This window comes from Streptomyces sp. LaBMicrA B280 (genome assembly GCF_049222185.1).
GTDB classification, from domain to species: domain Bacteria; phylum Actinomycetota; class Actinomycetes; order Streptomycetales; family Streptomycetaceae; genus Streptomyces; species Streptomyces murinus.
The window spans coordinates 173,015-228,642 of the sequence record NZ_JBMJCT010000003.1 but is presented as its reverse complement, the minus strand read 5'-3'; the positions used below and the strand labels follow the sequence as shown (position 1 = coordinate 228,642).

The following is a 55,628-nucleotide window of genomic DNA, read 5'->3' as shown; positions in this document are numbered from 1 at the left end:
TCGACTCCATCACGCGTCTGGGCCGCGCCTACAACCTGGCGGCGCCGGCCTCCGGCCGCATCCTGTCCGGTGGTGTCGACTCGACCGCGCTGTACCCGCCGAAGCGCTTCTTCGGCGCCGCGCGCAACATCGAGGACGGCGGCTCGCTCACCATCCTGGCGACGGCGCTCGTGGACACCGGCTCCCGCATGGACGAGGTGATCTTCGAGGAGTTCAAGGGCACCGGCAACATGGAGCTCAAGCTCGACCGCAAGCTCGCCGACAAGCGCATCTTCCCCGCGGTGGACGTGGACGCGTCCGGTACCCGTAAGGAAGAGATCCTGCTGGGCGCCGAGGAGCTGGGCATCGTCTGGAAGCTGCGCCGGGTGCTGCACGCCCTGGACCAGCAGCAGGCGATCGAGCTGCTGCTGGACAAGATGAAGCAGACCAAGTCGAACGTCGAGTTCCTGATGCAGATCCAGAAGACGACGCCGACCCCCGGCAACGGCGACTGAGTCTCCGGAACCAGCTGACAGAGGCCGTCCCTCCGGGGGCGGCCTCTCGTCGTGTACGAAGCGAGACCTTTGCCACAAGGGTCACGTTCCGCACCCGGTCGGAAACATACGACAACCGGCGACAAAGCCCCAGGTGAGCGCCGTACTCCCGGCCCAGCCCGCTACACACAGTGCCCATCGCCCCACGCGGTGGGCACTCTGCGTCGTGCAACGCTGTCCCGAGTTTCTCCGTCCTACCGCGCGGAGGGACGATGGAGCGGTGATGACCGCGCCTGACCCTGACCGCAGGGGGTAACCGATCGACGAGACCTAGGAGTGCCGTGTCCGCCGAGAGCATGCCGGAACCGATACCCCAGCCCGGCGCCCAGGAGCCCGGCCGAGGAGGCCGGGGACGGCGCCGCAAGCCCCGCAGCACCGGCCGCAAGGCCCTGCTCGCGACGGCCTGGACGGCCGCGGGCGTGCTGGTGCTCGGCGGCGCCGGAGCCGGATACCTGTACTTCAAGCTCAACGGCAACCTGCACAGCGTCGACATCAACCAGGTCCTCGGCAAGGACCGGCCCACGAAGATCGACAACGGCTCCGAGAACATCCTGGTTCTCGGCTCCGACACCCGCACCGGCTCCAACAAGAAGCTCGGCGGCGGCACGGACGACGGCAGCGCCCGCTCCGACACCGCGATGATCGTGCACGTCTACGAGGGCCACAAGAAGGCCAGCGTGGTCTCCATCCCCCGGGACACCCTGGTGGACCGCCCCGCCTGCACCGACACCAAGGGCGTGACGCACCCGGCCGCGAGTGCCGTGATGTTCAACGAGGCGTACTCCACCGGCGGCGCGGCCTGCGCCGTGAAGTCCGTCGAGGCCCTCACCGGCATCCGCATGGACCACTACCTGGAGGTCGACTTCGCGGGCTTCCAGAAGCTCATCGACGACCTCGGCGGCGTCCCGGTCACCACGACCAGGGCCATCGCCGACCCGCAGAGCCACCTGGACCTCAGGGCCGGCACACACACCCTGGACGGACAGCAGGCCCTCGGCCTGGTCCGCACCCGGCACGGCGTCGGCGACGGCTCCGACCTCGGCCGCATCCAGCTCCAGCAGGCCTTCGTCAAGGCACTGCTCGGCCAGGTCAAGAACGTCGGCGTCTTCAGCGACCCCAAGAAGCTGTACGACCTCGCAGACACCGCCACCAAGGCCGTCACCACCGACTCCGACCTCGGCTCGGTCAACTCCCTCGTCGACTTCGCCGACGGCCTCAAGGGCATCGACGCCCGGCACATGACGATGGTCACCATGCCCGTCCAGTACGACCCGGCCAACCCCAACCGCGTGCTGCTGGAGAAGTCGAAGGCCCGGCTGGTGTGGGACGCGCTGAAGAACGACCGCCCGATCCCGAAGTCGGCCAAGGGCGCGGCCACGGGCGAGGCCGGCGGCGTGGTGAGCGGCTGACGGACGGCCGCCGGACCGCCGCCGGACCGCCTGGGAATAGAACAACCGCACCCCCGGTTTGGGGGGATGGCCCCAGTCCTGGCAGACTGGTACGTCGGCCCCGGTTCACGTCCCCGCAGCCCGCGGCGGCGACCCGGAGCCCTCCCGAAACCTAGGAGAAACCTTGAAGCGCGACATCCACCCCGAGTACGTCGAGACGCAGGTCAGCTGCACCTGTGGCGCGTCGTTCACCACGCGGAGCACCATCGACTCCGGCACCATCCGTGCCGAGGTCTGCTCCGAGTGCCACCCGTTCTACACGGGCAAGCAGAAGATCCTCGACACCGGTGGCCGTGTGGCCCGCTTCGAGGCCCGCTTCGGCAAGGCTGCCGCCGGCTCCAAGAAGTAGCGAGCCCCCATTCGCCGGTCCACGGCCGTACGTCCGCGAGGGCGTGCGTCCGGGACCGGCGTTTTTGGTCGCCCGCCCCTTCCCTTCATCGCAGTACAGGAGCCGAAAGATGTTCGAGGCAGTCGAGGAACTCGTCACCGAGCACGCCGACCTCGAGACGAAGCTCGCCGACCCGTCGGTCCACGCCGACCAGGCGAACGCGCGCAAGCTGAACAAGCGCTATGCCGAGCTGACCCCGATCGTCGGCACGTACGGCTCCTGGAAGCAGGCCGGTGACGACATCGAGACCGCGCGCGAGCTGGCCGCCGACGACCCGGACTTCGCCGCCGAGGTCAAGGAGCTGGAGCAGCAGCGCGAGGAGCTGACCGAGAAGCTGCGCCTGCTGCTCGTCCCGCGTGACCCGAGTGACGAGAAGGACGTCATTCTGGAGATCAAGGCGGGCGCGGGCGGCGACGAGTCGGCGCTGTTCGCCGGCGACCTGCTGCGCATGTATCTGCGCTACGCGGAGCGCGTCGGCTGGAAGACCGAGATCATCGACGCCACCGAGTCCGAGCTGGGCGGCTACAAGGACGTCCAGGTCGCGGTGAAGACCCGCGGGCAGACCGAGCCCGGCCAGGGCGTGTGGGCGCGGCTGAAGTACGAGGGCGGCGTGCACCGCGTGCAGCGGGTGCCGGCCACCGAGTCCCAGGGCCGTATCCACACCTCCGCGGCCGGTGTCCTCGTCACCCCCGAGGCCGAGGAGGTGGACGTGGAGATCAACCCGAACGACCTCCGCATCGACGTCTACCGCTCCTCCGGCCCCGGCGGCCAGTCCGTCAACACCACGGACTCCGCGGTGCGCATCACCCACCTGCCCACGGGTGTCGTCGCCTCCTGCCAGAACGAGAAGAGCCAGCTCCAGAACAAGGAGCAGGCCCTGCGTATCCTGCGCTCCAGGCTGCTCGCCGCGGCCCAGGAGGAGGCGGAGCGGGAGGCCGCGGACGCCCGCCGCAGCCAGGTCCGCACCGTGGACCGCTCCGAGAAGATCCGTACGTACAACTTCCCGGAGAACCGCATCTCCGACCACCGTGTCGGCTTCAAGGCGTACAACCTGGACCAGGTCCTGGACGGCGAACTCGACGCGGTCATCCAGGCCTGCGTCGACGCCGACTCCGCGGCGAAGCTCGCGGCCGCGTAAGGAACCACGAGGACTTGCAGACTTCCGGAGGACTTGCGTGAACCTGCTGCTATCGGAGGTGGCCCAGGCCACCCAGCGGCTGGCCGACGCCGGCGTGCCCTCGCCGCGCACCGACGCGGAGGAGCTCGCCGCGTTCGTGCACGGCGTCAAGCGCGGCGAACTGCACTCCGTGAAGGACGCGGACTTCGACGCCCGGTACTGGGAGGTCATCGCCCGGCGTGAGCAGCGCGAGCCGCTCCAGCACATCACCGGGCGGGCCTACTTCCGCTACCTGGAACTCCAGGTCGGGCCCGGCGTGTTCGTGCCCCGGCCGGAGACCGAGTCGGTGGTCGGCTGGGCCATAGACGCGGTGCGCGCCATGGACGTGGTCGAGCCGTGCATCGTCGATCTGTGCACCGGCTCCGGGGCCATCGCGCTCGCCCTCGCCCAGGAGGTGCCGCGCTCCCGGGTGCACGCCGTGGAGCTGTCCGAGGACGCGCTGCGCTGGACCCGTAAGAACGTCGAGGGGTCCAGGGTCGACCTGCGCCAGGGTGACGCCCTGTCCGCGTTCCCCGACCTGGACGGCCAGGTCGACCTGGTCATCTCCAACCCGCCGTACATCCCGCTCACCGAATGGGAGTACGTCGCCCCCGAAGCCCGCGACTACGACCCCGAACTCGCGTTGTTCTCGGGGGAGGACGGGCTCGACCTGATCCGCGGCATCGAGCGCACCGCGCACCGGCTGCTGCGGCCCGGCGGGGTCGTCGTCATCGAGCACGCCGACACCCAGGGCGGACAGGTGCCGTGGATCTTCACCGAGGAGCGGGGCTGGGCCGACGCGGCCGATCACCCCGACCTCAACAACCGGCCGCGGTTCGCCACCGCCCGCAAGGCGCTGCCGTGAGCAGCACCGAGACTTCAACCCCGCAGTTTGTGTACGAGGAGGCCCGTTAAATGGCACGGCGATACGACACCAACGACGCGACCGACCGTGCGACGGGTCTGCGCGAAGCCGCGTCCGCCGTCCGCCGGGGCGAGCTGGTGGTGCTGCCGACCGACACGGTCTACGGCATCGGCGCCGACGCGTTCTCCTCCGAGGCCGTCGCCGATCTGCTCGCCGCCAAGGGCCGGGGCCGCAACATGCCCACCCCCGTGCTCATCGGCTCCCCGAACACCCTGCACGGCCTGGTCACGAACTTCTCCGAGATGGCCTGGGAACTGGTCGACGCGTTCTGGCCGGGCGCCCTGACGCTGGTCGCCAAGCACCAGCCGTCCCTCCAGTGGGACCTCGGCGACACCCGGGGCACGGTCGCCGTGCGCATGCCGCTGCACCCGGTCGCCATCGAGCTGCTCACCGAGGTCGGTCCGATGGCCGTCTCCTCCGCCAACCTCACCGGACACCCGTCGCCGGAGACCTGTGACGCCGCGCAGGACATGCTCGGCGACTCCGTCTCCGTCTACCTCGACGGCGGCCCGACCCCGGGCATCGTGCCCTCGTCCATCGTGGACGTCTCCCGCGACGTGCCGGTGCTGCTGCGCGAGGGCGCCATCTCGGCGGACGAGCTGCGCAAGGTCGTACCCGACCTTGAGGTGGCGAATTGACGGCCCCTGCAGCGGGGCGTGGCATAGGCATCGGGGAGCGCCTCGCGGAGGAGACGACGACGTTCGGGTTTCCGCGCGACACCTTCCGCATCCTCCACGTCAGTACCGGCAATGTGTGCCGCTCGCCCATCACCGAGCGGCTGACCCGGCATTTCGTCGCCGAGCGCCTCGGTGTGCTCGGCGGCGGGCTGATCGTGGAGAGCGCGGGCACCTGGGGCCATGAGGGCGCGCCCATGGAGGCCAACGCGGAGACCGTGCTGGCCGAGTTCGGCGCGGACGCCTCCGGCTTCATGGGCCGGGAACTGCTCGACGAACACGTCATCCGGGCCGACCTGGTCCTGACCGCGACCCGCGACCACCGAGCCCAGGTCATCTCCATGGGCCATTCGGCGGGCCTGCGCACGTTCACCCTCAAGGAGTTCACGCGCCTGGTCCGCGCGATCGACCCCGCGACGCTGCCGCCGCTGGAGGAGGGCCTCGTCATGCGCGCCCGCGCCCTGGTCCGGGCCGCCGCCGCCCTGCGCGGCTGGCTCCTGGCCCCCACGGCCGAGGCGGACGAGGTCTACGACCCCTACGGCGCGCCCCTGCCGTTCTTCCGCTCCATCGGCGACGAGATACGGGACGCGCTGGACCCGGTGGTGACGGCGCTGACGGGCGTGCCCGCGCGGATGTAGCGGCGGCGCACCGCCGACACCGGGCGCCGTACCCCACCGCGACCTACATTGGGGATACGTCACCGTCGACCGCCCGGAGTCCGTCATGTCGGTCAGCACCCTGCACGAGGCCGATGTCCTGCGGGAGCAGGATCCCGAGGTGGCCGAGATCCTGCTGGCGGAGCTGCGCCGGCAGTCGACGTCGCTCCAGCTGATCGCGGCGGAGAACTTCACCTCCCGCGCGGTGCTCGCCGCCCTCGGCTCTCCGCTGGCGAACAAGTACGCCGAGGGCTACCCCGGCGCCCGCCACCACGGCGGCTGCGAGATCGTGGACATGGCCGAGCGGCTGGCCGTGCGGCGGGCCTGCGCGCTGTTCGGGGCCCGGCACGCGAACGTACAGGCCCACTCCGGCTCCTCCGCCGTCCTCGCCGCGTACGCCGCCCTGCTGCGCCCCGGCGACACCGTCCTCGCCCTCGGCCTGCCGTACGGCGGTCACCTCACCCATGGCTCCCCGGCCAACTTCTCCGGCCGCTGGTTCGACTTCGTCGGCTACGGCGTCGACGCGGAGACCGGGCTGATCGACCACGACCAGGTACGCCACCTGGCCCGCAACCACCGCCCCAAGGCGATCGTGTGCGGCTCCATCGCCTACCCCCGGCACCTCGACTACGCCTTCTTCCGCGAGGTCGCCGACGAGGTCGGCGCCTATCTGATCGCGGACGCCGCCCACCCCATCGGCCTGGTCGCGGGCGGCGCCGCCCCGAACCCGGTGCCGTACGCCGACATCGTCTGCGCGACCACGCACAAGGTGCTGCGCGGCCCCCGCGGCGGCATGATCCTGTGCGGCGCCGAGCTGGCCGAGCGGGTGGACCGGGCGGTGTTCCCGTTCACCCAGGGCGGGGCGCAGATGCACACCGTCGCCGCCAAGGCCGTCGCGTTCGGCGAGGCCGCGACCCCGGCGTTCGCCACGTACGCGCACCAGGTCGTCGCCAACGCCCGCACCCTGGCCGGGCATCTCGCCGAGGAGGGGCTCACCGTCACCACCGGCGGCACGGACACCCATCTGATCACCGCCGACCCGGCGCCGCTCGGCGTGGACGGCCGCACCGCCCGCGGCCGGCTCGCCGCCGCCGGGATCGTCCTGGACTGCTGCGCGCTGCCGGGCGCCGCCGGCCGGGGCCTGCGCCTGGGAACGGCCGCGGTGACCACCCAGGGCATGGGCGAGCCGGAGATGGAGCGGATCGCGAAACTGCTCGCCGCGGTGGTGCGCGGGCACCCGGAACCGGCCGGGGCGCGGGCGGAGGCACGGGAGCTGACCGGCGCGTTCCCGCCGTATCCGGGCTGACCGGAAGCGGGCGCGGCGAGTCTCACAGCATGGTCTGCAACCATCCTGGCTACCCGTAAGTCCTCAGACGTATACGCCCGCCGCTAGGCTGTGGGGCTGTGATGGCCAGCGAGACCTGTGGGGAAGCCCGTGCGTGAATACCTGCTGACGCTCTGCATCACGGCCGCGGTGACGTACCTGCTGACGGGGCCGGTGCGGAAGTTCGCGATCGTGGCGGGGGCGATGCCGGAGATCCGGGCCCGGGACGTGCACCGGGAACCCACTCCGCGCCTCGGCGGGATCGCGATGTTCTTCGGACTGTGCGCTGGCCTGCTGGTCGCCGACCACCTGTCCAGCCTGAACTGGGTGTTCGAGAAGTCCAACGAGCCGCGGGCGCTGCTCTCCGGCGCCGCCCTGATCTGGCTGATCGGCGTCCTGGACGACAAGTTCGAGATCGACGCCCTGATCAAGCTCGGCGGCCAGATGATCGCCGCCGGCGTCATGGTGATGCAGGGTCTGACGATCCTGTGGCTGCCCATCCCCGGCGTCGGCAATGTGGCGCTGACCCAGTGGCAGGGCACGCTGCTGACCGTGGCGCTCGTCGTCATCACGATCAACGCGGTGAACTTCGTGGACGGCCTCGACGGCCTCGCGGCCGGCATGGTGTGCATCGCGACGGTGGCGTTCTTCCTGTACGCGTATCGCGTCTGGGTGTCGTACGGCATCGAGGCCGCCGCCCCCGCCACCCTGTTCGCGTCGATCCTGATGGGCATGTGCCTGGGCTTCCTGCCGCACAACATGCACCCGGCGCGCATCTTCATGGGCGACTCCGGCTCCATGCTGATCGGCCTGGTGCTGGCCGCGGGCGCCATCTCGATCACGGGTCAGGTGGACCCGGACGTGATGAACCTGTTCTCCGGTTCCGAGCGCGCCACCGTGCACCAGATGGTGCCGGTCTACATCCCGCTGCTGATGCCGCTGACGATCATCGCGATCCCCGCCGCCGACCTGGTGCTGGCCATCGTGCGCCGCACCTGGCGCGGTCAGTCGCCGTTCGCCGCGGACCGCGGGCATCTGCACCACCGACTGCTGGAGATCGGCCACTCGCACAGCCGCGCGGTGCTGATCATGTACTTCTGGTCGGCGCTGATCGCCTTCGGCGCGCTGGCCTACTCGGTCAACTCGGCGTCGATGTGGATCGTGCTCGGCGTCGTCTTCCTCAGCGCCGTGGGCCTCGTCCTGCTGCTCCTGCCGCGCTTCACGCCGCGGGTGCCGGTGTGGGCCCAGCGCTTCGTGCCGCCGCGCTACCGGCGCCGACGGGCGGCCGCGGCGGCGGAACTCGCCATGGAGGCGGCCGCGGCGGACGGTCCGGAGGAGCCGGAGACCGATGAGCGCGCGCCCGTCACGGCCGGTGTGTCCGGCGTCAACGGGGCGACCGCAATCGGCACTCGTGGGCGTTTTCCTGACCGTTCCTGAGACGGGCAAGGTAAGAATCTGACTAGAGCATTGCCAAGTCGTGGGGGAGCAAAGGTCCCTAATACCAGACAAAGCGGCTCGGTTTCTGATCAGACGTGCAGAGTCACTCTCATGTGTGACAGCAAGCACACCTACCAGGTAAAGACCTCATCAAATAGTTTGTGATACTGTTCACGAGAACCCGGGATAGAGCCGACGGACCGTAGTGCGACGGCCCATTGGTGTGAGATCTCGATCGCTCGGCCCGGGACTACGCTCGTCCATGACGACACCTGCCCCCTGTGAAAGCGGAGTTGCCGCCATGCCGTCTTCTGACGCCCGGATCCTTGCCCAAGTCGCCGTACCCACGGCTGCCGTCGGCGCGCTTGCCGCCGTCGTCAGCGGTGTGGTCGCGGGCGGCAAGGGAGCGATCGGGGCAGTCGTCGCGACGGTGGTCGTGGTCCTGTTCATGGGGCTCGGTCTCTACGTACTCCAGCGCACCGCCACATCATTTCCGCAGCTGTTCCAGATGATGGGCCTGATGCTCTACGCGGCCCAGCTGCTGCTGATGGTCATCTTCGTCGCCCTGTTCAAGAACACCACGCTTTTCAACCCGCGCGCCTTCGCCATCACGCTTGTGGTCGCCACCCTCGTGTGGATCAGCGCACAGACGCGTGCGCACATGAAGGCCAAGACCCTCTACGTCGATCCGGACTCCTCGTCCTCGGGTGACAAGCCCGAAAAGACAGGGCGTTCGTCGTGAGAGGTAGGGCCGGGATAAAGGCGCAGCACGCATGCTGCTATCGTCCGGTGCCAACTGCGGCATCGCGGGCGCGGGCATCTGAGCTGACGCCTGTTCGATCGCGAGGCGAGATGCCCCCCAGCCGCCCCCACATCCGTCACACCAGTCCCGTGCCGACCCGCGGCCGCACGCCGCGCCGACACAACGAGGTTGCCGTACCTATGCGCCACGATGAAGGAGCCCGCGGTGAGTGCTGATCCGACGCAGACGCTCGCTTTCGACTCGAGCTGCCACCTGTTCAGCGGGTGCGGCTTCGGGACCGTCGCTCCGGGCCTGCATTCGTTCCTCTTCGAGCCGATCTGGGGGAACACGAACGGCCTGTACTTCAACAAGCCGATGCTCCTCGCCCTGCTCGGCTCCATCATCGTCGTGGGCTTCTTCTGGGCCGCCTTCGGCAGGGCCAAGGTCATCCCGGGCAAGCTCCAGATGGTCGGCGAGGCCGGTTACGACTTCGTGCGCCGCGGTGTCGTCTACGAGACCATCGGCAAGAAGGAAGGAGAGAAGTACGTACCTCTGATCGTCTCTCTCTTCTTCTTCGTCTGGATGATGAACATCTGGTCGATCATCCCGGTCGCCCAGTTCCCGGTGACGGCGATCATCGCCTACCCGGCGGCGCTGGCCGCGATCGTCTACGTCCTGTGGGTCTCGCTGACCTTCAAGCGACACGGATTCGTCGGCGCGTTCAAGAACTTCACGGGCTACGACAAGTCGCTCGGCGCGGTGCTGCCGCTGGCCATGGTCATCGAGTTGTTCTCGAACCTGCTGGTCCGCCCCTTCACCCACGCCGTCCGACTGTTCGCGAACATGTTCGCCGGGCACACGCTGATCGTGCTCTTCACGATCGCCAGCTGGTACATGCTGAACGGCATCGGTATCGCCTACGCCGGCGTCTCGTTCGTGATGACGATCGTCATGACCGCCTTCGAGCTGTTCATCCAGGCCGTCCAGGCATACGTCTTCGTCCTGCTGACCTGCTCCTACATCCAGGGCGCGCTCGCCGAGCACCACTGAGCCACTCCGCCCCGAAACCCCTGGTCGTCCGGTGGCCAACCCCCCACCGGTCCGTAAAGAAAAGGAAGAACTGGCATGTCCCAGACCCTTGCCGCTGTCACTGGTTCGCTCAGCTCCGTCGGTTACGGCCTTTCGGCCATCGGCCCCGGCGTCGGCGTCGGCATCATCTTCGGTAACGGCACGCAGGCCCTCGCGCGTCAGCCCGAGGCTGCGGGCCTGATCCGCTCCAACCAGATCCTCGGCTTCGCGTTCTGTGAGGCGCTGGCCCTCATCGGCCTCGTCATGCCGTTCGTCTACTCCTGAGTCGAACGACAGCGACAGCCCATTCGACGAAAGGCACTGAGATGACCCACTCATGGGTTCAGTTTGCGGCGGAGAAGGAGAACCCTCTCATTCCGCCGTGGCCGGAGCTCGTCATCGGCCTGATCGCCTTCGTCATCGTCTTCGGCTTCCTCGCCAAGAAGCTCCTCCCGAACATCAACAAGGTTCTGGAAGAGCGTCGCGAGGCCATCGAGGGCGGTATCGAAAAGGCCGAGGCCGCGCAGACCGAGGCCCAGAGCGTCCTTGAGCAGTACAAGGCCCAGCTGGCCGAGGCACGGCACGAGGCCGCGCGGCTGCGCCAGGAGGCGCAGGAGCAGGGTGCCACCCTCATCGCCGAGATGCGGGCCGAGGGCCAGCGGCAGCGCGAGGAGATCGTCGCCGCCGGTCACACCCAGATCGAGGCCGACCGCAAGGCCGCCGCGTCCACGCTGCGTCAGGACGTCGGCAAGCTCGCCACCGACCTGGCCGGCAAGCTCGTCGGCGAGTCCCTCGAGGACCACGCCCGGCAGAGCCGTGTGATCGACCGCTTCCTCGACGAGCTCGAGGAGAAGGCCGAGGCCGCGCGATGAACGGAGCGAGCCGCGAGGCCCTGGCAGCCGCACGGGAGCGTCTCGACGCGCTGACGGACTCCACGTCCGTGGACGCCGCCGCGCTCGCCGACGAGCTGGCGGCCGTCACCGCGCTGCTCGACCGCGAGGCCGGCCTGCGCCGGGTTCTGACCGACCCGGCGCAGTCCGGAGAGGCCAAGGCCGAGCTGGTCCAGCGCCTGCTCGGTGCCCAGGTCAGCGGTGTGGCCGCCGACCTGGTGGCCGGGATGGCCCGCGCCCGCTGGTCGCAGCCCCGCGACCTGGTGGACGCGCTGGAGCAGTTGACGGACATCGCCGACCTCACCGCTGCGGAGAAGCGTGGCAACCTCGACGAGGTCGAGGACGAGCTGTTCCGCTTCGGCCGGATCGTCGCCTCCAGCACCGAGCTGCGCGCCGCCCTGACCGACCGCACCGCGGGCGCCGGGGCCAAGACCGAGCTGCTGAACCGGCTGCTGGGCGGACGGGCCAAGCCCGCCACCGAGCGTCTGGTCGTGCGCCTCGTGGCCGCGCCGCGTGGTCGTAGCCTGGAAGCGGGACTGGAGTCCCTGTCCAAGCTGGCCGCGGAGCGCCGGGACCGTCTGGTCGCCGTCGTCACCTCGGCGGTACCGCTGAGCGACACCCAGAAGCAGCGCCTCGGCGCCGCCCTCGGCAAGCTCTACGGCCGCCGGATCCACCTCAACCTGGACGTGGACCCCGACGTCGTCGGCGGTATGCGGGTCCAGGTCGGTGACGAGGTCATCAACGGTTCGCTCGCGGACCGACTGGACGAGGCCGCCCGCCGCATGGCGAGCTAGCGGCGACGCGACAGCGACGCGGCACCTCGACATACCGAGTAATAGCAGTACGTACATACGGCCCTGGTTGGGCCGTGCAGAGGATTCACCTCCTGTTGGGGGGAGTCCCCATCCCCCCAAAGTGAAACTTCGGGCCCAACAAGGAGAGCAGGGAACCCAGATGGCGGAGCTCACGATCCGGCCGGAGGAGATCCGGGACGCGCTGGAGAACTTCGTCCAGTCGTACAAGCCGGACGCGGCCTCGCGCGAGGAAGTCGGTACGGTCACCCTTGCCGGCGACGGCATCGCGAAGATCGAGGGTCTTCCCTCGGCCATGGCCAACGAACTGCTGAAGTTCGAGGACGGCACCCTCGGCCTCGCCCTCAACCTCGAGGAGCGCGAGATCGGTGCCATCGTCCTCGGCGAGTTCAGTGGCGTCGAGGAGGGTCAGCCGGTCACGCGTACCGGCGAGGTGCTCTCCGTCGCGGTCGGCGAGGGCTACCTCGGCCGTGTTGTCGACCCGCTCGGCAACCCGATCGACGGCCTCGGCGAGATCGAGACGTCCGGCCGCCGCGCCCTTGAGCTGCAGGCCCCCACGGTCATGCAGCGCAAGTCGGTGCACGAGCCGATGGAGACCGGCTACAAGGCCGTCGACGCGATGACCCCGATCGGCCGTGGTCAGCGTCAGCTGATCATCGGTGACCGCCAGACCGGCAAGACCGCCCTGGCCGTCGACACCATCATCAACCAGCGCGACAACTGGCGCACCGGCGACCCGAAGAAGCAGGTCCGCTGCATCTACGTCGCCATCGGCCAGAAGGGCTCCACCATCGCGGGCGTTCGCCGCTCGCTGGAGGAGAACGGCGCGCTGGAGTACACGACCATCGTCGCCGCCCCGGCGTCCGACCCGGCCGGCTTCAAGTACCTTGCGCCGTACACCGGTTCGGCCATCGGTCAGCAGTGGATGTACGAGGGCAAGCACGTCCTCATCATCTTCGACGACCTCTCGAAGCAGGCCGACGCCTACCGCGCCGTGTCCCTGCTGCTGCGCCGCCCGCCGGGCCGTGAGGCCTACCCGGGTGACGTCTTCTACCTGCACTCGCGTCTGCTGGAGCGCTGCGCCAAGCTCTCCGACGAGATGGGTGCCGGTTCGATGACCGGTCTGCCGATCGTCGAGACGAAGGCCAACGACGTCTCGGCGTTCATCCCGACCAACGTCATCTCCATCACCGACGGCCAGTGCTTCCTGGAGTCGGACCTGTTCAACGCCGGTCAGCGTCCCGCGCTGAACGTCGGTATCTCGGTCTCCCGAGTCGGTGGCTCCGCCCAGCACAAGGCGATGCGCCAGGTCTCCGGCCGCCTCCGTGTGGACCTCGCCCAGTTCCGTGAGCTGGAGGCGTTCGCCGCCTTCGGTTCCGACCTGGACGCGGCCTCCAAGGCCCAGCTGGAGCGCGGTCAGCGCATGGTCGAGCTGCTGAAGCAGGACCAGTACCAGCCGATGGCCACCGAGGACCAGGTCGTCTCCGTGTGGGCCGGTACCAACGGTCGTATGGACGATGTCCCGGTCGTGGACGTCCGTCGCTTCGAGCGGGAGCTGCTGGACTTCCTGCACCGCAAGCACCAGGGCCTGATGACCTCCATCAAGGAGGGCGCCAAGATGTCGAACGACACGATCCAGGCGATCGACGACGCGGTGGCCGAGTTCAAGAAGCAGTTCGAGACCTCGGACGGCAAGCTGCTCGGCGAGGACACTCCTGCCGCTGCCGCCAAGTGACGTAAGGAAGGGACCTGACTCATGGGAGCCCAGCTCCGGGTCTACAAGCGTCGCATCCGATCCGTCAGCGCGACCAAGAAGATCACCAAGGCGATGGAGATGATCGCCGCCTCGCGCGTCGTCAAGGCGCAGCGCAAGGTGGCGGCCTCCACGCCGTACGCGACCGAGCTGACGCGCGCGGTCACGGCGGTCGGTACGGGGTCGAACACCAAGCACCCGCTCACCACGGAGGCGGAGAACCCGACCCGTGCCGCGATCCTGCTCCTCACGAGCGACCGCGGTCTGGCCGGTGCCTTCAACTCCAACGCCATCAAGGCGGCGGAGCAGCTGACCGAGCGCCTGGAGCGCGAGGGCAAGCAGGTCGACGCGTACATCGTCGGCCGGCGCGGTGTCGCCCACTACAACTTCCGCGAGCGCAAGGTCGCGGAGTCGTGGACGGGCTTCACCGACGAGCCGTCGTACGCCGACGCGAAGAAGGTCGCGGCACCCCTGATCGAGGCCATCGAGAAGGACACGGCCGAGGGCGGCGTGGATGAACTCCACATCGTCTACACCGAGTTCGTCTCGATGATGACGCAGACCGCGCTTGACGCACGGCTGCTTCCGCTGCGCCTCGACGAGGTCGCCGAGGAGACGAAGTCCGAGGGCGAGATCCTGCCGCTCTACGACTTCGAGCCCTCGGCGGAGGACGTCCTTGACGCCCTGCTGCCGCGCTACGTGGAGAGCCGTATCTACAACGCGCTGCTCCAGTCGGCCGCTTCCAAGCACGCCGCCACGCGGCGCGCGATGAAGTCGGCCACCGACAACGCGGGCGAGCTGATCAACACGCTGTCCCGTCTTGCCAACGCGGCCCGCCAGGCCGAAATCACCCAGGAAATCAGCGAGATCGTCGGTGGCGCGAGCGCCCTGGCCGACGCGACCGCGGGGAGTGACCGATAATGACCACCACTGTTGAGACCGCGACGGCTACGGGCCGCGTCGCCCGGGTCATCGGCCCGGTCGTCGACGTGGAGTTCCCCGTCGACGCGATGCCGGACATCTACCAGGCGCTGCACGTCGAGGTGGCCGACCCGGCCAACGCCGGCGAGAAGAAGACGCTGACCCTGGAGGTCGCCCAGCACCTGGGTGACGGTCTGGTCCGCACCATCTCCATGCAGCCGACCGACGGTCTGGTCCGCCAGGCCGCCGTCATCGACACCGGCGCGCCGATCTCGGTGCCCGTCGGCGACTTCACCAAGGGCAAGGTGTTCAACACCCTTGGCGAGGTGCTGAACGTCGACGAGCAGTACGAGGGCGAGCGCTGGCCCATCCACCGCAAGGCCCCGAACTTCGACGAGCTCGAGTCCAAGACCGAGATGTTCGAGACGGGCGTCAAGGTCATCGACCTGCTCACCCCGTACGTCAAGGGCGGCAAGATCGGCCTGTTCGGCGGTGCCGGTGTCGGCAAGACGGTGCTCATCCAGGAGATGATCTACCGTGTCGCCAACAACCACGACGGTGTCTCCGTGTTCGCCGGTGTCGGTGAGCGCACCCGTGAGGGCAACGACCTCATCGAGGAGATGACCGACTCGGGCGTCATCGACAAGACCGCCCTGGTCTTCGGTCAGATGGACGAGCCCCCGGGCACCCGTCTGCGCGTCGCGCTGGCCGGCCTCACCATGGCCGAGTACTTCCGTGACGTCCAGAAGCAGGACGTGCTGTTCTTCATCGACAACATCTTCCGCTTCACGCAGGCCGGTTCCGAGGTCTCCACGCTGCTCGGCCGGATGCCGTCCGCGGTGGGTTACCAGCCGAACCTGGCCGACGAGATGGGTCTCCTCCAGGAGCGCATCACGTCGACCCGCGGTCACTCGATCACCTCGATGCAGGCGATCTACGTCCCCGCGGACGACCTGACCGACCCGGCCCCGGCCACCACCTTCGCCCACCTCGACGCGACGACGGTTCTCTCCCGTCCGATCTCGGAGAAGGGCATCTACCCGGCCGTGGACCCGCTGGACTCGACGTCCCGGATCCTGGACCCGCGGTACATCGCCGCGGACCACTACAACGCGGCCATGCGCGTGAAGAACATCCTGCAGAAGTACAAGGACCTGCAGGACATCATCGCGATCCTCGGTATCGACGAGCTCGGCGAGGAGGACAAGCTCGTCGTCCACCGTGCCCGTCGCGTGGAGCGCTTCCTGTCCCAGAACACCCACGTCGCCAAGCAGTTCACCGGCGTGGACGGTTCGGACGTGCCGCTGGACGAGTCGATCGCCGCGTTCAACGCGATCTGCGACGGTGAGTACGACCACTTCCCGGAGCAGGCGTTCTTCATGTGCGGTGGCATCGAGGACCTCAAGGCCAACGCCAAGGAGCTGGGCGTCTCCTGAGCCTCGTGCTCTTCTGAGGGGGCGGGCGCGTCCCGCCCCCTCTGCAACGCCCACTAGAATTGACCCCAACACCCGGCACCCCTGCCGGGTGGTGACCCGAGGAGCCACTCTTGGCTGCTGAGCTGCACGTCGAGCTGGTCGCCGCGGACCGCCAGGTCTGGTCCGGCGAGGCCACCCTGGTCGTCGCGCGCACCACCTCCGGCGACATCGGCGTCATGCCCGGTCACCAGCCGCTGCTCGGTGTGCTGGAGTCGGGCCCGGTGACCATCCGTACGAGTGATGGCGGAACGGTCGTCGCCGCGGTGCACGGCGGTTTCGTCTCGTTCGCGGACAACAAGCTGTCCCTGCTGGCCGAGATCGCCGAGCTGTCGGACGAGATCGATGTCCAGCGCACGGAGCGGGAGCTGGAGCGCGCGAAGGCGGAGGGCGACGCCGCCGCCGAGCGCCGCGCGGACGTCCGACTTCGTGCGGCGACCGCACGCTGAACCAGCCGCGCGGTACGTTGACATCACTCAGCCGCGGCCGGCCCGGAGCAATCCGGTGCCGGTCGCGGCTGAGGCAGATGTAGGTGTTTTTTCCGTTTCATTACTCAGTAGTAGAAGCAGTTCCCCTACCTAGGAGACGAGGAGGTCGGTGCCGATGGTCCTCGCTCTGACTGTGTGCGGGATCGTGGTCGCGCTCGTGGTGGTCGGGCTGTTTCTGTTCGGCCTGCGCCGTCGGCTGATCCAGCGCTCGGGCGGGACCTTCGACTGCTCCCTGCGCTGGGACGTGGCCGAGAAACCGGACGCGGGCGGCAAGGGCTGGAGCTACGGCGTCGCCCGCTACAACGGCGACCGCATCGAGTGGTACCGGGTCTTCTCCTACGCCGTCCGCCCGCGCCGTGTCCTCGAACGCGCCCAGATCGAGGTGGCCGGCCGTCGGCTGCCCGAGGGCGAGGAGGAACTGGCGCTGCTGTCCGACGCGGTGGTCCTCGCCTGCGTCCACCGGGGCACGCGCCTCGAACTCGCCATGAGCGAAGACGCGCTGACCGGTTTCCTCGCGTGGCTGGAGGCGGCCCCACCCGGACAGCGGGTGAACGTGGCGTAACCACGTCCACCCGCTGGGCCGATGCTTCTTACTGGACTTCTTACAGGTTGCTGCTGATCGCGTTCACCAGTTCGCCGTCGCTGGTGTCGCCGCTGAACTCCCAGAAGAACGCGCCGCCCAGGCCCTGGGTCTTGGCCCAGCTCATCTTCCCGGCGATGGTCGACGGGGTGTCGTACGACCACCAGTTGCTGCCGCAGTGGGCGTACGCGGTGCCCGCGACGGTGCCGGTGACCGGGCAGGACGACTTGAGGACCTTGTAGTCCTCGATGCCCTGCTCATAGGTGCCGGCCGCCGGGCCCGTGGCGGTGCCGCCCGGGGCGTCCTGGGTGACGCCGGTCCAGCCGCGGCCGTAGAAGCCGATGCCGATGAGCAGCTTGGACGCGGGGACACCGGCCGCCTTGTACTTGGCGATCGCGTCGGCGGTGGTGAAGCCCGCCTTCGGGATGCCGCTGTACGAGGTGAGCGGGGAGTGCGGGGCGGTGGGGCCCTGCGCGTCCCAGGCGCCGAAGAAGTCGTACGTCATCACGTTGTACCAGTCGACGTACTGGGAGGCGCCGGAGTAGTCGGCGGTGTCGATCTTGCCGCCGTCCGAGCCGTCGGCGGAGACCGCGGCCGTGACCAGCTTGCTCGCGCCGAACTTGGCGCGCAGCGCGGCCATCACGTTCTTGAACGCCTCGGGCCCGCTGGTGTCACAGGTCAGACCGCAGTTGTTGGGGTACTCCCAGTCGATGTCGATGCCGTCGAACACATCGGCCCAGCGCGGGTCGTTGACGAGGTCGTAGCAGGACTGGGCGAACCCGGCCGGGTCCTTGGCCGCGTCGGCGAAGCCGCCGGACCAGGTCCAGCCGCCGAAGGACCAGATGACCTTGAGGTTCGGGTACTTGGCCTTCAGCTCGCGCAGCTGGTTGAAGTTGCCGCGCAGCGGCTGGTCCCAGGTGTCGGCGGTGCCGTTGACGGCCTGGTCGGCGGTGAACGCCTTGTCGTAGTCGGCGTAGGAGTCGCCGATGGCGCACTTGCCGCCGGTGATGTTGCCGAAGGCGTAGTTGATGTGGGTGATCTTGGCGGCGGAGCCGGAGGTCACCAGGTTCTTCACGTTGTAGTTGCGGGCGTAGATGCCCCAGTCGGTGAAGTAGCCGAGCTTGACCTTGCCGCCGGCGGGCGGGGGAGTGGTGGAGCCGCCGCCGGTGGTGTGCACGGCGAGCGCGGCACTGGCCGGACCGGTCTGGTCGGCGGTGTCGCGGGCCTGCACGGAGTAGGAGTAGTCGCTGCCCGCGGTGAGCCCGGTGTCGGTGTACGACGTGGTGGTCACGGTGGCGATGACCTTGCCGTCGCGCAGCACGTCGTAGTTCTTGATGCCCTTGTCATCGGTGGCCGCGCTCCAGGAGAGCTTCACCGAGGTGTCGGTGACACCGGAGGCGGTCGGGGTGCCGGGGGCGCTCGGGGCGGAGTCGCCGGGGGCCGTCGTGCCGTCGCAACTGCTGCCGTTGAGCGTGCAGTTGCTCGGGTTGCCGGAGCCGGCGCCGTTGAAGCCGAAGCTGACGGAGGCACCGGGGGCGAGGGTGCCGTTGTAGGACTTGTTCTTCGCCGTCCAGTGGTTGCCGGAGTTGGTGACGTCGGCGTCCCAGGCGGAGGTGACGGACGTGCCGGAGGGGAAGTCCCACTGGATGGTCCAGGAACTGATGCTCGCGGACCCGGAGTTCTTGACGGTCCACTGGCCGCCGAAGCCGGTGCCCCAGTCGCTGGACTTGGTGAAGCTCGCGGTGACGCCGGCCGCCTGGGCGCTCGCGGCCGGTGCGGGGCTCGCGAGTCCGACCAGTCCGGCCAGGGGGAGTACCAGGGTCGCGAGCCCTGCCGCGACCTTGTGTCTGAAGCGCATCGAGCGCCTCCCTCGGTAGTGGGGGTGACAGGGGGCATGACTGAGCCTTCATGCCCACGGTGCTGCGAGGGTAGAAAGGTCTGGACCACGGGTCAATAGGTCTGGACCATTCCAAGTCCGGTATACCCCCGGTGGATTGGGGGGTTTTCCCCATCGAAGCGCAGGCGGCGGGCTGCGTACGATCGCTGTGACCGATCCACGATCCGATGCGCTGTATACGGGGGATTCTTCATGCGACGCGCGCGTTTCCTTGCTGCCGTGGCTCTGGCCGCACTCACCGTCGGCGGGCTGTCCGCGTGCCAGGTCCTCGACCACAAGACCTTCCAGGACGACGCCAAGGTGTCCCAGAAGGTGACCTCGATCCACCTCGACAGCGGGAACGGCGGGGTGAAGGTGCGGACATCGGCGGACGCCACCACGATCTCCGTGCACCGCAAGGTCGACTACTCCGGCGACAAGCCGACCGGCACCAGCTTCCATGTCGACCAGGGCGTCCTGACCCTCGCCGGCTGCGGCCACAGCTGCGGCGTCGACTACGACGTGACGGTGCCCGCCGCCCTCCCGGTGACGGGCGGCACCTCCAACGGCGACCTCGCGCTGAACGGCGTCGGCACGGTCGACGTACACACCAGCAACGGCGAGATCGCGGTGACCGGAGCGACGGGCGCGGTGAAGCTGCGCACCTCGAACGGAGAGGTCACCGTGAAGAACGCCAAGGGCGGCGTCGACGCCCAGACGTCGAACGGCGAAGTGACGATCCAGGCCGCCACCCCGCAGAACATCAAGGCCCACACCTCCAGCGGCAGTCTCACCGTCACGGCACCGCCCGCCGACTACCGGATATCGGCGCACAACATCAACGGCGACAGGAAGGTGGCATTCAAGGACGACCCGGCGGGCCGGTACCGCCTGGACCTGTCGACGACCAACGGTGATCTGACCGTGAGGTCGGCGAGCTAGCAGGCCGGAGCGGGGCCGCGCCCCGATTCGGTTAGGCCCCCAACTCCCTTGCCAGTACCGCCGCCTGGACCCGGCTGCGCAGGTCCAGCTTGCCCAGCAGGCGGCTGACGTGCGACTTGGCCGTTCCCTCCGCCATCTTCAGGCGGGCTCCGATCTGGGCGTTGGACAGTCCCTCGCCGAGAAGGGAGAGCACCTCGCGCTCGCGCGGGGTCAGCCCGTCCAGTACGGCGGGATCCGGCCGGGAGCCCCGGTCGCCGCCCGGGCCTGCGGCGAACTCGGCGATCAGGCGCCGGGTCACGGCCGGTGCCACGACGCCCTCCCCGCGCGCCACCGTCCGCACCGCGTCGATCAGGTCCTTCGCCTCCGCGCTCTTCAGCAGGAACCCGGCGGCTCCGGCCCGCAGTGCCCCGAAGACGTACTCGTCCAGATCGAAGGTGGTGAGCACCAGGACATCGGCAAGCCCCTCCGCCGCGATGAGCCGGGTCGCCGACACCCCGTCCAGGAGCGGCATCTGCACATCCATCAGGACGACGTCGGGCCGCAGTTCCCGGGCGAGTGCCACCGCCCGTTCGCCGTTCGGTGCCTCGCCGACCACCTCGATGCCGGGCGCGCTGCGCAGGATCAGGACCAGTCCCGCGCGGACGGCCGACTGGTCCTCGGCGACCAGGACGCGGATCATGCGGGGATCTCTCCATAGCGAGTGTGCTCGGCCAGCGGAAGGACGGCACGGACGGTCCAGCGGTCACCGTCCGGGCCTGCGGTCAGGGTTCCCCCGAGCAGCGCGGCCCGCTCCCGCATCCCGGGGAGCCCGGCACCCGAGCCGGGCGCCCGGGGTCCGTCGCCGGGCCGGTAGGAGCTGCTCACCTCGATCCGCAGGGCGTCGCCCGCCTGGCGCAGCAGGACCCGTACGGATCCCGGGGCCGCGTGCTTGAGGGCATTGGTCAGCGACTCCTGCACGATCCGGTAGGCGGCCAGCTCGATGGGGGCCGGGACGCTGCCCTGTCCGGCGTCGAGGGTGATGTCCAGCCCGTTGGCGCGGGCACCGGCGACCAGCGCGCCGAGCCCGTCGAGCGTCGGTGTCGGCATCGGCCCGCTCTCCCCGCCGCTGTCCCGCAGGATGCCGATCAACCGCCGCATCTCGGTCAGTCCGGCCACGCTGTTCTCCCGGATGACGGCGAGGGATTCCCGGGAGGTGTCCGGGTCGTCGAGGGAGAGCGCGGCCGTGGAGTGGATCGCGATGGCCGACAGATGGCCCGCGACCATGTCGTGCAACTCCCGTGCCATTCGCGCCCGTTCGGCGGTCACCGCCTGTGTCCGGTCCAGCTCCGCGAGCAGCGCGGTCTGTTCGGCCCGCAGCCGGGCGGTCTCGGCGGCCTCGTGATGGTTGCGCACCAGGGCCCCGGTGGCGGCGGGGCCGAAGGAGACCACGGCGCAGCCGAGGCCGACCAGGATGGCCTGCGGCTCGCGCCACCAGACGAGAAAGCCGAGCGTCACCCCGAGGCTGACCAGCCCGGTGGTGACCGGGATACGGCGGGCGGCGGCCGGTGAGCCGTAGAGCACGGCGGTGTAGGCGAGGTCCGTGAACATCAGGATCGTCGCCACATTGCCCGGGGTGAACATGTCGAAGGTGATGGCGAAGGTGCCGCAGATCAGCGCGAGCCGGGGCCGGGTGCGGCGGAGCAGCTCCAGGCCCGCCGTCACCGCCAGCGGGATCAGCCCCCACCCGGCGCCGAGCACCCCGCTGCCCGAGGTGTGCAGCCCGAGCGCCCACAGCACGACTCCGCCCGCGAGACCACCGGCCGCGAGGAACACGTCGAACCGGTGCGGTCGGGGGAGTCGTACGGCCATGACCCCATCCAACACGCCCCGGGACCGGCGCGGATGGTCCCTGGGGAGGGTCCCGGACTGCCACTTTCGCTTACCCCGGGCTCGCCTCGGGAGACGACGATCCGCCGCCCCCGCCGCGCGAGCCTGGGAGGAGGGGAACGGAGAAGGGGGAGTGGGGTGTGATCGTCACGCTGATCGTCGCCTGCGAGGTGGCGTTCTGGGTGCTGCTCGCGGCGGGGCTGGGTGTCCGGTACGGGCTGCGGATGCCGCGCACCGGACTGGCCCTGCTGCTGTGCGAGCCGCTGCTGGAGGTGGTCCTGCTCGTCGTCGCCGCGATCGATCTGAAGCACGGCGGCCGGGCGGACTGGCGGCACGGACTGGCCGCCGTCTACATCGGCTGCACGGTCGGCCTCGGCCACGCCACGATCCGCTGGGCCGACGCCCGGGTCGCCCATCGCTTCGCCGGTGGCCCGCCCCCGGTGCGCCCGCCCCGCCACGGCCGGGCCCGCGCCGTCCACGAATGGCGGGTGGCGGCCCGCTGGATCCTGGCCTGCGTCGTCGCCCTCGCGCTGCTCCAGGCGGCGATCTGGTACGTCGGCGCCGACGGCGACACCGGTTCGCTGCGGGCGTGGCAGCTCAGGATGGTGTGGCTGATCGGCGTCAATGTGGTCATCGCGGGGAGCTACACGCTGTTCCCGAAGCGGGAGCGGGAGCGTGCCCGCTAGCGCTCGCCGCCCGGCACCCACAGCACGTCGCCGGTGGCCTTGTTGGCGATGCGGGCCAGGATGAAGAGAAGGTCGGAGAGGCGGTTGAGGTAGGTGGCGGTGAGGGGGTTCATGGCGTCGCCGTGCGCCTCCATCGCCGCCCAGGTGGAGCGTTCGGCGCGGCGGACGACCGTGCACGCCTGGTGCAGCAGGGCCGCGCCCGGGGTGCCGCCGGGGAGGATGAAGGACCGCAGCTTCTCCAGCTGCTCGTTGAAGCGGTCGCAGTCCGCCTCCAGCCGGTCGATGTAGAACTGCTCGACCCGCAGCGGGGGGTACTCCGGGTTCTCCGTCACCGGGGTCGACAGGTCCGCGCCCACGTCGAACAGGTCGTTCTGCACGCGGGTGAGGACGCTGACGACCTCCTCGTCCAGGCCGCCCAGGGCGATCGCGGTGCCGATGACCGCGTTGGCCTCGTTCGAGTCCGCGTACGCGGAGATCCTCAGGTCCGTCTTGGGCACCCGGCTCATGTCACCGAGGTGCGTGGTGCCCTTGTCGCCGGTGCGGGTGTAGATACGCGTCAGATTGACCATGGGCCCAGCGTAATTACGCCCCGGCCGTCCGGAACACCCGTGTGCCCGTCGTCACGGCCAGCGCGGCGAAGCCGACGGCCACGAGGACGCCGTAGAGCATGTGCGCGCTCGTGTAGTGGCCCACGTAGGCGTCGCGCATCGCGTCCACCAGATAGCGGAACGGCACGAAGTGCGAGAGCACGTCCAGCCAGGCGGGCGCGAGCGACATCGGGAGCACCAGGCCGGACAGCAGCATCGAGGGCATCGACACCGCGTTGATCAGCGGGCCGAACTCCTGCGGGGTGCGGACCTTCATGCCCGTCGCGTACGACAGGGAGGCCAGGGAGAGGGTGAGCAGGGCGACGAACCCGAAGCCGATGAGGATCCCCGCCAGGGGTGCGCGCAGGCCCATCGCCACGGCGGCCAGCACCAGCAGGACCGCCTGGAACACGAACACCGTGGCGTCGCGCAGCACCCGGCCGAGCAGCAGCGCGAACCGGCTGACCGGGGTGACCCGCATCCGCTCCACCACCCCCTGGGCGCTCTCCATGATGATCGTGAATCCGGCGAACAGGGCACCGAAGAGGCCGAGTTGGAGCAGCAGCCCCGGCACCAGGATCTGCCAGGAGCTGCCCGCCCGGCCCAGTGGCAGTCCGGTCAGCAGGGGGCCGAAGAAGAGCAGATAGAGCAGCGGGGTCAGGGCGCCGAAGAGCAGGGCGAAGCGGGAGCGGAGGGACTGGCGGAGGTAGCGGCCGTAGACGAGGGCCGTGTCGTGCAGCAGCATGCCGGTGGGCTCCTGGGGGCTATACGGCGACGGGGGCGTCGTCGGTGGGGGCGGGGGCGCGGCCGGTGACGGCCAGGAAGGTGTCCTGGAGGGTGGCGTCCAGGGAGCCGCCGTACCGCAGCTTGAGCGCGCCGGGCGTGCCCTCGGCGGCGACCGCCCCGCCGTCCACGATCACCAGGCGGTCGGCGAGGGCGTCGGCCTCGTCCAGGTAGTGGGTGGTCAGGAAGACGGTCGTACCGTGCTCGTCGCGCAGCCGCCGGACCAGGTCCCACAGGTCGGCGCGGCTGCCGGGGTCGAGGCCGGTCGTGGGCTCGTCCAGGAACAGCACCTCGGGGCGGTGGGTCAGGGCCATCGCGATGTCCAGGCGGCGCCGCTGACCGCCGGACAGGGCCCCCGTCTTGCGGTCGAGGAGGCCGGTGAGGTCGAGGTCGCGGGCGAGTTCCTCGGCGCGGGCGGCGGCGTCGCTCTTGGCCAGCCGGTAGAACCGCGCCTGGGTGACCAGTTCCTCCCGGACGCTGATCCCCGGGTCGACGCCGCCGGACTGGGCCACGTACCCGGAGACCCGGCGCACTCCGGCCGGGTCGGTGACCAGGTCGTGCCCGGCGACGGTGGCGGTGCCGCCGGTCGGCTTCAGGAGGGTGGTGAGCATGCGGAGGGTGGTCGTCTTGCCGGCGCCGTTGGGGCCGAGGAATCCGAGGATCTCGCCCTTGTGGACGGTGAGGTCGACACCGCGTACGGCGTCGACGGGACCGGCTTTCGTCCGGAAGGTGCGGGCGAGGTTCGCCGCGCTGATGACTGCTGCCATGCCCCACAGAAAAACAGAGTCCCTGAAAAATTGCAATGACTCCAAGTTTTCAGGAAGTGCAGCGAAGCTAGGATGCGGGCATGGCTGAGGGGCTCAGGGAGCGGAAGAAGCGGCAGACCCGGCAGTACATCTCCGATGTCGCCACGGGGCTGTTCATCGAGCGCGGCTTCGACGCGGTGACGGTCGCGGAGATCGCCGACGCGGCGAACGTCTCCGTGAACACCGTCTACAACTACTTCCCGGCCAAGGAGGACCTGTTCCTCGACCGCTCCGCGGGCATGGTCGACCGGCTCGCCCGCTGGGTCCGGGGCCGCGCCGAGGGCGAGTCCGCGGCGGAGGCGGTGCTGCGCGAGCTGCGGGACGAGGTCCGGGCGGTGTCCCCCCGGGTCGGCCTGCTCGCGGGCTACGCCGACTTCATGCGTGTGATCCAGGAGGCGCCGGGCCTGCGCTCCCGGCTCTGGGCCCTCGCCCAGGAGGTGGAGGCCAACCTGGAGCAGGTGCTGCGCGAGGAGACCGGGGCGGCCGAGGACGACGAGCTGCCGAGCCTGATGGCCGGTCAGATCAGCTGGATCCACGGCACCGTCATCAGGGTCATCGGGCGCGAGATGCTCAAGCGCCGCGCGCCGGGCGAGGTCTCCCGGGAGGTGCTGGCGCTGCTGGACGACATCGAGGAACTGCTGAGCGAGCGGGTGCTCGGGTACGCGGTGCGCGGCTAGGGCCAACAGGGCTGTACCGGGGGCCTTTTCGCGCGGCCCGGGTGTAGCGCCGCGAACACGCACCGTGTCGGCCGCCGTTCGAGCGCCGTTCGGATCGCGGCGGAACTCGTCCCGATGTGACGTCCGTCAAATGAGACGTGACGCGCGTTACTTACTGGTCACACGGCCGCTTCGGAGCGCTATCGTCCGCCGAAGGCACACATGTCCATAGCGGGTAACAGCGGGAAGAGGGAGTCGGACGTGGCAGGGAAGCTCGCCGTCATCGGGGCCGGTCTCATGGGGTCCGGTATCGCTCAGGTCGCCGCGCAGGCGGGCTGGGAGGTCGTCCTTCGCGATGTCACCGACGAGGCGCTGGCGCGCGGCACCGACGGCATCAAGGCGTCGTACGACAAGTTCGTGGGCAAGGGCAAGCTGGACGCGGCCGACGCCGAGGCCGCGCTGGGCCGCATCACCCCGACCACCGACCTGGACGCCGCCGCGGACGCGGACATCGTCGTGGAGGCCGTGTTCGAGAAGCTGGAGGTCAAGCACGAGATCTTCCGCGCGCTCGACAAGATCGTGCGCCCGGACGCCGTGCTTGCCTCCAACACCTCCGCCATCCCGATCACCAAGATCGCGGCGGCCACCGAGCACCCCGAGCGGGTCGTCGGCGTCCACTTCTTCTCGCCGGTGCCGATGATGCAGCTGGTCGAGCTGGTGCGCGGCTACAAGACGAGCGACGAAGCGCTCGCCACCGCGCGGGAGTTCGCCGAGTCCGTCGGCAAGACCTGCATCGTCGTCAACCGCGATGTCGCCGGGTTCGTCACCACCCGCCTGATCTCCGCGCTCGTCGTGGAGGCCGTCAAGCTCTACGAGTCGGGCGTGGCGACCGCCGAGGACATCGACCTCGCCTGCAAGCTGGGCTTCGGGCACGCCATGGGCCCGCTCGCCACCACCGACCTGACCGGCGTGGACATCCTGCTGCACGCCGCCGGGAACATCTACACCGAGTCCCAGGACGAGAAGTTCGCCCCGCCGGAGCTGATGCGCCGGATGGTGGACGCCGGTGACATCGGCCGCAAGAGCGGGCAGGGCTTCTACACGTACTGATCGGCGTACTGACGCGTCCCGTCACCGAGTTCACTCCCGGAGCATCACCCTCAGGGGTGAATTCGGTATCGGTTCGCTTACAAGCAGCAACCGCACCGCCACGCATTCAGTCAGACGGTGCACACCATTGATACGGAGTTGGCCACAACCGCACTCGACGGGGAGCGCATATGTACATCAGGGGCGACCACGCCGAGCTGGTCGTCGGGGGGCGCCTCGACGTCCGCAGCGCGGCGGACGCCCGTACGGCCCTGCACTCGGCCGTCGACGACGGCGCCGGCGACCTGGTGCTCGACCTGTCCGAACTGGACTCCTGGGACGCCACCGGGCTCGGTGTGATCATGGGGGCCCACCGGCGGGCCGGCCGCTGCGGGCGCCGCCTGGTGCTGCGCGGTGTACCGCCGCAGATGCAGCGCCTGTTGGTGGCCACCCGGCTGCACCGCATCCTCGCGATCGAGGGCGGTATCGGGGTGGAGTCGCTGCCCCGGGTGTGAGCCGGTGCCCAAGGGGCGCAAGCACACCGGACGGTCAATCCGCGCCGGACCGTGACGTCTCGGACCGCGGGGCACCCCGCCCTGTCGTGGATACTGAGCGAAGGTTTAGTGTTCGGTCGCCCGCCCGACTCGCAACCCTCGACCGAGCGGGCCCGGACCGGAGCGACAGTGCGACGTGCGGCAGGCCGGGCGGGGCCGTAACACGAGCACACGACGCTTATGGGGGGCTTGAACCCATGGACCCGATCAGCCCTGGGCCTGAGGAGTACGGACACACGGGCGCCCGACGCCCGCCCCGGGACCCCCTCACCGCCGACTTCGGCCCGAGCACGCCCGCGCCCGCCCGCACGGCGCACCTCGTCACCGGCGATCTGCTGCTGACCGTCAACCCGGTGGACGGCAGCGAGATCGAGCCCTGCCCGCCGGCCCGCCGCCCGGGCGGCCCCCGCAAGCGCGGCGCCGCCGAGCGGGCCGAGGCCGAACGCGCGGGCCGGCCCCCGGTGCCGCCGGGACCCGCCCAGCACCCGCTGCCCCTGCTGGAGCGTCAGGAAGTACGGGAGCGGCTGGTACGACTGCTCGCGCGCGGCCGTACCGTACGGCTCACCGGACCCGGCGGGACCGGCCGCACCGCCCTGCTCGACCTGGTCGCCGACGACTGCGAGGACCTCGCGCCCGACGGCGTGGTGCGCCTGTGCGGCATCCACCGCACCGCCGATGACCTGCTCCACGACCTCTTCCACACCGTCTACGACGCCCCCGGGCACCGTCCCGAACGCCTCGAACTGCGGGCGCCGCTCGCGGAGATCGGCGCGGTCGTCGTGGTGGACGACATCGAGTTCGGCGGCGCCGAGCTGGACGAGCTGCTGGAGGCGACGCCCGAGTGCGCCTTCCTGGTCTCCGCCACCCCGGAGGTGCCCGCGCCGAGCGCCGACGCCGATGTCGAGGAGGTCTTCCTCGGCGGGCTCGACCGGGCCGGCGGGGTGGACATCCTGGAGCGCACGGCCGGGCGGGTGCTCACCGAGGAGGAGGCCAACTGGGCGGGCGACCTGTGGTTCGAGTCCGAGGGGCTGCCGCTGCGGTTCGTCCAGGCGGGCGCGTTGCTGCGGCAGCGGGACCAACTCCGGGCCGAGTCCGGGGCGGTGGACGTGTACGGCGTCTTCGAGGACGTACGGCCCGTGGTCACCCCGGTGCAGGAGTTCACCGACGAGAGCGCTCCGCTGCCCTCGCTCGGTGAGGCCGCCGCGCCCGCGCCGCTGCTCGCCTCCCGGCTCAGCGCCTCCGCCCGCGCCACCCTGCGCTTCGCGGTCGCCCTCGGCGGCGAGGTCCCGCACCAGGCGCATCTGCCCGCGATGGTCGGCGACACCCATGCCGACGCGGCGCTCGGCGAACTGGCGAGCTGCGGACTGGTCTCCCCCGCGGGCTCCCGGTACCGGCTCGCGGCGGGGGTGCGCACCCAGCTGGAGGCCGCGGGGTACGGCGACGACGCGCCGGAGCGGGCCCGTACCGCCGCCCAGCACTACGCCTGGTGGGCCGGGCATCCCTCGGTCACCCCGGAGCGGGTGGGCGCGGAGGCCGACGCGGTGCTCGCGGCGCTGGCGGCCGTGGTGCCGCCGGTCGACGGCAGCGACGACGCGGGGGCGGTCCGGCTCTCTTCCGATCTACCGCCGCGCCCGCGTTCGCCGCCGCGCGGCGCTGGAGCGCCTGGGAGCGGGCGCTGCGCAGCGGTGCGCAGGCCGCGCTGCACTCCGGCGAGGTGCCCGAACAAGCCTATTTCCACCATGAGTTGGGAATCCTCGCGCTGTGCGGGGGGCGGCTGGACCGGGCCCGCGCTGAGCTGGAGGCGTCGATCGGGCTGCGCGGCGCGCTCGCCGACAAGCGGGGCGCGGTCGCGGGGCGCAGGGCGCTGGCGCTGGTCGCGGACCGGGCGGGGGAGCTGCCCGGCCTTCCGGTGCCGGTGGTCGCGGGGGAGCCCGTGACGGAGCCGGTGCCCGCGCTGCCGTCCATGCCCTCGCTGCCCTCGGCGCCCTCCGTGCCGGACACCCTGGTCACTCCGCGGATCGTGGCCGCGGCCCCGGCGAAGGGGCTCGGCATACGGCGTCTCGCGCGCCGCAATCTGGTGGCGGCAGGCTCCGGCGCGCTGCTCGCGGCGGTGCTGGGCACCGTGGTGACGCTCGGCATGACGTCCCATGACAGCGACGACAAGAACCCGGCGGGACGGGCCGACCTCAACCCCTCCACGAGCCAGGACGCGGACGACCCGGCCACCGACCCGGCCCCCGCGCAGGCACCGGGCACGGCGTCGCGGCCGGCCACGGGCCACCGCTCGACCCCGGCTCCGGCGGGCACGTACGCCGAGACGAACGCTCCGGTGCCGCCGTCGACGAGCCCCACGGCGGACCCGACGGGCCCGACCGGCTCGGGCACGGGTACCGGGCCCGGTGGGGGAAGCGGCGGCGCGAGCACGTCCCCGGCGCCGACGAGGACCAGGCCGACATCCCCGCCTCCGACCAAGCCGACCCCGCCGACCACGCCCCCGACCGCGCCGACCGGTTCGACCACCCCGCCGACCCCGACGGGCTCGCCATCGGACTCGGCGAGCGACATGACGCCGTTCACCAAGTCGGCGTCCGAGGCGGCCTCCCCGGCGGACCCGGCGGACCCGGACCCGGCGGACGCGGACGCGGTGGAGCAGGGGCAGATGTGAGAAACGGCGGTGCCGAACCGGCCGAGGGCCGGATCGGCACCGCCGTTCAGCGCCTCAGAACAGCCGGAGTTTGTCGTCCTCGATGCCGCGCAGGGCGTCGTAGTCCATGAGGTGGCAGTCGATGCCCCGGTCGGTCGCGAGGACGCGGGCCTGGGGCTTGATCTCCTGGGCGGCGAAGATGCCGCGGACCGGCGCGAGGTGCGGGTCGCGGTTGAGGAGGTCGAGGTAGCGGGTCAGCTGCTCCACGCCGTCGATCTCACCGCGGCGCTTGATCTCGATCGCGACCGTCCGGCCCTCGCCGTCCCGGCACAGGATGTCCACCGGGCCGATGGCGGTCATGTACTCGCGCCGGATGAGCGTGTAGCCGTCGCCGAGCGTCTCGATGCGGTCGGCGAGCAGCTCCTGGAGGTGCGCTTCCACGCCGTCCTTGATCAGACCCGGGTCCACACCCAGTTCGTGCGAGGAGTCGTGGAAGATCTCCTCCATCGTGATGATCAGTTTCTCGCCCGCCTTGTTGACGACGGTCCACACACCTTCGTCCTCGCCCGCGCCCTCCTTCAGCGTGCAGGGCGGCGACATCCAGTTGAGGGGCTTGTAGGCCCGGTCATCGGCGTGGATGGAGACGCTGCCGTCCGCCTTGACCAGGATCAGGCGGGGCGCCGAGGGCAGGTGGGCGGTGAGCCGGCCGGCGTAGTCGACCGAGCACCGGGCAATGACGAGACGCATGGTCGGCAACGCTACTCGACACCCCCCGCCGTACGCGATTCGCCCGAGCCGCTCCCTGTGGATCGTCCCACTTGTCACTGCTTTGTCCCTGGAAACTCTTGTTCATCCTTGGCCGATTGTGGGTGCAACCCGACCGTTCCATATACGCATTCTGGTGGTGTGGTCACCGACGGTTGCCTACCGTAGAGAACGGGAGGCAACGGTCCATGTACTCAGCGTGTTTTTCGGCGCCGAACTCCCTTTATCCGTCCGGCAACCCCTGTTCACCGGGGGTGCGAGAGGAGAACCCATGTCGCTCGACGTCTCACCGGCCCTACTCGACGCGGCCGAGCGAGGCGAGGTCGACGAAGCGGAATTCGTCGACTGCGTCCGGACCTCGCTGCCCTACGCATGGGAGATGATCAGCTCCCTGGTGGCCCAGCTGAAGGTGGACGGCGGCCCCTTCGCCGACAACCAGACGCCCCCGCCCAACGAGCAGGCCCGCGGCCAGCTGCTGCGCGCCCTCGCGAGTGACGCCATCCGCGGCGCGCTGCAACGGCACTTCGGCGTGCGGCTGGCCTTCCAGAACTGCCACCGGGTCGCGGTGTTCCCGCTGGACGCCTCGGTGGACGAGACGCTGACCCGCTTCACCTCGGTGCGGGCCCAACTGCTCAACCAGTCACCGGAGTTTCGGGACTGCTGACCCGCGGCCCCGGCATGTCCGGGGCGGTGCGTCGCCTGCTTGCCGCTCCACCCGTGGGAGGTGCAATCGGTGCTGGGGCGGCAAGCCCCCCAGGTGGCTTGCCAGGTGAACCTACGCTGTACCCGGTCCGTACCTACGCTGTGCCTCTTCGTCCGGTTTCTTCAGCGCAGCTGCGGAAGCACCTCGGCGCCCAGGCGCCGCAGGGTGTCCTCCGTCGCCGCGAGATCGCCCGAGCCCTCGACCAGCAGGGCGAAGCGGGAGATGCCCGTGCGCTCAGCGGTGGCCGCGAGCCGGTCGCCGGCGAGCCGCGGGGTGCCCACCGGGTGCAGCCCGCAGAGCAGTTCGGTGTAGGCGACCGGATCGCGCATCGCGCGCTTGCGCCCGTCGACCGTCACATGCGCGTCGAGTCCCTGTTTCAGCCAACCCGGCATCGCCTTGAGCAGGGTCTCCGCCGCGTCCTGGCGGCGGTCGGCGAGCTGGCAGACCCCCGCCGCGACATGCGCCGCGCCCGCGATCTCCTCGGGCGGCCGCCCCGCCGCGCGGGCGCTGCGCCGCCACAGGGCGACCATCTCGGCCTTCTCCTCGTCGCCCGCGTGCATCCCGAGCAGCATCGGCAGCCCGCGCTCCGCGGCCAGCCGTACGCTCTTCGGCGAGGTGCACGCGACGACGACCTCCGGACCCGGGGTGTCCGTCAGGGCCTGCGAGGGACGCGGTACGACGGGCACCTCGCGGAACGCGAAGCGCTCACCGCGGGCGCCCACCGCGGGCTCGCGCAGCCAGCGCAGCAGCAGATCGAGTGACTCGGGGAACCCGTTTTCGTACGCGTCGAGGCCGCTGCCGAACACCTCCAGGTCAACCCAGGGACCGCCGCGGCCCACCCCGAGGGTGAACCGTCCGCCGCTCGTCAGATGCAGCAGCGCGGCCTGCTCGCCCAGGGCGACCGGGTGCACGGTGGGCAGTACGCTGACGGCGGTGCCCACCCGGATCCGGCGGGTGCGGCCGAGCAGCAGCGCGGCCAGGGTGACGGCGGACGGACAGGTGCCGTACGGCACGAAGTGGTGCTCGGCCAGCCACACCGAGTCGAGCCCGGCCTCCTCGGCGACCTCCGCCGAGCGGACCGCCCGGTGCAGCGCCTCCCCCTGGCCCTGGCCCGGGAACTGGGCGCCCAGCACAAAGCTTCCTACGTACATCGCTTTTCCCGCTTCCTCGGCTCCGACCCGAGCTCCCCCACCGGCATAACCGTCTGACACGTGCCAAGGACACGGCTTGGCAGGGTAATTTGCGGATTGTCTTCAGAATCGGCCGTTCCGGAGGGGGACTTGCGCCGGTTGGCGGCCTACGCGTACCCCGCCGGGCGGCGCGTACGCTGGACGCAGCCCTTGCTTGCCGCCGAGCCCCGAGAGGTGTCCCGTGTCCCCCCGCCGCAACCGACCGAAGGCCGCCGACCCGTCCGGCCGCAGCGCCGAGGACGACCGCACCGGACGGTACGGCGGCTTCCAGTCCGCGGAGGATTGGCAGGGCGAGGAGTGGAGCGTGCGCCATGTCGCGGGCGCGAGCGCCGAGGGCAAGACCTATCGCTGTCCCGGCTGCGACCAGATGATCCCCTCCGCGGTGCCGCATGTGGTGGCCTGGCCGGAGCACTCGGGCGTGGACGAGCGCCGCCACTGGCACAAGTCCTGCTGGAACGCGCGAGACCGCCGCACCACACGGGTGCAGCGGTCTCGTAACGCGCCGAAGTTCTGAGGGACCGGCCGGTCACACGTCCCGGCTGCGCAGCAGCGCGTACGCGCCCGCGCCGGCCGCCGCGGTCAGCCCCAGCATGATCCACAGCGGCTCCCAGCCCCGGGGTCCGGAACCGCTGAGCGTGCTGTCGTAGAAGACGCTGAGCTGGCTCGGGAAGCTGTACTCGAACAGGAAGTCGCGCACCGAGTGCAGCGAGTCCGTGGCCATGAACAGGGCCAGCACCAGCGGGGCGAGCACCAGGCCGATCATGATGGTGATGCCGCCCGCGGAGTGCCGGATCATCGAGCCGACGAGCAGCGCGAGCAGGCCGAGCAGCGCGATGTAGAGGCTCACGCCGACGGTGGCCTTGAACCAGTCCCCGCCGGAGGGCGACTTCGCGCCGGAGCCGGACAGCATGGACGACTGCACCATCGCCACGAAGGTGACCGACACCAGGGACACCACGAAGGCGACCGCGAAGAACACGATCGCCTTGGCGGCCAGCACCCGGCCGCGGCTCGGGCATGCCGTCATCGTCGTACGGATCATGCCGGTGCCGTACTCCGAGGCCGTGGTCAGCACGCCGAGCGTGATGACGCACATGTTGCCGAGGAGCAGGCCGAAGAAGCCGAAGGAGAGCGGGTTGGTGCCGTTCAGTGAGGACTCACCGGCGTGCGCCGACACCAGCGCGCCGACCAGCAGGCCGATGCCCACGACCAGGAACACGAAGACGCTGAGCGTCCAGATCGTCGAGCGGACCGACCTGATCTTCGTCCACTCCGAGGCCACCGCGTGCCCGAGGTGGGTGCGCACGACCGGGATCGGCGAGGTGTAGCCGGGGTACGACCCGCCGGGCGCCGCCTGCCAGTCGGGCGCGCCGGGGGCCTGCGGCATCGGGGGCTGGTGGGTGCTCATCGGGCGTCCTCGGGCTGGTTCGTGTCGGCGGCGGGGGAGGAGGCGGGGGAGGCGGCGGGAGAGGAGGCGTCAGGCGTGGCGGCGGGAGCGGCGGCCGGGGCGGCCAAGTAGCCGACGAGCGGGGCGACATGCTCGGGGGCGAGCGGGTCGAGGCCCTCCTCGGGTGCCTTCAGGCCCGCGATTGCCGGGGCCGCCCGCCGGCATCGCGAAGGGCTGCCCGCCCTGCTGGGGCGGCGGCGGGGCGTACCAGCCGGGCTGGCCCTGGCCCGGCACCGGCATGGGCGGCTCGGCGCCGGGCGGCAGCGGCTGCTGGAGGCCCGCCTTCTGGTCGGTGGTGGAGCGGTAGTCCACCGCGCCCTGCGTCATCCGCATGTACGCCTCCTCGAGCGAGGCCTGGTGCGGCGACAGCTCCCACAGCCGTACGCCCGCCTCGTGCGCGAGGTCGCTGATCCGGGGCAGCGGCAGCCCCATCACGCGCAGCGCGCCGTCCTGCTCCGGCAGCACATGGCCGCCCGCCCCGGTGAGCGCGGCGCCGAGCTTCTCGCGCAGCTGCGGCTCGGTGTCGGGGGTGCGCACCCGCGCGAAGTCGGCGGAGTTGGCGGAGATGAAGTCCGTCACGCTCATGTCGGCGAGCAGCTGGCCGCGCCCGATCACGATGAGGTGGTCGGCGGTCAGCGCCATCTCGCTCATCAGATGGGAGGACACGAAGACCGTCCGGCCCTCCGCGGCCAGTGCCTTCATCAGGTTGCGCACCCAGAGGATGCCCTCGGGGTCGAGGCCGTTGACCGGCTCGTCGAAGAGCAGCACCTGGGGGTCGCCGAGCAGCGCGGCGGCGATGCCGAGGCGCTGGCCCATGCCGAGCGAGAAGCCCTTGGAGCGCTTCCTGGCGACGTCCTGGAGGCCGACCACGCCGAGCACCTCGTCCACGCGGCGGGCCGGGATGCCGGACAGCTGGGCGAGGCTCAGCAGATGGTTGCGGGCGGAGCGGCCGCCGTGCACGGCCTTGGCGTCGAGCAGCGCGCCGACCTGGCGGGGGGCGTTGGGCAGCCTGCGGTACGGGTGACCGCCGATGGTCACCCGGCCGGACGTGGGGTTGTCCAGGCCGAGGATCATCCGCATCGTGGTGGACTTGCCCGAGCCGTTGGGCCCGAGGAAGCCGGTCACGGATCCCGGTCGCACCTGGAAGGAAAGGTTGTACACGGCCGTCTTGTCGCCGTACCGCTTCGTCAGGCCTACAGCCTCGATCATGCTCCGCACCCATCGGAAGGTTCAGGACAGCGGGGAACCGCCCCCGTAAGGGTTAGGAGGATAGCTGGGCGCTGACGGTTCCGCCCAAAGAAAAGTAAAGCTGAAGTAATACGCTGCGTGAACGGGGCCTCTACTGCGCGTCCCGGTGCCTGAGCAGCGCGTATCCTCCCGCGAGCGCGGCGATCACCCACAGCGCCATGATGCCGAGCCCGCCCCAGGGTCCGTACGGGGCGTCGCCGGGGCGCGGCACCGCCTGCATGATCCGGCTGCCGGCCTGGTCGGGCAGGTACTGGCCGACCTTCTTGGTGGTGTCGACGGCGGCCAGGATGGTGGAGATCAGGAAGAAGAACGGCATCAGGATGCCGAGCGACAGCAGCGGTGAGCGCAGCATGGTGGCGACGCCCATGGAGAACACCGCGATCAGGGTCAGATACAGCCCGCCGCCCACCACCGCGCGCAGCACCCCGGGATCGCCGAGCCCGGCGCGGTAGGGACCGAGCATGGCCTGCCCGAGGAAGAACGTGGCGAAGCTCGTGACCATCCCGACGAGCAGGGCGAGCGCGCCCGCCACCGCGATCTTGCCGAACAGGAAGGTGCCGCGGCGCGGTACGGCGGCCAGCGAGACCCGGATCATGCCGGTGCTGTACTCGTTGGTGACCACCAGCACGCCGAACACGATCATGGCGAGCTGGCCGAGGGTCATCCCGGCGAAGCTGATGAAGGTCGGGTCGAAGGTCAGCCGCTCCTGGATCGGCGTCGAGTCGTACTCGTTCCGGGTCAGCGCGGAGATGAGCATGCCGATGCCGATGGTGATCACGACGGCGACCGAGAGGGTCCAGCCGGTGGACGACACCGACCGGATCTTCGTCCACTCGGACCGGAGGGTCTGCGCGACCCGGGCGCTCGTCATGCCGTACCCCCTTGCCGGCCGGCGCCCCAGTTCCCCGGGGCGGCCTCCGACTGCGCGTGGTACTCCACCGAACCCGCCGTCAGCCGCATGAACGCCTCCTCCAGGGAAGCCTGCCGGGGGCTCAGCTCGTGCAGCACGATCCCGTGCCCCGCGGCCAGCTCCCCGATCCGCTCGGCCTTGTCGCCCTCCGCCTCCAGCGCCCCGTCCGCGGCCTCCGTCACGGTGACCCCGGCCTCGTGCAGCGCGTCCAGCAGCCGTTCGCGCTGGGGGGAGCGGACGCGGACGTAGCTGCGCGCGTGCCGCCGGATGAAGTCCGCCATGGAGGTGTCCGCGAGCAGCCGGCCCTGCCCGATCACGATGAGGTGATCGGCGGTCTGCGCCATCTCGCTCATCAGATGGGAGGACACGAAGACCGTCCGCCCCTGCGCGGCCAGTGATGTCATCAGATTGCGGATCCAGTGGATGCCCTCGGGGTCGAGCCCGTTCACCGGCTCGTCGAACATCAGGATCCGGGGGTCCCCGAGCAGCGCGGCCGCGATCCCCAGCCGCTGCGACATGCCGTACGAGAACCCCTTGGCCTTCTGCCGCGCGACGGCCATCAGCCCGACCGTCTCCAGCACCTCGCCCACCCGGGCGCGCGGGATGCCGTTGCTCTGCGCGAGGCACAGCAGATGGTTGTAGGCGCTGCGCCCGCCGTGCATCGCCTTGGCGTCCAGCAGTGCGCCGATCCGGGTGAGGGGGTCCGTCAGCCGCTCGTACCGGCTGCCGTCGATCCGCACATCACCGGCGGTGGGATGGTCGAGCCCGAGGATCATCCGCATGGTCGTGGACTTCCCGGCGCCATTGGGCCCGAGGAACCCGGTCACGATGCCCGGCCGCACGGTACATGTCAGACCATCGACGGCCGCCTTCTCGCCGTACCGCTTGGTCAGCCCGTCCAGCTCGATCATGCCGCCACGCTAGAACGGGACAAAGCCCCCTGCCACTTGAAGACAGGGGGCTCATTCGCGTCCCTTCGGGGGCGCGGGGCTCCCCCGCGACCCGTATGCGTCCGGACGGTGCTTACCGGGACTGCTGCGCCGGAACCCCACGAGAGACAGGCTCGTCCTCACCCGTCGTGCCGGCGGCGGCAACCGCCGCGCCGGTCAGCGTGGCCAGCATCTCGCGCACGTTCGTCAGCTGGGCGTTGATGCTGTCGCGGCGGTTGGTGAGGGCCGCCAGCTCGCGCTCGGACTCGGAACGGATGCGGTCCGCCTTGGCGTTGGCGTCGGCCACGATGTCCTCGGCCTGGCGCTGGGCAGTCTCCACCGTCTGGCGGGCGCGGCGCTCCGCGTCGGTGCGCAGCTTCTCCGCCTCCAGGCGCAGCTGCTCGGCGCGGTGCTCGATCTCCGCCAGCCGCTTCTCCGCCTTCTGCTGACGCGAGGCCAGGTCACGCTCGGACTGCTCGCGGCGCTTGGCCAGGTTCGTCTCGAAGTCGGCGGCGGCCTGCGCGGCCTTGGCGCGGGTCTCCTCGAAGAGGGCGTCCGCCTCCTCGCGCTTGGACTGCGCGTCCTTCTGCGCGTCGGCACGCAGCTGAGAGGCCTCGCCCTTGGCCTTCTCGACGATCCGGGAGCCCTCGTCCTCCGCCTTCGCCTTGCGCTCGGTGGCGTAGGACTCGGCGTCGTTACGCACCTGCTGGGCGGCCGACTCGGCCAGCTCGCGGTGCTGTTCGGCCGCGCGACGGGCCTCCTCACGCAGCTCCTTGGCCTCTTCCTCGGCCAGGCGCAGGATCTTCTCGACCCGAGCGCCGAGACCGGCGTACGACGGCTCGGCGTCGCTGACCTGGGTCTGGGCGTTCTGCGTCTCGAGGTGCAGCTCCTCGATGCGCTTTTCCAGGGCGGTGATACGGGCGTTGGCCTGGTCACGTTGGGAGACGAGGTTGGAGATACGTTCGTCCACCTGAGCGCGGTCGTACCCACGCCGCACAAGCTCGAAGCCGTAGGGGGAAGTGTCGCTCATGGGGTTCCTGTCAAATGAGACCGGTGAGGTGATAGGGGGAATCCTAGGCGCCGAAGCGGTGTGTCATCGAGCGGATACGTGTTTGATCTGGAGAATGACACCTCTTTTGAGTGGCTGACCGTCAGAGGGCTTGCCAACGAGCAGGGCAAAGCCCTCAGTCGACACCGAAACACCCCTCGGATGCTAGCTGTCTGACGACTTCCCACCCGAACGGGGTGCGCCGACCGTCGCGCTCGCCTTGACCGAACCGTCCTTGCCCGCACCCGGCGTCTCGAAGGACTCCAGCGCGTCCAGCACATCCTGGACGCGGGAGATCTCGGCGTTGATGTCCGAGCGCCTGCGCACCAGGACCTCCAGCTCGCGCTTGCCCTCCTCGACCGAGCGCCGCGCCTCCTGGATCGCCTCCGCCTTGAGCTCCTCGGCCTCCTTGACCAGCCGCGCCTTCTTCAGCTCGGCCTCCTTCAGCAGGCCCTCCGCCTTCTTGACGGCCGCGATGCGCACCTTGCCCGCCTCGGAGTCGGCGTCCGAGAGCATCTCCTTCGCCTTCGCCTGGGCCTTCTCCAGCTGCTCCTCGGCGGCCTTGATGAGCGCGTCGCAGCGGTCGCCGGCGGACTTCATCGTCTCGGCGGCCTCGCGGCGGGCCCGGGTGTGCAGCTCCTCGATCTCGGCGGTGACCCGCTCGCGCAGCTCCTCCGCCCGCTCCCGGATCGCGGTCGCGTCCCGGCGCGCGCCCACCAGCAGCTCGTCCGCGTCCGTCCGGGCCTTCTCCACCAGGGAGTTGCCCTCGATGGTCGACTCGGAGACGATCCGCTCGGCCTCGCTGCGGGCCGCGCCCACCATGGTGTCGGCCTGCGCCTCGGCGTCCGCCGTGGTCTTCAGCGCCTGCTGCTGGGCCTCGGTGAGCAGCTTGTCGGCCTCGGCGGTGGTCTCGCCGATGAGCTTGTCGACCTGCTCGGCCGCCTCCGAACGCCGCTTGTTGGCGTCCTGGCGGGCCTCGTCCAGCGTCCGCTCGGCCTCCTCGCGCGCCGTACCGAGGAGCCGCTCGGCCTCCGTCTCCGCGTCCGCCTTGACCCGCTCGGCCTCGGCCCGCGTCCGCTCGGCGTGCGCCTGCGCGGAACCCACCGTCTCGGCGGCCTCGGCCCGCAGCCGCTCCGCCTCCGTGGTGGCCTCGCCGACCAGCTGGTCCGCCGCGGCCCGCGCCTCGGCCCGCACCCGCTCGGCCTCGGTCACGGATTCCGCGCGCACTCGTTCGGCCTCGGTCACGGACGCCGTACGGACCCGCTCGGCCTCCGCCACGGACTCCGTGCGCACGCGCTCGGCCTCGGCGGCGGTCTCCGTCTGGAGCCGCTCGGCCTCCGCGACCGTCTCCGTCTGGAGGAGCTCGGCCTCCTTGCGGGCCTCCGTGATGAGCGTGTCGGCCTGCGTCGCCGCGTCCGAACGGATGCGGTTGGCGTCCTCCCGGGCGTCCGCCCGGGTCCGCGCCGCCGCCTGGTCGGCCTCCGCCAGCGCGTCGGACGCCTCGGTACGCACCCGCTGCGCGTACTCGCCCGCGTCCGAACGCAGCCGCTCGGCCTCCGCCGTCGCCTCCGCGAGAGTGCGCTCGGCCACCTCCCGGGCCGCCTCGGACTCCTCCTGCGCCGCCTGCCGCAGCCGCCCGGCGTCCTCGCTCGCCCGCTCCCGCTCGGCGTGCGCGTCGGCCCGCAGCCGCTCGGCCTCCTCCTCGGCCTCCCGCTTCGTACGCTCCGCCGCGTGCTCGGCGGCCGAGCGCAGCCCGGTGATCTCCTCCTGCGCCTGCTCGTGCAGCCCGGCGACGGAGTCCCGCACCTGCTGCGCGTGCTGCTCGGCGGCGGACACCATCTCACCGGCCCGCCGCTCGGCCTCCTCGACCAGCCGGACCGCCTCGGCCTGCGCGTCCTCGACCCGCTTGCGCGCCGAGGCCAGCAGCTCCTCGCTCTGCTCGCGGGCCCGCCGGCGCTCCTCGTCGGCCTCCTCGCGGGCCGCGCCCAGCAGCTCCTCGGCCTCGCGGCGGCGCCGGGTCGGCGCTCTCCTGCGCCTCCGTCTTCAGCCGCTCCGCCTCGGCCGCGGCCTCGCCCCGCAGCCGTACGGCGACGGCCTCGCCCTCGGCGCGGGACGCGGACGCGTCGGCCGCCGCCTCGTCGCGCAGCCGCTCCGCCTCGGTCTCGGCCTGCTCCTGGAGCGCCCGGATCCGCTCGGCGGCCTCGGTGCGCAGCCGCTCGGCCTCCTCGGCGGCCTCCTTGCGGATCCGCGTGGCCTCCTCACGGGCCTCGGTGAGCGCCTGCTCGGCCGAGGTGAGCCGCTCCTGCGCCTCGGTCCCCAGCCGGGTCAGCTCCTCGGCGGCCTCCGCGCGCCGCGTCTCGACCGCCCGGTCGGTCTCCTCGCGCAGCTCCAGGGCCGCCTGCTCGGCGTCCGCCTTGACGGACTCGGCCTGCTCGTCGGCCTCGGCGCGCAGCCGCTCGGCCTCCGCGCGGGCGCGCTCCAGGGTCTCCTCGGCCTGCCGGCGCAGCGCCGTGGCGCGCTCGACGGCCTCGGTGCGGACCTTCTCGCTGTCGGCGGTCGCCTTCTGCCGCAGCTCGTCGGCGTCCGCCTTGGCCTTGGCCAGCAGCTCCTCGGCGGACTTGGCCGCCTCCTCGATCTTGGTGACCGACTCCCGGCGCGCCTCCGCGCGGATCGACTCGCCCTCGGCCACCGCGTCGGAGCGCAGCTGCTCGGCCTCGCCGCGCAGCCGACGGGCCTCCTCCTGGAGCTCGACCGTCTTGGCGCGGTACTCCTCGGTGTCGTCCTTCGCCGTGCCCTTGAGCTCCTCGGCGATGTCATGCGCCTCGGCCCGCAGCCGGTCCGCCTCGGCCTCGGCCTCCTTGCGGATCCGCTCGGCCTTCTCGGCGGCCGCCCTGGTGGTCTTCTGGGCGTCCTCGGACGCCTTGTTGAGGACCTCCTCGGCGGTCCTGGCCGCCTTGGACAGCTGGGTCGCGGTCTCCTCGGCGGTGGCCGCACGGGCCTTCTCGGCGGCCTCGGCGAGGATCTTCTCGGCCTCGGCGCGCGCGTCCGCCACCAGCTGCTCGGCGTCCGAACGGGTGGCCTCGGCCTCCTTCGTCGCCTCCCCGACCAGCCGGGCGACCTGCTCCTTGGCGGTGCGGGTGCGCGTCTCGTTGGCGGCCTCGGCGCTCGCCAGCTTCTTGGCGGCGGCCTCCTCGGCCTCGGTGACCAGCTTCTCGGCCTCGGACTGCGCCTTGCGCAGCGCCTCCTCCGCCTCGGCCATCTGCTTCTCGGCGGCCCGGCTCAGCTCGCCCGCCTGCCGACGGGCGGTGTCCGACTCGGTCGCCGTGGTGGTGCGCAGCCGCTCGGCGTGCTCGGTGGCCTCCTGCGCCTGCGTGGACGCCGCGTTCAGCAGCCGCTCGGCGTCGGTACGGGCCCGGCGCAGGATCTGCTCGGCCTCGGAACGGGCCTCCTCGGCCTCGCCGCGCAGCCGGTCCCGGGCCTCCCGGGTCAGCCGCTCGGCCTCCGCGCGGGCCGCGGCCATCGCCTGCTCGGCCTCCGCGCGCGACTCGTCGAGGAGCCGGCGGGCCTGCTGCTCGGTACGGGCGCGCAGCTGCTCGGCCCACGCCACGTTCTCGTTGACGTGCGACTCGACGGTCGCCCTGCGCTCGGCCAGCTCCTGGTCGAGCTGCTGGCGCCGGGTCACCGCCTCCTGGTGCAGCTCGGCCTGCAGCCGCGCGGCCTGCTCGGCGTGCTCCTGGAGGATCCGCTGGGTCTGCGCGCGGACCTGGCTCAGCTCACGCTCGGCGTCCTGCCGCAGCTGCTCCGCCTGCATCTGGGCGTTGCGGAGCAACTGTTCGGCCTGGTAGCCGATGTCGCCGCCGTCGAAGGCGGGACGGGTCATCAGGGTGCGGCGCGCCTCGTGCAGCTTGGCGCGCAGCACCTCGACCTGGTAGCCGAGGTCCTCGGCGTGCTGGATCGCCTTTTCCCGCTCGGTCCTCAGCCGCTTCATATCGGCCTCGAACCGAGAGAGGTGGTCGACGTCGTCAGCCGCCGGCTCTCGCTCCTGGCTCTCGTAGCCCCGCACTGCGCGGTCCCATCCGTCCCCTGGTCAGCTTCTCCAACGAGCCACGTCCAACCGCCGAACGGGGCCCCCGGGGAAATGGTGTCAGATCCACGGCGGAGCACGGCCTGCTGCCCCGACGCACGTCCCCCGAAACCCGGACCCCGGCATGCGGCCGCCCCGGTTCGCGGGACGACCGCCCCCAACCCTACCGGCCCTTATGTACGGCGGTCAGTGCTCGGGAGACTCAACAGGCGCCGAAGTCACCAGTTCTGTGAGGACACCATGGCAGTCCTTGGGGTGCAGGAAGGTGATCCTGGAGCCCATGGAACCGCGTCGCGGCTCGTCGTAGAGCACTCGGACGCCCTTGCTCCGGATGTCCTCGGAGTCGGCGTCGACGTCCGCCGTGCCGAAGGCGATGTGATGCACGCCCTCGCCGTTCTTGGCCAGCCACTTGCCGACCGCGGAGTCCTCGCGGGTCGGCTCCAGGAGCTGGAGGTAGGAGGCGCCGCCGTCCGAGGTCTCGTTGATCTTGAGCATGGCCTCGCGCACGCCCTGTTCCTCGTTGACCTCGGTGTGGAAGACCTCGAAGCCGTAGGTGGCCCGGTAGAACTCGACGGTGGCGTCGAGGTCGTGGCAGGCGATCCCGATGTGGTCGATTCGCGTCAGCATGGTTTCAGTGCAGCGCCACGAAGGTGGTTACGCAACGTGCGCGCGATCACACCGGCAGGGCGATGACGGCACTGAGTGACTCTCAGTACATTCGATGTAAACCCTCGTTCACTCCTCGGCTCTGCGTAGCTGGAAGGGGATCGCACCTCATGTCTTCTGGAACGAACAGCTCGGTGATCGTCGCGGGCGCCCGTACGCCCATGGGGCGGCTGCTGGGCTCCCTGAAGTCCTTCTCCGCGGCCGACCTGGGCGGCTTCGCGATCAAGGCGGCCCTGGACCGGGCGGGCATCGGCGGCGACCAGGTGCAGTACGTGATCATGGGCCAGGTGCTCCAGGCCGGCGCCGGTCAGATCCCGGCCCGCCAGGCGGCCGTCAAGGGCGGCATCCCGATGAGCGTCCCGGCCCTCACCGTCAACAAGGTGTGCCTGTCCGGGCTCGACGCGATCGCCCTGGCCGACCAGCTGATCCGCGCCGGCGAGTTCGACATCGTCGTGGCGGGCGGCATGGAGTCCATGACCAACGCCCCCCACCTGCTGCCCAAGTCCCGCGAGGGCTACAAGTACGGCTCGATCGAGATGATCGACTCGATGGCGCACGACGGTCTGACCGACTCGTTCGAGGCCATCGCCATGGGCGAGTCCACCGAGCACCACAACACCCGGCTCGGCATCGGCCGCCTCGCGCAGGACGAGATCGGCGCGCTGTCCCACCAGCGGGCCGCCGCCGCGCAGAAGAACGGCGTGTTCGAGGCGGAGATCACCCCCGTGGAGATCCCGCAGCGCAAGGGCGACCCGATCCTGTTCAGCAAGGACGAGGGCATCCGCGCCGACACCACGGTGGAGACCCTGGGCAAGCTGCGCGCGTCCTTCACCAAGGACGGCACCATCACCGCCGGCACCTCCTCGCAGATCTCCGACGGCGCCGCCGCCGTGGTCGTGATGAGCAAGGCCAAGGCGGAGGAGCTGGGCCTCGAGTGGCTCGCCGAGATCGGCGCGCACGGCAATGTGGCGGGCCCGGACAACTCGCTGCACTCCCAGCCGTCCAACGCGATCCTGAACGCCCTCAAGAAGGAGGGCAAGGAGGTCGCCGACCTCGACCTGATCGAGATCAACGAGGCGTTCGCCGCCGTCACCGTGCAGTCAATGAAGGACCTCGGTGTGTCCACGGAAAAGGTGAACGTCAACGGCGGCGCGATCGCGCTCGGCCACCCGATCGGCATGTCCGGCGCCCGCCTCGTGCTCCACTTGGCGCTGGAGCTCAAGCGCCGGGGCGGCGGCATCGGCGCGGCCGGGCTGTGCGGTGGCGGCGGCCAGGGTGACGCGCTGATCGTGCGGGTACCGAAGGCCTGAGCCCTTCCGCCCGGTCGGTGGAGCAGGTCGGTGAAGCAGGTCGGTGGAGCAGGTCGGTGAAGCGAACGGAGCTGTGCGATGCAGGACGTCTCCTCTCTGGTGGACCGGGCCAGGGAAGGCAGCCCGCGGGCCGTGGCCCGGCTGATCTCCCTGGTGGAGGGGGCGTCCCCGCAGCTGCGGGAGGTCATGGCGGCGCTGGCCCCGCTGACCGGCAACGCCTATGTGGTGGGCCTGACCGGCTCGCCCGGCGTCGGCAAGTCGACCTCCACCTCCGCGCTCGTCACGGCGTACCGCAAGCAGGGCAAGCGGGTCGGCGTCCTCGCCGTCGACCCGTCCTCGCCCTTCTCCGGCGGCGCCCTGCTGGGTGATCGGGTGCGCATGTCGGATCACGCCTCCGATCCCGGCGTCTACATCCGCTCGATGGCGACCCGGGGCCACCTCGGCGGCCTCGCCTGGTCCGCCCCGCAGGCGATCCGCGTCCTGGACGCGGCGGGCTGCGACGTGGTCCTGGTCGAGACGGTGGGCGTCGGCCAGTCCGAGGTGGAGATCGCCGCCCAGGCGGACACCAGCGTGGTGCTGCTGGCCCCGGGCATGGGCGACGGCATCCAGGCCGCCAAGGCGGGCATCCTGGAGATCGGCGACGTCTACGTCGTCAACAAGGCGGACCGGGACGGCGCCGACGCCACCGCCCGCGAGCTGAACCACATGCTGGGCCTCGGCGAGGCCCGCCGCCCCGGTGACTGGCGGCCGCCGATCGTGAAGACGGTCGCCTCCCGCGCCGAGGGCGTGGACGAGGTGGTCGAGGCGCTGGAGAAGCACCGCGGCTGGATGGAGGAGCACGGGGTCCTCACCGAACGCCGGCGGGCCCGCGCGGCCCGCGAGGTGGAGACCATCGCGGTCACCGCCCTGCGTGAGCGCATCGGGGACCTGCACGGCGACCGGCGCCTCGACGCCCTCGCGGAGCGGATCGTCGCGGGCGAACTCGACCCGTACCGCGCCGCCGACGAGCTGGTGGCGGGGATCACGCGGGGCTGAGCCTGGTCAACTCCGGGCGCCCGCGGCTAACTTGTCCTCCGTGTTCCTCCTCTTGGCATAGGGCCCGCCCCGCACGCGACGCCGTGACCCCTCCGGTGCTCGCGTGCCTCGGCATGCCCTTCTCCCGCCTCCGTCAGAGGAACTTCCCGCATGTCCACGCATGCTCCCGCGCGGCCTTCGTACGCCGCCGTGCTGCGCCTTCCGGGCGCCCGCCGCGCCTTCACCGCGGCCCTGACCGCCCGTCTCTCCTACGGCACCGTGTCCCTCGCGGTGATGCTGTCCGTCACCCGCGCCACCGGCTCCTACGCCGTCTCCGGGGCGGTGATGTCCCTGTTCGGCGCCGCTTCGGTGTTCCTGATGCCGGTGCGCGGCGCCCTGATCGACCGGCACGGGCCGCGCCGGGCCCTCGCGCCCATGGCGCTGCTGTACGGCGCCCTGCTGACCCTGCTCGCCGCCCTGACCTGGCGTCCCGGCGCGCCGGTGGCCCCGCTCGCCGCGGTCGCGGCGTTCGCCGGCGCGTGCACGCCCCCGCTGGGGCCGACGATGCGCGCGCTGTGGGCCGAACTCGCCCCCGACCGGCATCTGTTGCAGCGCGCCTACAGCCTCGACGGCGTCGCCGAGGAACTGCTCTTCGTCTCCGGGCCCGTCCTGGTCGGCGTCCTGACCGGGTTCGCCCCGCCGGCCGCCGGGATCCTGCTCAGCGCGCTGCTGATCGTGGCCGGTACCGGGGTGTTCGTCGGGTCACCGGTGCTGCCGGGTCCCCGGCCCGCCGCCCGGGACGCGCGGCTCGGGGGAGCCTCCGGTCTGCTCGCCCCCGCCGCCGTCGCCCTCTGCGTCGGGCTGACCCTCAGCGGGGTGGACCTGCTGACCATGGCCTACGCCTGCGCGCACGCGTACGACACCGATCTCGTGCCGTGGGTCCTCGGGGCGCTGTCAGCGGGCAGCGCGCTGGGCGGCCTCGCGAACGGGGCGGTGCGGTGGACGGCCCCCGCCCGCGTCCGGCTGCCGCGCTTCTCGGTGGCGCTCGGCCTGGTCGTCGCGGTGGCGGGCCTCGCGCCCGACCTCTGGGTGCTCACCGCCGCGCTGGCCCTCGCCGGGGTCTTCGTGGCGCCGACCCTGACGACGGCGTACCTCGCGGCCGACGAGTCCGTGAGAGCCGAGTCCCGTACCCAGGCCGGGGCGTGGGTCAACATGGGCGTGAACGCGGGCAGTTCGGCCGGGGCGCTGGCCACGGGGCTGCTGATCGGCCGGGTGCCGCTGGGGGTCTGCTTCCTGGTGGCCGGCAGCACGGCCCTGGCGTCCGCCGTCCTGGCCGGGGCCGGTGGCCTCGCGCGGCCACGTCGTGACTGATCGCGCGGTCCCCGCGCCCCCTTCCGGGGCCGCGGGGAACCGCGCGGCCGGTCTGTGGCCGGTCTAGGGGCGCCCCCGCTGTCCCCGCAGGTGTTCCGCGATCGGCTTCAGTGCCTTGTCCAGCTCCACCAGGGCCTCCGGTGAGAGCAGGTCGATGAAGTGCCGCCGCACCGAGGACACATGGTGCGGCGCCACCTTCTTCATCGTCTCCATGCCGTGCTCCGTGAGCACCGCGTACAGACCCCGCCGATCCGATTCACAGTTCTCGCGGCGCACGAGGTCCGCGTTCTCCATCCGCGTGATCTGGTGCGAGAGCCGGCTCTTGGACTGCAGCGTGGCGGAGGCGAGGTCGCTCATCCGCATCCGCACGTCCTCCGACTCGGACAGGTTCACGAGGATCTCGTAATCGTTCATCGTCAGGCCGAACGGCTGCAGATCCTTCTCCAGCTGGTACGTCAACAGCCTGTTGACCTCCAGGTGGGTGCGCCAGGCGCACTGCTCCGCATCGGTCAGCCAGCGCGTGGCCGTTTCGGTCTCCATGAATGAAGTCTACCTAAGAAGTTGAATGACGAACTACTTCGGGTGGTGTGACTGTGCGCACGCGTTCGACGTCACACTCCGCAGACTACCGCTCACAGCCCGAAGCGACGCTGGAGGTCCCCCAGCTGTCCGGGAAGGCGCGGTGCGCCGGGCGGTTGCGGACCGTGTCCGGGCCGCCCCGGCGCGCCACCGCCCGGAGTCCCCGGATCGGACGGTACGACCCCCGTGTCGACCTCCGCCATCAGCGCCTCCGAGGACTGGAGCAACACCGTCCCGGCGCCCACGAACTCGAACTGGTGCTCCTCCCCGGAAACCCCGCCGAGGCCCGTCATCGCACGGAGTCCGCCCAGTACACCGGTCAGGTACCCATGGTCGTAGTGATGGCAGGGGGAGGGGCAGTCGGCCCAGCCGACGAGTGCCTGGGGATCCACCCGCAGGGGAGGCTCCATGAACACCACCGGCCCGTTGGACGCGGCCACGAATCTTCCGGTTCCGATGAGGGTCAGAAAACCCGGCACGATCGATTGTTTGAGCGCAAGACTTGGCTGAAAAGCGAGCAGATTGCCCGCGCGAATGGTCAAGTTCCCGTCGTCCAGGTCGTACGAGTTGACGTCGAAGGCCCGGTCGGCGAGCAGCATCTTGCCCGAGCCGCTCGCCACGACCCAGTCGCTCGCGTGCAGTGGCGAATGGAACGAGGTGCGCACCAGATGGTCGAGCCGGCCGTGGCCGATGCCGTTGAACTCGATCGCCCCGTAGTAGGCGATCATCTTCCCCTTCTGGAGGAACCACTGCCCGTCCTTGAGCTCGACGCAGAACATGTAGCTGTTCACGTTGTCGTCGACGGGCAGGGTCATCGGGTCGTGCACCACCGGGCCGCCGGGGCGGGCGGTGCCGTACGTGCCTGAGTACGCGCTCACAGCTTCTCCTCCGAGGCCTGGACGTACACCGTGCCGCTGCCGCTCAGCTCCAGCTGGAACGCCTCGCCGGAGCCGCGGCCCACCATCTCGCGCCAGCCGAGGGCGGTGGACAGCCGGTTGCGGACGTCGCCGTGATGGGCGACATAGGCCCCCGGGTCCACATGCACCGGGCGGCCGGGGCTGATCGGCAGCTCGAAGACGCCGCCGTGGGCCATCACGGCGACCCCGCCCTGGCCCTGGAGGGTGGTGGTGAACAGGCCCTGGCCGGTGACCTGGCCGCGCACCAGGCCCATCACCCCGCCCTGCGAGCCCATGAACATCGTGCCCTGGCGCAGCGCGCCCTCGAAGGCGAGCAGGCGGTCGGCCTCCACGTACAGGGTGTCGCCGGTGAGGTGGATGACATGGACGTGATGGCCGCCGTGTCCGAAGAACACGGTGCCGCTGCCCTCGACGGTCATCAGCGGGGTCGCCTCGCCCGACACCCGGCGCCCCAGCATGGACATCACCCCGCCCTGGCCGCCCTGGATGTTGGGCGTGAAGGACACGTCCCCCCGGTAGGCGAGCATCGCCCCGCGCTGGCTGAACAGCCGCTGCCCGGGGAGCACGGTCGCCTCGACCATCTTGGAGTTGATCTCTCGGAAGGTCATCTCACAGATCCCCCGCGATCGTGTTCCGCTCGCTCGGCTGCACATACACCAGGCCGTCCCCCTCGAAGCGGATCTGGAAGGCCTCGCCGCCGCCCTCCCCGAGGAAGGTGCGGAACGTCACACCGGACTGGAAGGACTGCCGGACATCGCCCTGATGGGCGACATAGGCCCCCGGGTCGACGGTCAGCGGGTACTGGGGGCTGACCCGGAGTGCCACCGCGGGGCCGTCGGACATGATCGCCGCCTGGCCGTGTCCCTCCACCGTCGTGGTGAACAGGCCGTTGCCCTGGGAGGCGCCGCGCAGTCCGGTGAACGTGGTGCCCGTACGCAGCGCGGCGTCCGTCACCAGCAGATTGCTCGACTCCACGTACAGCTTTTCGCCCTGGAGGCGCACCAGGTTGATCTCGGTCGCCCGGTCGGCGAACCAGCAGGTCCCGTGCCCCTTCACCTCCATCACCGCCATCTGCTCACCGGTGAGCCGGCGGGTCACCATCCCGCGCAGTCCGTCCCCGCCCCCGGTGAGTTTCTTGAACGACATCTGCCCGTCGTACGCGACCATCGAGCCGTTCTTCGCCTTCACGGCGTCCCCGGTCATCTCGACGGCGAGCACCCTGCTGCCTTGCAATCGGAACATCGCCACGCTGCGAACGTAGCGGCAGCGCGGGTGGACCGAACAGCACCCGCGGGTGGAGCCGCACCCTGAGCGGACCCCTAGGGGCACCGTTTGCCACAATGGGGGACGCTTGTGCCCCCATTCACAAAGCCGATCACGGCATCGGTCCCGTCAGCGGCCGTGCCCCGCAGCGACACTCCCCCCGAAGGTGACCCGTGGACCTCAAGACCGCCTCCGCCCTGCGCCGCCTGCGCCTGATCTCCGTGCCGGAGGGCATCTCCTGGATCGTCCTCGCGACCTGCACGATCATCAAGTACACGGTCGACTCCGGCGTCAACGTCGCCCCCGTCATGGGCCCGATCCACGGCGTGCTGTTCGTCCTCTACGTGCTCTTCTGGGCCGACGCCTGGAACCGCGCCAAGTGGGCCAAGGGCAAGGCCGGCCTGTACATCGCCTACTCGGTCATCCCCTTCGGCGGCTTCATCGTCGAGCGCGCCCTGCGCCGCGAGGCCGAGGACGCCGTGATCGCCGCCCGCGCCCGCAAGGAAGGGGTCGTGAACGTATGATCGTCGCCTTCTCCGTGACGCCCCTCGGCGTCGGCGAGGACGTCGGGGAGTACGTCGCCGACGCCGTCCGCGTGGTCCGCGAGTCCGGCCTGCCGAACCGCACCGACGCCATGTTCACCTCGATCGAGGGCGAGAGCTGGGACGAGGTCATGGACGTCGTCCGGCGCGCCGTCGCCGCCGTCGAAGCGCGCGCCCCGCGCGTCTCCCTCGTCCTCAAGGCCGACATCCGGCCCGGTGTCACCGACGGCCTCACCTCCAAGGTGGAGACGGTCGAACGCCACCTGGCGGACCAGTAGTTTTGAGCGATCGCTCAAAGGAAGTACCTTCTTCCCGAAGATCCTTTGAGCGGTCGCTCAGCCGGCGGCCTGACGTGGGGGAACACCATGGGTCTCTATACGGAGACACACATACGCGCCGACCTCGACCGACTGTGGGCGCACACCCAGGACCCCGTCCTGCACCGCCGCTGGTACCTGCTCGTCACCGCGCTCCACCACCTCCCGAGCGCCCCGGGCGAGCCGCGCCCCTTCCGCTTCACCGCACGGCTGCCCCCCTTCCTCACCCTCTCCGGCACCGGCGTCTCGGCCGGCGAGAAGGAACGCCCCGACGGCACCCGCACCTCCGCCCTGTGCTTCTCCTCCACCCACCCCCTCGGCCTGATCGCCGAGGGCAGCGGCTACTGGCGCTACGTCCCCGACGACCGGGGCGTGCGCTTCCTCACCGGCTACGACTACCGCCCCCGCGGCGGAGTGCTCGGCGCCGCCGCCGACCGCCTGCTGGTGCGCCCGCTGCTCGACTGGGCCACCGCCTGGTCCTTCGACCGGCTCCGGCTCTGGCTGGAGCGGGGCATCACCCCCGAGCGCGCCCTGTGCAACTGGCTCGCCGAGATCCTCGTACGCCTCCTGCTGCTCACCGCGTGTCTCGGCGGGCTGCGCCTGGAGCGGCTGATGCGCCTGTTCGGACCGTTCGCCGCCGTCATGGCCTACCTGTGCCCGGTGCTGCTGCTCGCCGCGGTCTGCCTCGCCCTGTTCAAGTCGCCGCTCGCCTGCACCCCGGCCGCCCGCCGCTGCCTGCGTGCCCCCGCCACCCGGATCCGGGCACCGCGGCTGCTGCGCGCCCTCCAGAAGCGCGTGCAGGCGCCCGCGTGAGCCCCGAGACCCCGAAGGCCCGGGAGACCAGGACCAAGCTGCTGGAGGGCGCCCTGCGCACGCTCGCCGAGCAGGGCATCGCCAAGACCTCGGCCCGTACGGTGGCCGCGGCGGCCGGCGTCAACCAGGCGCTGGTCTTCTACCACTTCGGCACGGTCGACGAACTGCTCGCGGCGGCCTGCCGGTACGGCGCCGAGCAGGCGGTCGCCCGCTACCGCGAGCGGCTCGCCGCGGTCACCTCCCTGTCCGGGCTGCTCGCCGTCGGCCGGGAGATCCATGAGCGCGAGCGGGACGGCGGCCATGTCGCCCTCCTGGGCCAGCTACTCGCCGGAGCACCCACGCACGCGGCGCTCGGACCCGCGACGGCGGCGGGGCTCGGGCTGTGGATCGCCGAGATCGAGCAGGCGCTCACCAGGGTGCTCGCCGGGACCCCGGTCGCCGAGTTCGTCGACCCGGCGGGGCTCGCGCGGGCGGTGGCCGCCTCGTTCGTGGGGATCGAGCTGTACGAGGGGGCCGACGCGGTGGGGGCGGAGGCGGCCCTTGCGGCGCTGGACCAGCTGGCCGCGCTGGTGGCCGCGCTGGAGGAGCTGGGGCCGGTGGCGCAGCGGGCCGTCCGGCATCGCCTGCGGCGGGCCGGGCGGTGATGGTGGTGGCCCGACGCGGGGCCGGGGCGGTGACGGCGGAGATCGGAAGAGCGTCGTGGAGGGAAAACGTGTGCTCTTCCGATCTCGGGGCCGGGGCGGTGACGGCGGTGGCCCGGCGCGCGGGGTCGGGCGGTGACGGTGGTGGCCCGGCGCGGGGGGTCGGGCGTGAGTGGGGCGTGGCTGGTCGCGCCCGCGCGGCCGGGCCCCTGTCGATGCCGGGCGGGCGCCCCGGGACCGGGAAGAGGTGGTCCGCGGCGGCCGAAAGGTGAGACGGAGCTGACCGGCATATGACCGGCGGGTAGGGTCTGATGACGTGCCGAAGCCTCTCAGCCTCCCGTTCGACCCCATCGCCCGCGCCGACGAGCTGTGGCAGCAGCGCTGGGGCAATGTGCCGTCCATGGCCGCGATCACCTCGATCATGCGGGCCCAGCAGATCCTGCTCGCCGAGGTGGACGCGGTGGTCAAGCCGTACGGGCTGACGTTCGCCCGCTACGAGGCGCTGGTGCTGCTCACCTTCTCCAAGGCCGGTGAGCTGCCGATGTCCAAGATCGGTGAGCGGCTCATGGTGCATCCCACGTCCGTGACGAACACCGTCGACCGGCTGGTGAAGTCCGGCCTGGTGGCCAAGCGGCCCAACCCCAAGGACGGGCGCGGCACCCTCGCCGTGATCACCGACAAGGGCCGCGAGGTGGTCGACGCGGCCTCCCACGACCTCATGGCCATGGACTTCGGGCTCGGGGCGTACGACGCGGAGGAGTGCCGGGAGATCTTCGCGATGTTCCGCCCGCTGCGGGTCGCGGCGCTGGACTTCGACGAGGGGTGACCCCCGCCAAGATCTCCCGGAACGGGTGGTTACGCTCGACTCCATGAAGAAAAGCGTGCTGACCCGCTACCGGGTCATGGCCTACACCACGGGTGTCCTGCTGGTGCTCCTGTGCCTGAGCATGATCGCGAAGTACGGGCTGGACATCAGCGGCGCGGCCGACATGACCCGTGTCATCGCCATCGCCCACGGCTGGCTGTACGTCGTCTACCTGGTCTTCGCCTTCGACCTGGGCTCCAAGGCGAAGTGGCCGGTCGGCAAGCAGCTGTGGGTGCTGCTCGCGGGCACCATCCCCACCGCCGCGTTCTTCGTGGAGCGGAAGATCAGCCGGGAGCTGGACGGCAAGATCGCCGACCGCACCCCGGCCGTCGCCGAGGCGTAGGCCCCGCCGCGACACGCGGGCCGCAGCCGCCGTACCCACCCGTACGGCGGCTTTGCCATCGACATTTACTAGGACGTCCAAGTAAATTCGAGGGTATGGACGCTCACGCCATCGAGGAGGGCCGCCGGCGCTGGCAGGCCCGATACGACGCCGCGCACAAGCGTGACGCTGACTTCTCCACGCTCTCCGGGGATCCCGTGGAGCCGGTCTACGGGCCGCGGCCCGGGGACACGTACGAGGGATTCGAGCGGATCGGCTGGCCGGGGGAGTACCCGTTCACGCGGGGGCTCCATGCGACCGGCTACCGCGGGCGCGCCTGGACCATCCGGCAGTTCGCCGGGTTCGGGAACGCCGAGCAGACCAACGAGCGCTACAAGATGATCCTCGCCGCGGGCGGCGGCGGGCTGTCCGTGGCGTTCGACATGCCCACGCTGATGGGCCGGGACTCGGACGACCCCCGCTCGCTCGGCGAGGTCGGGCACTGCGGGGTCGCGATCGACTCGGCCGCCGACATGGAGATCCTGTTCAAGGACATCCCGCTCGGCGAGGTCAGCACGTCGATGACGATCAGCGGGCCCGCCGTGCCCGTCTTCTGCATGTACCTGGTCGCCGCCGAGCGGCAGGGCGTGGATCCCTCGGTCCTCAACGGCACGCTCCAGACGGACATCTTCAAGGAGTACATCGCCCAGAAGGAGTGGCTCTTCCCGCCGGAGCCGCATCTGCGGCTGATCGGCGACCTCATGGAGTACTGCGCCGCCGGCATCCCCGCCTACAAGCCGCTGTCGGTCTCCGGGTACCACATCAGGGAGGCGGGGGCGACGGCCGCGCAGGAGCTGGCGTACACGCTCGCGGACGGGTTCGGGTACGTCGAGCTGGGGATGAGCCGGGGCCTGGACGTCGATGTGTTCGCGCCGGGCCTCTCGTTCTTCTTCGACGCCCATGTGGACTTCTTCGAGGAGATCGCCAAGTTCCGTGCCGCGCGGCGGATCTGGGCGCGCTGGCTGCGGGACGTGTACGGCGCGCGGAGCGAGAAGGCGCAGTGGCTGCGGTTCCACACGCAGACCGCCGGGGTCTCGCTGACCGCGCAGCAGCCGTACAACAACGTGGTGCGCACCGCGGTGGAGGCGCTGGCGGCGGTGCTCGGCGGGACCAACTCGCTGCACACCAACGCCCTGGACGAGACGCTGGCGCTGCCCAGCGAGCGGGCCGCGGAGATCGCGCTGCGCACCCAGCAGGTGCTGATGGAGGAGACCGGGGTCGCGGGGGTGGCGGATCCGCTGGGCGGCGCGTGGTACGTCGAGCAGCTGACCGACCGTATCGAGGCGGCCGCGGAGAAGATCTTCGAGCAGATCAGGGAGCGGGGGCTCGCGGCCCGGCCGGACGGGCGGCATCCCATCGGGCCGATGACCTCCGGGATCCTGCGCGGGATCGAGGACGGCTGGTTCACCGGTGAGATCGCGGAGTCCGCCTTCCGCTATCAACAGGCCCTGGAGAAGGGCGAGAAGAAGGTCGTGGGCGTCAACGCGCACACCGGTTCCGTCACCGGCGAACTGGAGATCCTGCGCGTCAGCCACGAGGTGGAGCGGGCCCAGGTCCAGATCCTCGGGGACCGCAGGGCCGCCCGCGACGAGAGCGCCGTACGTGCCTCCCTCACCGCCCTGCTCGCCGCCGCCCGCGACGGCTCCAACATGATCGGCCCGATGCTGTCCGCGGCCCGCGCCGAGGCGACCCTCGGCGAGATCTGCGGCGTCCTGCGCGTCGAATGGGGCGCGTACACGGAACCGGCGGGTTTCTGAGGGCGGTTGGGCCATGCGAGCCGACCGGGGCGAGGGCCGCGGCGCTGTCGCCGACCTGGTCACCGTGCGGGCCCGGAGCGCGCGGGCAGGAACCGGACCAGTGCGATGTGCGCCGGGCCGGATCTCCCGGTGGTGGCCGGGGGCGGGTTCGGCGCGACCGGTCCGCCCAGACTGCCTGCTGGGTGCCGCAGGCGTGGTGGCGGGGGCTGGTCCCGGGCGGTACGGGGCGACACGGGCGGTGGCAGGGGGCGGTCCCGGATGGTGGCGAGGGCCGGTCTCGGGCGGTGGCGGGTGCCCGGTCCCGTGCGGTGGCGGGGCGGCTCGGGCGGTGGCGGCACGGATCGGAAGAGCACACGTGGCTCGGGCGGTGGCGGCACGGCGGTGGCCGGGCGGCCCGGGCGATGGCGGGGCGGCCGGGCTGGCTTGCGTGCCGGTCCGGCCCGGCCGGGACGGGTGGGGATTGTGGGTGTCCGGGCGTGGCCAGAACGTGCATCGCTCCGGGTCGACTCGGCCGCCTTCGTGAACGGTCCCGGGCGGTAGCGGGGCGGCCCAGGCGGTGGTGGTGCCGGGTCCCGGGCGGTGGCCGGGTTGCTCGGGCGTCGCCGGGGCGGCTCGGGTGGCCGCGCTCGCTCGCATGCTGGTCCGGTCCGGCAGGGACGGGTGGGGGTCGCGGATGTCCGGGTGCGGCCGGAACGGGCGTCGGGACGGGGTGATTCGGTCGCCTTCGTGGGCGGTCCCGGGGGTGTCAGGCTGGGGCCGAGAGTCCCAGCAGCAGGACTCTGATGAAGCTGCGGATCCACGGGCCGTCGGCCGGTTTGCCGCTGACCAGGGTTCGGTGGACGACGGCGCCGGCGACCATGTCGAAGGTGAGGTCGATGGTGCGGGCGGTCTCCTCCGGGTCGGCTTCCGGGGGGAGTTCGCCGCGGGCCTGGGCGCGCGAGCGGCCCTCCACCACCAGGCGTTTCTGGCGTTCCACGACCGAGGCGCGGATGCGTTCGCGCAGGGGTTCGTCGCGGGTCGACTCGGCGACCACCGCCATCAGGCCGCTGCGGCACTCGGGGCGGTCCAGGAGCGCCGCGAACTGGAGGACCACGCCCTCGATGTCCGCGGC

Annotated in this window: 54 protein-coding genes and 3 pseudogenes (2 of these 57 running past the window's edge); 37 read left to right on the top strand and 20 right to left on the bottom strand. The window is 71.0% G+C overall.

Features of this window, described 5'->3' with window-relative positions; genetic code table 11:
* From rho to ACLF5H_RS03345, 19 genes are all read left to right on the top strand, one after another.
* Nucleotides 1–494, top strand: partial view of a transcription termination factor Rho gene (gene rho / locus ACLF5H_RS03435; RefSeq protein WP_421674586.1) — the 3' end only. It extends 1,543 nt beyond the left edge of the window; the window shows 494 of its 2,037 coding nt (coding positions 1,544–2,037); its start codon lies off the left edge, out of view; it ends in the stop codon at nt 492–494.
* Nucleotides 495–814: 320 nt separating this feature from the next.
* Nucleotides 815–1,942 (top strand): LCP family protein, encoded by a 1,128-nt coding sequence (locus tag ACLF5H_RS03430; RefSeq protein ID WP_421674585.1) that lies wholly within the window; start codon nt 815–817, stop codon nt 1,940–1,942.
* A gap of 163 nt (nt 1,943–2,105) precedes the next feature.
* Entirely contained in the window at nt 2,106–2,330 is a 225-nt protein-coding gene (rpmE, locus tag ACLF5H_RS03425; RefSeq protein WP_018571447.1) for a 50S ribosomal protein L31, read from the top strand.
* A gap of 109 nt (nt 2,331–2,439) precedes the next feature.
* Nucleotides 2,440–3,507: a peptide chain release factor 1 gene (prfA, locus tag ACLF5H_RS03420; protein WP_421674584.1), complete on the top strand. Its 1,068-nt coding sequence runs from the start codon at nt 2,440–2,442 to the stop codon at nt 3,505–3,507.
* Between the two features lie 37 nt (nt 3,508–3,544).
* On the top strand, nt 3,545–4,390 hold the full coding sequence (prmC, locus tag ACLF5H_RS03415) for a peptide chain release factor N(5)-glutamine methyltransferase (protein WP_136104418.1): 846 nt from the start codon (nt 3,545–3,547) through the stop codon (nt 4,388–4,390).
* Nucleotides 4,391–4,440: 50 nt separating this feature from the next.
* On the top strand, nt 4,441–5,088 hold the full coding sequence (locus ACLF5H_RS03410; RefSeq protein ID WP_037656508.1) for an L-threonylcarbamoyladenylate synthase: 648 nt from the start codon (nt 4,441–4,443) through the stop codon (nt 5,086–5,088).
* Nucleotides 5,085–5,762 (top strand): protein-tyrosine-phosphatase, encoded by a 678-nt coding sequence (locus ACLF5H_RS03405; RefSeq protein ID WP_128791702.1) that lies wholly within the window; start codon nt 5,085–5,087, stop codon nt 5,760–5,762. The genes ACLF5H_RS03410 and ACLF5H_RS03405 overlap by 4 nt, the downstream gene beginning before the upstream one ends.
* Before the next feature lie 85 nt (nt 5,763–5,847).
* Entirely contained in the window at nt 5,848–7,086 is a 1,239-nt protein-coding gene (gene glyA, locus ACLF5H_RS03400; RefSeq protein ID WP_421674583.1) for a serine hydroxymethyltransferase, read from the top strand.
* A 129-nt stretch (nt 7,087–7,215) separates the two neighbouring features.
* Nucleotides 7,216–8,541 carry an MraY family glycosyltransferase gene (locus tag ACLF5H_RS03395; protein WP_421674582.1) on the top strand — a complete coding sequence of 442 codons (1,326 nt, stop codon included), beginning with the start codon at nt 7,216–7,218 and terminating at the stop codon, nt 8,539–8,541.
* Between the two features lie 301 nt (nt 8,542–8,842).
* Nucleotides 8,843–9,283, top strand: coding sequence for a hypothetical protein (locus ACLF5H_RS03390; RefSeq protein ID WP_421674581.1), 441 nt, complete (start codon nt 8,843–8,845; stop codon nt 9,281–9,283).
* A gap of 210 nt (nt 9,284–9,493) precedes the next feature.
* Nucleotides 9,494–10,333, top strand: coding sequence for a F0F1 ATP synthase subunit A (gene atpB / locus ACLF5H_RS03385; RefSeq protein WP_421674580.1), 840 nt, complete (start codon nt 9,494–9,496; stop codon nt 10,331–10,333).
* Between the two features lie 75 nt (nt 10,334–10,408).
* The gene (gene atpE, locus ACLF5H_RS03380; RefSeq protein WP_037656501.1) at nt 10,409–10,636 is read left to right on the top strand and encodes an ATP synthase F0 subunit C; all 228 of its coding nucleotides are present in this window, start codon (nt 10,409–10,411) and stop codon (nt 10,634–10,636) included.
* A 41-nt stretch (nt 10,637–10,677) separates the two neighbouring features.
* Entirely contained in the window at nt 10,678–11,223 is a 546-nt protein-coding gene (locus tag ACLF5H_RS03375) for a F0F1 ATP synthase subunit B (RefSeq protein WP_037656500.1), read from the top strand.
* Nucleotides 11,220–12,035 (top strand): F0F1 ATP synthase subunit delta, encoded by an 816-nt coding sequence (locus ACLF5H_RS03370; protein ID WP_421674579.1) that lies wholly within the window; start codon nt 11,220–11,222, stop codon nt 12,033–12,035. The genes ACLF5H_RS03375 and ACLF5H_RS03370 overlap by 4 nt, the downstream gene beginning before the upstream one ends.
* Before the next feature lie 160 nt (nt 12,036–12,195).
* Nucleotides 12,196–13,788 (top strand): F0F1 ATP synthase subunit alpha, encoded by a 1,593-nt coding sequence (gene atpA, locus ACLF5H_RS03365; protein WP_037656498.1) that lies wholly within the window; start codon nt 12,196–12,198, stop codon nt 13,786–13,788.
* A gap of 21 nt (nt 13,789–13,809) precedes the next feature.
* Complete coding sequence (locus ACLF5H_RS03360) at nt 13,810–14,727, top strand: F0F1 ATP synthase subunit gamma (RefSeq protein ID WP_421674578.1); 918 nt, start codon at nt 13,810–13,812, stop codon at nt 14,725–14,727.
* Entirely contained in the window at nt 14,727–16,163 is a 1,437-nt protein-coding gene (gene atpD / locus ACLF5H_RS03355) for a F0F1 ATP synthase subunit beta (protein ID WP_037656495.1), read from the top strand. The genes ACLF5H_RS03360 and atpD overlap by 1 nt, the downstream gene beginning before the upstream one ends.
* A 110-nt stretch (nt 16,164–16,273) precedes the next feature.
* A complete protein-coding gene (locus ACLF5H_RS03350) occupies nt 16,274–16,648 on the top strand; it encodes a F0F1 ATP synthase subunit epsilon (RefSeq protein WP_037656493.1) in 375 nt (124 codons plus the stop codon).
* Nucleotides 16,649–16,802: 154 nt separating this feature from the next.
* Nucleotides 16,803–17,249, top strand: a complete 447-nt coding sequence (locus ACLF5H_RS03345; protein ID WP_421674577.1) for a DUF2550 domain-containing protein — start codon at nt 16,803–16,805, stop codon at nt 17,247–17,249.
* Nucleotides 17,250–17,289: 40 nt separating this feature from the next.
* Here the strand turns inward: ACLF5H_RS03345 and ACLF5H_RS03340 are convergent, their stop codons facing one another.
* A complete protein-coding gene (locus ACLF5H_RS03340; RefSeq protein WP_421674576.1) occupies nt 17,290–19,125 on the bottom strand; it encodes a glycosyl hydrolase family 18 protein in 1,836 nt (611 codons plus the stop codon).
* A gap of 258 nt (nt 19,126–19,383) precedes the next feature.
* Here ACLF5H_RS03340 and ACLF5H_RS03335 point away from each other — a divergent pair, with 258 nt between their 5' ends.
* Nucleotides 19,384–20,085, top strand: a complete 702-nt coding sequence (locus tag ACLF5H_RS03335) for a DUF4097 family beta strand repeat-containing protein (protein WP_421674575.1) — start codon at nt 19,384–19,386, stop codon at nt 20,083–20,085.
* A 31-nt stretch (nt 20,086–20,116) separates the two neighbouring features.
* Here the strand turns inward: ACLF5H_RS03335 and ACLF5H_RS03330 are convergent, their stop codons facing one another.
* Together ACLF5H_RS03330 and ACLF5H_RS03325 are read right to left on the bottom strand one after the other, a co-directional pair.
* The gene (locus ACLF5H_RS03330) at nt 20,117–20,764 is read right to left on the bottom strand and encodes a response regulator (protein WP_421674574.1); all 648 of its coding nucleotides are present in this window, start codon (nt 20,762–20,764) and stop codon (nt 20,117–20,119) included.
* Nucleotides 20,761–21,933, bottom strand: coding sequence for a sensor histidine kinase (locus tag ACLF5H_RS03325; protein WP_421674573.1), 1,173 nt, complete (start codon nt 21,931–21,933; stop codon nt 20,761–20,763). The genes ACLF5H_RS03330 and ACLF5H_RS03325 overlap by 4 nt, the downstream gene beginning before the upstream one ends.
* A 158-nt stretch (nt 21,934–22,091) precedes the next feature.
* Here ACLF5H_RS03325 and ACLF5H_RS03320 point away from each other — a divergent pair, with 158 nt between their 5' ends.
* Nucleotides 22,092–22,637 carry a hypothetical protein gene (locus ACLF5H_RS03320; protein ID WP_421674572.1) on the top strand — a complete coding sequence of 182 codons (546 nt, stop codon included), beginning with the start codon at nt 22,092–22,094 and terminating at the stop codon, nt 22,635–22,637.
* Here ACLF5H_RS03320 and ACLF5H_RS03315 read toward each other — a convergent pair.
* From ACLF5H_RS03315 to ACLF5H_RS03305, 3 genes are read right to left on the bottom strand one after another with little or no spacing between them, the layout of a single operon-like run.
* Nucleotides 22,634–23,206 carry a cob(I)yrinic acid a,c-diamide adenosyltransferase gene (locus ACLF5H_RS03315; RefSeq protein ID WP_421674571.1) on the bottom strand — a complete coding sequence of 191 codons (573 nt, stop codon included), beginning with the start codon at nt 23,204–23,206 and terminating at the stop codon, nt 22,634–22,636. The genes ACLF5H_RS03320 and ACLF5H_RS03315 overlap by 4 nt on opposite strands.
* Before the next feature lie 13 nt (nt 23,207–23,219).
* On the bottom strand, nt 23,220–23,969 hold the full coding sequence (locus ACLF5H_RS03310; RefSeq protein WP_421674570.1) for an ABC transporter permease: 750 nt from the start codon (nt 23,967–23,969) through the stop codon (nt 23,220–23,222).
* A gap of 19 nt (nt 23,970–23,988) precedes the next feature.
* Nucleotides 23,989–24,774, bottom strand: a complete 786-nt coding sequence (locus tag ACLF5H_RS03305) for an ABC transporter ATP-binding protein (protein ID WP_421674569.1) — start codon at nt 24,772–24,774, stop codon at nt 23,989–23,991.
* A gap of 80 nt (nt 24,775–24,854) precedes the next feature.
* On the opposite strand from ACLF5H_RS03305, the gene ACLF5H_RS03300 reads away from it, so the two are divergent.
* The 4 genes and pseudogenes from ACLF5H_RS03300 (at nt 24,855) to ACLF5H_RS03285 (ending at nt 29,777) form a co-directional block, all read left to right on the top strand.
* Nucleotides 24,855–25,490 (top strand): TetR/AcrR family transcriptional regulator, encoded by a 636-nt coding sequence (locus tag ACLF5H_RS03300; protein WP_421674568.1) that lies wholly within the window; start codon nt 24,855–24,857, stop codon nt 25,488–25,490.
* A 240-nt stretch (nt 25,491–25,730) separates the two neighbouring features.
* Complete coding sequence (locus ACLF5H_RS03295; RefSeq protein WP_421674567.1) at nt 25,731–26,579, top strand: 3-hydroxyacyl-CoA dehydrogenase family protein; 849 nt, start codon at nt 25,731–25,733, stop codon at nt 26,577–26,579.
* Between the two features lie 170 nt (nt 26,580–26,749).
* Nucleotides 26,750–27,073 (top strand): STAS domain-containing protein, encoded by a 324-nt coding sequence (locus ACLF5H_RS03290; protein ID WP_037656479.1) that lies wholly within the window; start codon nt 26,750–26,752, stop codon nt 27,071–27,073.
* 236 nt (nt 27,074–27,309) lie between these two features.
* Nucleotides 27,310–29,777, top strand: a pseudogene (locus ACLF5H_RS03285) (ATP-binding protein).
* 54 nt (nt 29,778–29,831) lie between these two features.
* On the opposite strand, the gene nucS reads toward ACLF5H_RS03285, so the two are convergent.
* Nucleotides 29,832–30,503: an endonuclease NucS gene (gene nucS, locus ACLF5H_RS03280; RefSeq protein ID WP_421674566.1), complete on the bottom strand. Its 672-nt coding sequence runs from the start codon at nt 30,501–30,503 to the stop codon at nt 29,832–29,834.
* 289 nt (nt 30,504–30,792) lie between these two features.
* Between nucS and ACLF5H_RS03275 the strand changes: the two genes are divergently transcribed.
* Nucleotides 30,793–31,185 (top strand): SCO5389 family protein, encoded by a 393-nt coding sequence (locus tag ACLF5H_RS03275; RefSeq protein ID WP_037656476.1) that lies wholly within the window; start codon nt 30,793–30,795, stop codon nt 31,183–31,185.
* 161 nt (nt 31,186–31,346) lie between these two features.
* Here the strand turns inward: ACLF5H_RS03275 and ACLF5H_RS03270 are convergent, their stop codons facing one another.
* A complete protein-coding gene (locus tag ACLF5H_RS03270) occupies nt 31,347–32,375 on the bottom strand; it encodes an LLM class flavin-dependent oxidoreductase (RefSeq protein WP_421674565.1) in 1,029 nt (342 codons plus the stop codon).
* Nucleotides 32,376–32,595: 220 nt separating this feature from the next.
* Here ACLF5H_RS03270 and ACLF5H_RS03265 point away from each other — a divergent pair, with 220 nt between their 5' ends.
* Complete coding sequence (locus ACLF5H_RS03265; protein ID WP_421674564.1) at nt 32,596–32,928, top strand: ATP/GTP-binding protein; 333 nt, start codon at nt 32,596–32,598, stop codon at nt 32,926–32,928.
* Nucleotides 32,929–32,940: 12 nt separating this feature from the next.
* On the opposite strand, the gene ACLF5H_RS03260 is transcribed toward ACLF5H_RS03265, so the two are convergent.
* The 7 genes and pseudogenes from ACLF5H_RS03260 to mce form a co-directional block, all read right to left on the bottom strand.
* On the bottom strand, nt 32,941–33,822 hold the full coding sequence (locus tag ACLF5H_RS03260) for an ABC transporter permease (protein ID WP_421674563.1): 882 nt from the start codon (nt 33,820–33,822) through the stop codon (nt 32,941–32,943).
* A 747-nt stretch (nt 33,823–34,569) separates the two neighbouring features.
* Nucleotides 34,570–35,070, bottom strand: a pseudogene (locus ACLF5H_RS03255) (ABC transporter ATP-binding protein); the annotation flags it as partial.
* A gap of 130 nt (nt 35,071–35,200) precedes the next feature.
* Entirely contained in the window at nt 35,201–35,980 is a 780-nt protein-coding gene (locus ACLF5H_RS03250; protein WP_421674562.1) for an ABC transporter permease, read from the bottom strand.
* On the bottom strand, nt 35,977–36,930 hold the full coding sequence (locus tag ACLF5H_RS03245) for an ATP-binding cassette domain-containing protein (protein ID WP_421674561.1): 954 nt from the start codon (nt 36,928–36,930) through the stop codon (nt 35,977–35,979). Before ACLF5H_RS03245 ends, ACLF5H_RS03250 begins: the two co-directional genes overlap by 4 nt.
* Nucleotides 36,931–37,042: 112 nt before the next feature.
* Nucleotides 37,043–37,978: a cellulose-binding protein gene (locus ACLF5H_RS03240; RefSeq protein WP_421674560.1), complete on the bottom strand. Its 936-nt coding sequence runs from the start codon at nt 37,976–37,978 to the stop codon at nt 37,043–37,045.
* Nucleotides 37,979–38,161: 183 nt separating this feature from the next.
* Nucleotides 38,162–42,059: pseudogene (scy, locus tag ACLF5H_RS03235) on the bottom strand (polarized growth protein Scy).
* Between the two features lie 207 nt (nt 42,060–42,266).
* The gene (mce, locus tag ACLF5H_RS03230; RefSeq protein ID WP_111584629.1) at nt 42,267–42,707 is read right to left on the bottom strand and encodes a methylmalonyl-CoA epimerase; all 441 of its coding nucleotides are present in this window, start codon (nt 42,705–42,707) and stop codon (nt 42,267–42,269) included.
* A 149-nt stretch (nt 42,708–42,856) separates the two neighbouring features.
* Here mce and ACLF5H_RS03225 point away from each other — a divergent pair, with 149 nt between their 5' ends.
* From ACLF5H_RS03225 to ACLF5H_RS03215, 3 genes are all read left to right on the top strand, one after another.
* Nucleotides 42,857–44,056, top strand: a complete 1,200-nt coding sequence (locus ACLF5H_RS03225) for an acetyl-CoA C-acetyltransferase (RefSeq protein ID WP_421674559.1) — start codon at nt 42,857–42,859, stop codon at nt 44,054–44,056.
* 78 nt (nt 44,057–44,134) lie between these two features.
* A complete protein-coding gene (meaB, locus tag ACLF5H_RS03220; protein ID WP_421674558.1) occupies nt 44,135–45,091 on the top strand; it encodes a methylmalonyl Co-A mutase-associated GTPase MeaB in 957 nt (318 codons plus the stop codon).
* Between the two features lie 150 nt (nt 45,092–45,241).
* Nucleotides 45,242–46,441 carry an MFS transporter gene (locus ACLF5H_RS03215; protein ID WP_421674557.1) on the top strand — a complete coding sequence of 400 codons (1,200 nt, stop codon included), beginning with the start codon at nt 45,242–45,244 and terminating at the stop codon, nt 46,439–46,441.
* A 63-nt stretch (nt 46,442–46,504) separates the two neighbouring features.
* On the opposite strand, the gene ACLF5H_RS03210 is transcribed toward ACLF5H_RS03215, so the two are convergent.
* The 4 genes from ACLF5H_RS03210 to ACLF5H_RS03195 form a co-directional block, all read right to left on the bottom strand.
* A complete protein-coding gene (locus tag ACLF5H_RS03210; protein WP_046424311.1) occupies nt 46,505–46,981 on the bottom strand; it encodes a MarR family winged helix-turn-helix transcriptional regulator in 477 nt (158 codons plus the stop codon).
* 92 nt (nt 46,982–47,073) lie between these two features.
* The gene (locus tag ACLF5H_RS03205; RefSeq protein WP_421674607.1) at nt 47,074–47,835 is read right to left on the bottom strand and encodes an AIM24 family protein; all 762 of its coding nucleotides are present in this window, start codon (nt 47,833–47,835) and stop codon (nt 47,074–47,076) included.
* A 59-nt stretch (nt 47,836–47,894) separates the two neighbouring features.
* A complete protein-coding gene (locus tag ACLF5H_RS03200) occupies nt 47,895–48,545 on the bottom strand; it encodes an AIM24 family protein (RefSeq protein WP_421674556.1) in 651 nt (216 codons plus the stop codon).
* Between the two features lies 1 nt (nt 48,546).
* Complete coding sequence (locus ACLF5H_RS03195; RefSeq protein WP_421674606.1) at nt 48,547–49,179, bottom strand: AIM24 family protein; 633 nt, start codon at nt 49,177–49,179, stop codon at nt 48,547–48,549.
* 194 nt (nt 49,180–49,373) lie between these two features.
* Here ACLF5H_RS03195 and ACLF5H_RS03190 point away from each other — a divergent pair, with 194 nt between their 5' ends.
* From ACLF5H_RS03190 to ACLF5H_RS03160, 7 genes are all read left to right on the top strand, one after another.
* Nucleotides 49,374–49,724, top strand: a complete 351-nt coding sequence (locus ACLF5H_RS03190) for a DUF3817 domain-containing protein (protein WP_421674555.1) — start codon at nt 49,374–49,376, stop codon at nt 49,722–49,724.
* On the top strand, nt 49,721–50,020 hold the full coding sequence (locus ACLF5H_RS03185) for an MTH1187 family thiamine-binding protein (protein WP_301489290.1): 300 nt from the start codon (nt 49,721–49,723) through the stop codon (nt 50,018–50,020). The genes ACLF5H_RS03190 and ACLF5H_RS03185 overlap by 4 nt, the downstream gene beginning before the upstream one ends.
* 87 nt (nt 50,021–50,107) lie before the next feature.
* Nucleotides 50,108–50,872, top strand: a complete 765-nt coding sequence (locus ACLF5H_RS03180) for a hypothetical protein (RefSeq protein ID WP_421674554.1) — start codon at nt 50,108–50,110, stop codon at nt 50,870–50,872.
* Entirely contained in the window at nt 50,869–51,516 is a 648-nt protein-coding gene (locus ACLF5H_RS03175) for a TetR/AcrR family transcriptional regulator (RefSeq protein ID WP_421674553.1), read from the top strand. The genes ACLF5H_RS03180 and ACLF5H_RS03175 overlap by 4 nt, the downstream gene beginning before the upstream one ends.
* A 313-nt stretch (nt 51,517–51,829) precedes the next feature.
* A complete protein-coding gene (locus tag ACLF5H_RS03170) occupies nt 51,830–52,339 on the top strand; it encodes a MarR family winged helix-turn-helix transcriptional regulator (RefSeq protein WP_421674552.1) in 510 nt (169 codons plus the stop codon).
* Between the two features lie 43 nt (nt 52,340–52,382).
* Nucleotides 52,383–52,721 carry a DUF3817 domain-containing protein gene (locus ACLF5H_RS03165; RefSeq protein ID WP_421674551.1) on the top strand — a complete coding sequence of 113 codons (339 nt, stop codon included), beginning with the start codon at nt 52,383–52,385 and terminating at the stop codon, nt 52,719–52,721.
* A 95-nt stretch (nt 52,722–52,816) separates the two neighbouring features.
* Complete coding sequence (locus ACLF5H_RS03160; RefSeq protein ID WP_421674550.1) at nt 52,817–54,517, top strand: acyl-CoA mutase large subunit family protein; 1,701 nt, start codon at nt 52,817–52,819, stop codon at nt 54,515–54,517.
* A 745-nt stretch (nt 54,518–55,262) separates the two neighbouring features.
* Here ACLF5H_RS03160 and ACLF5H_RS03155 read toward each other — a convergent pair.
* Nucleotides 55,263–55,628: the 3' portion of a TetR/AcrR family transcriptional regulator gene (locus ACLF5H_RS03155; protein WP_421674549.1), read on the bottom strand. It continues 252 nt past the right edge of the window; only the last 366 of its 618 coding nucleotides appear in the window; its start codon lies off the right edge, out of view; the stop codon is at nt 55,263–55,265.

Bases quoted from the DNA above. Each gene is read 5' to 3' on its own strand.
- prfA (WP_421674584.1), top strand. From the start codon at position 2,440: ATGTTCGAGGCAGTCGAGGAACTCGTCACCGAGCACGCCGACCTCGAG.
- ACLF5H_RS03410 (WP_037656508.1), top strand. From the start codon at position 4,441: ATGGCACGGCGATACGACACCAACGACGCGACCGACCGTGCGACGGGT.
- glyA (WP_421674583.1), top strand. From the start codon at position 5,848: ATGTCGGTCAGCACCCTGCACGAGGCCGATGTCCTGCGGGAGCAGGAT.
- ACLF5H_RS03390 (WP_421674581.1), top strand. From the start codon at position 8,843: ATGCCGTCTTCTGACGCCCGGATCCTTGCCCAAGTCGCCGTACCCACG.
- atpB (WP_421674580.1), top strand. From the start codon at position 9,494: ATGAAGGAGCCCGCGGTGAGTGCTGATCCGACGCAGACGCTCGCTTTC.
- atpE (WP_037656501.1), top strand. From the start codon at position 10,409: ATGTCCCAGACCCTTGCCGCTGTCACTGGTTCGCTCAGCTCCGTCGGT.
- ACLF5H_RS03375 (WP_037656500.1), top strand. From the start codon at position 10,678: ATGACCCACTCATGGGTTCAGTTTGCGGCGGAGAAGGAGAACCCTCTC.
- ACLF5H_RS03370 (WP_421674579.1), top strand. From the start codon at position 11,220: ATGAACGGAGCGAGCCGCGAGGCCCTGGCAGCCGCACGGGAGCGTCTC.
- atpA (WP_037656498.1), top strand. From the start codon at position 12,196: ATGGCGGAGCTCACGATCCGGCCGGAGGAGATCCGGGACGCGCTGGAG.
- ACLF5H_RS03360 (WP_421674578.1), top strand. From the start codon at position 13,810: ATGGGAGCCCAGCTCCGGGTCTACAAGCGTCGCATCCGATCCGTCAGC.
- atpD (WP_037656495.1), top strand. From the start codon at position 14,727: ATGACCACCACTGTTGAGACCGCGACGGCTACGGGCCGCGTCGCCCGG.
- ACLF5H_RS03345 (WP_421674577.1), top strand. From the start codon at position 16,803: ATGGTCCTCGCTCTGACTGTGTGCGGGATCGTGGTCGCGCTCGTGGTG.
- ACLF5H_RS03340 (WP_421674576.1), bottom strand. From the start codon at position 19,125: ATGCGCTTCAGACACAAGGTCGCGGCAGGGCTCGCGACCCTGGTACTC.
- ACLF5H_RS03330 (WP_421674574.1), bottom strand. From the start codon at position 20,764: ATGATCCGCGTCCTGGTCGCCGAGGACCAGTCGGCCGTCCGCGCGGGA.
- ACLF5H_RS03325 (WP_421674573.1), bottom strand. From the start codon at position 21,933: ATGGCCGTACGACTCCCCCGACCGCACCGGTTCGACGTGTTCCTCGCG.
- ACLF5H_RS03315 (WP_421674571.1), bottom strand. From the start codon at position 23,206: ATGGTCAATCTGACGCGTATCTACACCCGCACCGGCGACAAGGGCACC.
- ACLF5H_RS03310 (WP_421674570.1), bottom strand. From the start codon at position 23,969: ATGCTGCTGCACGACACGGCCCTCGTCTACGGCCGCTACCTCCGCCAG.
- ACLF5H_RS03305 (WP_421674569.1), bottom strand. From the start codon at position 24,774: ATGGCAGCAGTCATCAGCGCGGCGAACCTCGCCCGCACCTTCCGGACG.
- ACLF5H_RS03300 (WP_421674568.1), top strand. From the start codon at position 24,855: ATGGCTGAGGGGCTCAGGGAGCGGAAGAAGCGGCAGACCCGGCAGTAC.
- ACLF5H_RS03290 (WP_037656479.1), top strand. From the start codon at position 26,750: ATGTACATCAGGGGCGACCACGCCGAGCTGGTCGTCGGGGGGCGCCTC.
- nucS (WP_421674566.1), bottom strand. From the start codon at position 30,503: ATGCGTCTCGTCATTGCCCGGTGCTCGGTCGACTACGCCGGCCGGCTC.
- ACLF5H_RS03275 (WP_037656476.1), top strand. From the start codon at position 30,793: ATGTCGCTCGACGTCTCACCGGCCCTACTCGACGCGGCCGAGCGAGGC.
- ACLF5H_RS03270 (WP_421674565.1), bottom strand. From the start codon at position 32,375: ATGTACGTAGGAAGCTTTGTGCTGGGCGCCCAGTTCCCGGGCCAGGGC.
- ACLF5H_RS03260 (WP_421674563.1), bottom strand. From the start codon at position 33,822: ATGAGCACCCACCAGCCCCCGATGCCGCAGGCCCCCGGCGCGCCCGAC.
- ACLF5H_RS03250 (WP_421674562.1), bottom strand. From the start codon at position 35,980: ATGACGAGCGCCCGGGTCGCGCAGACCCTCCGGTCCGAGTGGACGAAG.
- ACLF5H_RS03245 (WP_421674561.1), bottom strand. From the start codon at position 36,930: ATGATCGAGCTGGACGGGCTGACCAAGCGGTACGGCGAGAAGGCGGCC.
- ACLF5H_RS03240 (WP_421674560.1), bottom strand. From the start codon at position 37,978: ATGAGCGACACTTCCCCCTACGGCTTCGAGCTTGTGCGGCGTGGGTAC.
- mce (WP_111584629.1), bottom strand. From the start codon at position 42,707: ATGCTGACGCGAATCGACCACATCGGGATCGCCTGCCACGACCTCGAC.
- ACLF5H_RS03225 (WP_421674559.1), top strand. From the start codon at position 42,857: ATGTCTTCTGGAACGAACAGCTCGGTGATCGTCGCGGGCGCCCGTACG.
- meaB (WP_421674558.1), top strand. From the start codon at position 44,135: ATGCAGGACGTCTCCTCTCTGGTGGACCGGGCCAGGGAAGGCAGCCCG.
- ACLF5H_RS03215 (WP_421674557.1), top strand. From the start codon at position 45,242: ATGTCCACGCATGCTCCCGCGCGGCCTTCGTACGCCGCCGTGCTGCGC.
- ACLF5H_RS03210 (WP_046424311.1), bottom strand. From the start codon at position 46,981: ATGGAGACCGAAACGGCCACGCGCTGGCTGACCGATGCGGAGCAGTGC.
- ACLF5H_RS03205 (WP_421674607.1), bottom strand. From the start codon at position 47,835: ATGACCCTGCCCGTCGACGACAACGTGAACAGCTACATGTTCTGCGTC.
- ACLF5H_RS03200 (WP_421674556.1), bottom strand. From the start codon at position 48,545: ATGACCTTCCGAGAGATCAACTCCAAGATGGTCGAGGCGACCGTGCTC.
- ACLF5H_RS03195 (WP_421674606.1), bottom strand. From the start codon at position 49,179: ATGTTCCGATTGCAAGGCAGCAGGGTGCTCGCCGTCGAGATGACCGGG.
- ACLF5H_RS03185 (WP_301489290.1), top strand. From the start codon at position 49,721: ATGATCGTCGCCTTCTCCGTGACGCCCCTCGGCGTCGGCGAGGACGTC.
- ACLF5H_RS03180 (WP_421674554.1), top strand. From the start codon at position 50,108: ATGGGTCTCTATACGGAGACACACATACGCGCCGACCTCGACCGACTG.
- ACLF5H_RS03165 (WP_421674551.1), top strand. From the start codon at position 52,383: ATGAAGAAAAGCGTGCTGACCCGCTACCGGGTCATGGCCTACACCACG.
- ACLF5H_RS03160 (WP_421674550.1), top strand. From the start codon at position 52,817: ATGGACGCTCACGCCATCGAGGAGGGCCGCCGGCGCTGGCAGGCCCGA.